The organism is Enterococcus mundtii (assembly GCF_002813755.1).
GTDB lineage: Bacteria > Bacillota > Bacilli > Lactobacillales > Enterococcaceae > Enterococcus_B > Enterococcus_B mundtii.
In genome coordinates this window covers 2,996,171-3,053,841 of record NZ_CP018061.1, presented here as the reverse complement: position 1 = coordinate 3,053,841, position 57,671 = coordinate 2,996,171, and the positions used below count along the sequence as shown (strand labels likewise).

The window sequence follows — 57,671 nt, the reverse complement described above, 5'->3', positions numbered from 1 at the left end:
AAGCATGGCCAGATCATTGTATACGTAGATGGTAAAGGTTCAAATCAAAGAATTCTTGACATTAAAAGAGTTACGGCAGAAGCTGACTGCAAGTGGCGACGGACTTTCTCGGTCAGAAAAAATTTATTTAGAGGATAGCCAAGCATTAACTGTAGTACAGACAGTAGCAAGTAAATTTGATGAGGCAATGGGAAATGTTCGTGTGATTTACCAAAACGGGATCACCGAGTTGGAAGACTTATGGAATGACTGGTTGGGGAGAATACGTAATTATACGCCCCATTTGACCTATAACGAGGTGATTGAAACATTAGCCGAAGTTGGTTGTACGAAATGGGAGATCGTCGATGAACCGACACAGGAATTTAGAGATAAGATCCGCCAAATTGATCAGATGTCAGAACAGTTTCAAACACTCGCCGATGAAATTACCCAAAAAATCAATGAAATGGTGGCACGTGACAAAGAATTAGCGAATCAATTGTTCTAACACTTGCTATAAAAGTGAACGATCGATAAAAGCCCAATTGAGAAGTGACTGTTGTCTAACTAAATAATAGAAAATAAAGGAGTGTGAGCAATGGGCAGAACACTCTTTTTGTGTTGTCCGGGGGTTGATTATTTTTTTATTTTAGAAGTAGGATTTACATACTTCCAAATTTGGCATAACCTCCTTTAAATTTATATATAGAAAGATTGCAACTCGACTCATTTTGCGTTAAAGTAGGAAGAGATTCTGTGAAACAATTAGCTGTTTCACAATGAAAGGACAAATTATGACACCAGAAGAATTTCGCCAAGTCTTGGCAGAAAAAGACATTCATTTATCGGATAAGCAAATGGCGCAGTTTGACCGTTATTTTCATTTATTAGTGGAGTGGAATGAAAAAATGAATTTGACGGCGATCACTGATCGAGAAGAAGTTTACTTAAAACACTTTTATGATTCATTGACGTTGGCATTTGATGTTGATTTTTCAAATGGCCTGACTTTATGTGACGTCGGCTCAGGAGCTGGGTTCCCAAGTATTCCTTTAAAAATTGCTTTTCCTGAGTTACAAATAACGATTGTTGATTCCTTGAATAAGCGAATCACTTTTTTAACTGAGTTAACGAATCAATTAGAAATCGATGCGTCTCTTTACCATGATCGTGCAGAAACATTTGGACAAAATCCGCAATTCCGTGCATCATTTGATTTTGTGACTGCTCGTGCAGTGGCACGTTTGAATGTATTGACGGAACTGTGTTTACCATTAGTGAAACAAGAGGGTTATTTCTATGCACTGAAAGCTGCGAAAAGTGAAGAAGAATTGGCAGAAGCGAAACCAGCGATTGCGCAATTAGGTGGTAAATTTATTGGTGAGCAAGCAATCGAACTACCTAAAATCTCGGACAAACGCCACATTCTGATCATACAGAAAAAGAAACCAACACCGAAGAAGTATCCAAGAAAACCTGGGTTGCCGAATAAGCAACCAATCAAGTAGGAGGAGAAGAGATGGCACAAATTATATCCGTTGCAAATCAAAAAGGCGGCGTTGGTAAAACAACGACAACTGTAAATCTAGGTGCTTGTTTAGCAAGTTTAGGTAAACAAGTGTTGCTAGTAGATATGGATGCACAAGGAAATGCCACTAGCGGAGTAGGCATTCGTAAACCTGATGTGACACAAGATATTTATGATGTATTAGTCAATGAGTTACCAATTGCTGAAGCGACAATTGCTACTGAACATGAAAACTTGAGTATTGTGCCTGCCACTCTTCAATTAGCGGGAGCGGAGATTGAATTAACCTCAATGATGGCAAGAGAATCACGTTTAAAAAGTTCACTGGCTGAAGTCAACGATCAGTATGACTACATTTTAATTGATTGCCCGCCATCTTTAGGTCATCTAACCATCAACTCATTTACTGCAAGTGATTCGATTTTAATCCCTGTGCAGTGTGAGTACTATGCGTTAGAAGGGTTAAGTCAACTACTGAATACTGTTCGCTTGGTACAAAAACACTTCAACCCTGAATTGGAAATCGAAGGGGTATTATTGACGATGTATGACGCTCGAACGAATCTAGGGAATGAAGTGGTAGAAGAAGTACGGAAGTATTTCCGTGAAAAAGTGTATGACACAGTGATTCCTCGAAACATTCGTTTGTCAGAAGCACCAAGTCATGGAAAACCTATCATTGATTATGATCCGCGTTCCAGAGGCGCTGAAGTGTATCAAGCATTAGCAAAGGAAGTGGTCGATCGTGAAGAAAAGTAAAGGACTAGGTCGGGGAATCGACGCGCTGTTTCAAGATTTGGAAAATTTAGAAACAGTCAACGTGAAAGATGAAACTGTTATTCAGTTGCCACTAAACGAATTGCGTCCTAATCCGTATCAACCACGTAAAACATTTGAAGAAGTATCATTGCAAGAATTAGCGAACTCGATCGAGTACTCCGGTGTCTTTCAACCGATCATTGTTCGTCGTTCGTCGGTGAAAGGGTATGAGATCATCGCAGGTGAACGTCGTTTCCGAGCGTCTAAGTTAGCTGGCAAAGAAACAATTCCTGCAATTGTCAGGGATTTCGACGAAGAAGCGATGATGCAAGTTGCAGTTTTAGAAAACTTACAACGTGAAGACTTGAATCCTTTAGAAGAAGCAGAAGCTTATGAGATGTTGATGAAGAACTTAAAGTTGACACAAGCTGAAGTCGCAAGTCGTTTAGGGAAAAGTCGTCCTTATATCGCAAACTATTTGCGTTTATTGACATTGCCTGATTTAGTGAAAGAAATGGTCCAAGATCAACGATTATCTATGGGACAAGCTCGTACGTTACTTGGATTAAAAAATAAACAATTGATATTAAAATTAGCCAATCGTGTCGTCACAGAAAATCTAACGGTTCGACAATTAGAGCAGATCGTTTCCGAGCTGAATCAAAATGATGGGCAAGAAAAGAAAAAAATTCCACGTTTAGCGAAGGAAAAACCGTATTATATCCGTGAGAGTGAAGATCGCTTGATGGATAAATTTGGAACAAGTGTCGCCATCCAAGAAAAGAATGGGAAAGGTAAAATCGAAATCGAATATCTTTCACAAAATGATTTAACTAGAATTCTTGATATTCTAAATATTCAATTTGATGAAGAATAAACAGAGGGAGGCTATGTTATGTACGACTTACATGATATCGTAGAAATGAAAAAACCTCATGCTTGTCAAACGAACCGTTGGGAAATCATCCGAATGGGCGCTGATATCAAAATCAAATGTATGAATTGCGGTCATATCGTGATGATGACCCGTCGAGAATTTGAGAAAAAAATGAAAAAAGTACTTGAAAAAAATGTAGAGAAAGAGTGAATGAATTTATGGCATTAACTGCTGGAATTGTGGGTTTACCCAACGTAGGAAAATCAACTTTGTTCAATGCAATTACAAAGGCGGGAGCAGAGGCTGCCAACTATCCTTTTGCGACTATTGATCCAAATATTGGAATGGTTGAAGTACCTGATTGGCGTTTACAACGTTTAACAGAATTAGTAAAACCAAAGAAAACTGTACCAACAACCTTTGAATTTACAGACATTGCTGGAATCGTTAAGGGTGCAAGTAAAGGTGAAGGATTAGGAAACCAATTTTTAAGTCATATTCGCCAAGTAGATGCAATCTGTCATGTCGTTCGTTGTTTTGATGATGACAACATCACACACGTAGAAGGACGCGTCGATCCTTTAGCAGATATTGATACGATCAATTTAGAGCTTGTCTTAGCAGATTTAGAGTCAGTGACGAAGCGCTATACACGTGTGGCAAAAATTGCAAAAACAAAAGATAAAGATGCAGTCGCTGAATTAGCGGTGTTGGAGAAAATCAAACCAGTATTAGAAGATGGACGTTCAGCACGTTCGATCGAATTTACAGAAGAAGAACAAAAAATCGTTAAATCTTTATTCTTGTTAACAACTAAACCGATCTTGTATGTTGCGAATGTGGCAGAAGATGAAGTAGCAAATGCAGATGCGAATGAATATGTTCAAGCAGTCCGCAATTTTGCTGCAGAAGAAAACGCAGAAGTTATTGTCGTTAGCGCCAGAGCAGAAGAAGAAATTGCTGAGCTGGACGACGAAGATAAAGCAGAGTTTCTTGAAGCATTAGGCATTGAAGAGTCAGGGTTGGATCAATTGATTCGTGCGGCGTATGACCTATTAGGATTAGCAACATACTTTACAGCAGGTGAACAAGAAGTTCGTGCGTGGACGTTCAAAAAAGGAATCAAAGCGCCACAAGCTGCAGGAATCATCCATACCGATTTTGAACGTGGCTTTATCCGTGCAGAAACAGTCTCATTTGAAGATTTAGACCAATACGGAACGATGCACGCAGCGAAAGAAGCAGGACGTGTACGATTAGAAGGGAAAGACTATGTCGTTCAAGATGGCGACGTTATGTTATTCCGTTTTAATGTATAAAAAGGCTATCATACGGTGTATGTGATATGTTAAAATGTCTTTTGTGACAACCGTCAGCGTCTAAGGAGGACTGTAAAATAATGGAAGCAGAACAGTTACGCGAAATCGTAAAAGAAAATGCGCAGTTAGAAGAACAACTAACAAAACGTAATCAACAATATATTTTTGACTTAAAGAAGTCGCTAGAAGCAGCGAATTTATCAGAAGAAGAAAAAGTAACGGCTTTGCATGAGATGTTACCCGTTTTAGTATCCGAACAAAAAGGTGGGAAAACAGCCCGCCAATTATTTGGAACGGTATCTGAAAGAACAGAAGCAATCATCAATAAACCGGTCGAAGTAAAAACTTCTTCGACGCCAACGTTGATGTGGTTGGACAATACATTGCTCTTACTGGGATTATTGAGTGTCATGATCGCAATCACTGGATTGTTTTCACGTGAAACAACGCCTGCTTATGGAATCACCACACTTGTACTAGGTTCAGCTATTGGTGGATGGGTCTTTTACTTGATGTACAAGTATATTTACCAGTACGAGTATCCAGGTGCTGATCGCAGTAAAAAACCAGGAATGGGTAAAACCTTGTTGATTCTAGGTGGAACGACATTGATCTGGGTCATTGCTTTTTCAGCAACAACCTTATTGCCACCAATTGTTAACCCATTATTAGATCCAGTGGTGATCATCATCATCGGTGCAGCGGCTCTTGCGTTGCGTTACTACTTAAAGAAAAAATATGGCATCGTTGGGAGTCTTTCTGTTCCAAGAAGATAGTTCATTGGACCTAGAAATTATGTGACTTACGAGAAGATAAATAAAAAAAGAATGTGCAGCGTCATGCTGGCACATTCTTTTTTTTATCTTCTATCCATCTCACAAAGGCAATCATGAGATTGAAAGATTATTTTTTATTATTATAAAAAATAGTGTTACTATCAAAGAAAAGAGACAATCACTGATATTAAAAAACATGTGGAGCAAGATAGTTAAACGAGGAGGGGTGAATGAATATGAAAAAAGTCAAATGGATATTTACTATCAATGCTGACGGAGTGCCTCTGTTTGGTTATGCCGGAATCAAAACTGGACAATTTATTCTTGGGCATGGAAGAAAGTTTCAAAAAGAAATGCGGTCTGTTTTAGGGCCAGAAATCGAGCTGGATTTCATTAGCTATAATACAAGAAAGCCGGAGACACTAACTGCTGATTTATTTGTGTATACAGATGTCGATGAAAAGTATCTTGACGAAGAGACGAAGAAAAAAGGCTTAAGCATTCCCTATAAACTATATTATTTGAATGAGATTGAAAAGATCAAAGAATCGATCGAAGCAAATGTTTAAAAAGTGAATCGCATCTTTTCTTTCTTGAAGTGTACTCGTTTCAGTTTAGTAAAAATATTGAGTAAGAAAAAAGAACGTGCAGTGTAAGACGAAAGCGCTAACTAACATTTGATTTTGATCAAATATTAGGAGACGCTTCATTATACTAGTACGCTCTTTTTTTAGGATTCACTGAGTAGTTCCTTAGAAAAAACAAGGGATTAGTAGAAGTTGTTGACTTACAAAAGAAAATCGATTATTTTAGTAGATAAACTAAACAAGAGGAGTGGTACTAAAAATGTCCAACTGGGAAACAAAGTTCACGAAAAAAGGATTTACTTTTGATGATGTCTTATTGATACCAGCAGAAAGTCACGTGTTACCAAACGAAGTGGATATGAGTGTACAATTAGCAAAAAATATCAAATTGAATATTCCTATCATCAGTGCAAGTATGGATACAGTTACTGACAGCAAAATGGCGATTGCTATGGCAAGACAGGGTGGCCTAGGTGTCATCCATAAAAACATGACAATCAGCGAACAAGCAGATGAAGTACGTAAAGTGAAACGTTCTGAAAGTGGCGTAATCATTGACCCATTCTTCTTGACACCACAACACTTGGTCGCAGACGCTGAAGAATTGATGAGCAGATACCGTATCAGTGGTGTGCCAATCGTTGAAACATTGGAAAACCGCAAATTAGTAGGAATCATTACAAACCGTGATATGCGTTTTGTTACAGACTTCCATATCGAAATCAGTGAAGTCATGACAAAAGAAAACTTAGTAACAGCCCCAGTAGGCACTTCTCTAAAAGATGCAGAAAAAATCTTACAACAACATAAAATCGAAAAACTACCGATCGTTGATGATGCAGGCCGATTAAGTGGTTTGATCACGATCAAAGATATCGAAAAAGTGATCGAGTTTCCAAATGCAGCAAAAGATGAACATGGTCGTTTGTTGGTAGCTGCCGCAGTTGGTGTCACTAGCGACACATTTGAACGTGCACAAGCTTTACTTGATGCTGGCGCAGATGCCATTGTCATTGATACGGCGCATGGACATAGCGCAGGTGTGATCCGTAAAATCCAAGAAATTCGTACCACATTTAAAGATGCAACATTGATTGCTGGTAATGTAGCAACAGCAGAAGCAACAAAAGCTTTATACGATGTAGGTGTTGACGTGGTGAAAGTAGGTATCGGACCAGGTTCGATTTGTACGACACGTGTGGTTGCTGGTGTGGGTGTTCCTCAATTAACAGCTATTTACGATGCAGCTTCAGTTGCACGCCAATATGGAAAAACCATTATTGCAGATGGTGGGATTAAATATTCTGGTGATATCGTCAAAGCTTTAGCAGCGGGTGGACATGCGGTCATGTTAGGTAGTATGTTGGCAGGTACTGATGAATCTCCAGGTGAATTTGAAATCTATCAAGGTCGTCGTTTCAAGACGTACCGTGGAATGGGCTCATTAGGCGCCATGGAAAAAGGCTCAAAAGACCGTTACTTCCAAGGTGGCACGAATGAAGCCAATAAGTTAGTGCCAGAAGGTATTGAAGGCCGCGTAGCGTACAAAGGAAGCGTGGCAGACATTCTCTTCCAAATGATTGGTGGTTTAAAATCAGGGATGGGTTATGTTGGATCAGCAAACCTAAAACAATTAAGAGATGATGCACAGTTCATTCAAATGAGTGGCAGTGGGCTGAAAGAATCTCATCCGCATGATGTACAAATTACGAAAGAAGCACCAAACTATTCTGTAGAATCATAATCAAACTTTTTGATCATAAAAAAGCAGCTAAGCAATTCGTGCCAACGAATCACTTAGCTGCTTTATTGTTTATTTGATTACTTTTAGGTTCCCCATGTAAGGCACGAGTACTTCTGGAACTGTGACTGAACCATCTTCATTTTGATAGTTTTCAAGGATGGCAGCAACCGTACGGCCAACTGCTAAACCAGAACCATTTAATGTATGTGCATAATGGATTTTTCCATCAGCATCTCGGTAACGGATCATCGCACGGCGCGCTTGGAAATCTTCACAGTTTGAGCAAGAACTGATTTCACGATACGTATCTTGTGCAGGGATCCATACTTCTAAATCGTACGTTTTCGCTGCTGAGAAGCCCATATCTCCAGTTGATAATGTCATAACACGGTAAGGTAAATGTAGTTTCTTCAAAATGTCCTCTGCGTCAGCGGTCATTTTTTCAAGTTCTTCATATGAATGTTCTGCATCAGCGAATTTCACCATTTCTACTTTATTGAACTGATGAAGACGAATCAATCCACGAGTATCACGACCGGCACTACCTGCTTCTGAACGGAATGCTGGGCTAAGTGCAGTGAAGTAAACAGGTAAATCTTCTTTTGCTAAGATTTCATTGCTGTAGTAGTTTGTTAAAGGAACTTCGGCTGTTGGGATCAAGGTTAAATCTGTATCAGCTAATTGGAAAACATCTTCTTTAAATTTAGGAAATTGACCAGTACCAAACATGGCTTGGCTGTTGACAGCATAAGGTGTCATCATTTCAGTATAGCCATGTTCATAGACGTGTTGATCTAACATAAAATTATAAAGGGCACGTTCTAAGCGAGCACCTAATCCTTTATAGTAAACAAAGCGGCTTCCTGATACTTTTGCCCCACGTTCAAAATCAAGAATACCTAGATTTTCAGCAATTTCCCAGTGAGGTTTTGGTTCAAAAGCAAATTGACGAGGTTCACTCCAACGACGAGCTTCCACGTTATCCTCTTCATCTTTACCCACCGGCACAGTGTCATGAGGCAAATTTGGGAGAGTTGTAGCGATTTGTTGTAATTTTTCATCAACTTGTGCAACTTCTTCATCTAGTGCTTTGATTTTCCCACCGACTTCTTTCATTTCAGCGATCTTCGCAGTTGCATCTTCTTTATTACGCTTTAATTGGGCAATTTCAGCAGATACATCATTACGATATTTTTTCAATTCTTCACTTTCAACCAACAATTTTCTACGAGATTCATCTAACTCCACAAACTCCGCTAAGATTTCTTTTTTAACGCCACGTGACGTTAATTTTTCTTGTACATAATCAACATTTTGACGGATCATTTTAATATCTAACATTTCTTTTCCTCCTTTTTTGTATAAAAAAAACCAGCTCATCCAAAGAAATATCTTGGGACGAACTGGTTTGAGTTTCGCGGTACCACCCAAGTTCAGTCTACTGAGACTGCACTTGTAAACAGATAACGGCTGTTACCGACCTTTCTTATTTCGAAAGGCACAATAGGTGAACTGGAACTTCGAAATTATTTTTTACTGATTTGCACCAACCATCAGCTCTCTTGAAAAAAATAAAATGTACTGGGTTCACTGTTTTCTTTTATTTGTATCCTAAGAATAGCGAAAAATTTAGTTTCCGTCAATATGTTCTGTCAGATTGCCGACTAACTTTTCATTTTTTTTAAGCGGGAAATGCATGATAAAAGACGTCCAATCTTGATCTGACTTCGCATAGATATAGCCACCATGTAATGCTACGATACTTTGTGCAATGGCTAGACCAAGCCCTGTTCCGCCAGTTTCTTGTGAACGGGATTCTTCCACGCGGTAAAATCGATCAAATAGATTGTCAATGGCTTGTTGGGGAATCATGGTACCATTGTTTTTGACAACAACTATGACTTCTGAACCAAGTTGTTCAATTTCAATGATGATTTTAGTAGCTCCTTTGCCATATTTTAGGGCATTCGTTAATAAATTATTGAATACGCGAACTAACTTTTCGGTATCACCATCCATGATCAGTGAATTGATTGGAGATTCAACAAAAATTTGGATATCCTTTTTAGAAGCTTCTAGTTCAAAATCAGCTGCTAATTGTTCAATCAATTGGATCAAATCAAATGCAGAAAAATTCACAGGAACCGCCGGCTGACGTACCTTGGTATACTCGAACAGATCTTCTACCAATGATTTCATTTGTTTCGCTTTGACATAAGCAGTATGGGTATATTTCAACAGATCTTCTTCTGTTTGGTACTGACCATCTTCAATAAGACCTAAATAGCCAATAATTGATGTTAAAGGTGTGCGAATATCATGACTGACGTTTGTAATCAGTTCGTCTTTTGATTTTTCAATTTTACGTTCATCTTCAATCGCCGCCACCGTACTATCCACTAAGCCATTGATACTTTTGACTACACGACTAAGATCGCCACTTAATTCGAAAGGGATACGATGGTCATAATTGCCATTAGCGATATAATGCAATTCGCTAATGATATGTCGTAATTGCATTTGTCGGTAGCGACGAATCAATCGCCAGTATAATACACCAACATCTAATAGAAAGAAAACAGGAAAAATAAAGTTTCGACCATTCCAAAACAAATCACTATCTAAACGCTGGGCAAAAATATTTTTAGAATCCCAAATAGCATTTGTCAAAGAAGGTGAACTACTGATGATCGAACTGATAATGACCAACATCGCTACATTCAATAGAAGCAGAAGGATGATCGTAATGATTCCTTCTGCTAATAATTCACTGATTTCTTTAGATGTCAGATTGATCCGGCGTCGTTTTTCGATCACTTTTTTATCTTGCATCAATTTTATAGCCCACTCCCCAAACGGTTTGAATGACTTTTTCTCCACCTGTTGCTTCTTCGATCTTGTCTCTTAAATGACTAACATGAACCATTACTGTTTTAGCAGAGACAATACTTTCTTGTTTCCAGACACGCTCAAAGATTTCATCTGCACTGAATACATGGTTAGGATGACTTGCAAGAAGATATAGAATACCAAATTCTAAGGCAGTCAGTTGGATTTCTTTTCCATCGATTGTTTTGACTTCATGTGAGTCTTTATTGATGATCAAGGCATTTACTTCTAGGACATCCGGTTGATCCGGCGTCACTTGCATTTTTGTGCGACGTAACAAAGATTTTACACGAGCCATTACCTCAAGAGGATTAAATGGTTTCGTCACATAATCATCTGCACCAGCAACTAACCCTTTGATTTTATCCATATCAGTCGTTTTCGCTGTTAACATAATGATAGGGATTTGTGATTCTTTTCTTAATTCTTTGACCACTTGCATGCCATCCATTTCAGGCATCATGATGTCTAGAATAAGTAATTCAATATCAGGGATTGTTCGTACTTTTGATAATGCTTCTTTTCCATCATAGGCTTTTACTGCTTCGTAGCCTTCATTGTGTACGTAGATACTAAGTAATTCAACAATTTCCTTGTCGTCATCTGCGATTAATATTTTCATAAATAGATCCTCCATCGATTAATGTGTTTACTCTTAATATTTTAGCAAAAAAAAAGATAAATAGATAAAAGCAGCGCTTTGTTAAGGAAAATTTTAGAAGAAGAGGGGGGAGAAGGGGGGAAATCTAAGATAAAAGAGGAGTCAAAAATAGAAAGTGATTTAAATCAAGGAGAAACATCATTTAAACGAAGTAATAAATTGAGAACACTTACACAATAATAGTAAGAAAAAAGAAATTTGATCAAACAAATGAAAAGATGAACATTATCATAGTGAAACTAGTTTAAATAGGAGAAAAAACACGTAAAAAACGAATGATTTTGTGCTTCCTGTTTTTAATGATCGACTCTCTTAAAAATGTTGATAAATCAGCCTTTTTTTAGTTGACTTTCAAAATTGATGTTGGTATATTATTATTTGTTCGAAAGAACGGAAAACAAACAAATCGATTCTTAAAATTAGTGATTGACATGTTTGTTGACACATGATAAGATAACGAAGTTGCTTTTGGGTGATTCACTGATTGAAGTTAGTTTCGCAAAGAAAAAGATAAAAAAAGTGATTGACAAATAACAAACAACAAGTTATTATAAGTGAGTTGCTAAAACGACCTCGTGAAAAAAGAGTTCGAAAAACTTTTAAAAAATAGTTGACAATCATTTGAGAGTTTGCTAAGATATAAAAGTTGCTACGGCAATCACAAACGATAAGTCGAGACAGTTGTGTTTCACTTATCACGTAGACCTTTGAAAACTGAACAAAGTAAGACAAACCAAATGTGTAGGGCGTCTTGATTCAATTCAAGACAACAAACATTTTTAACAAGCAAGCAATATGCTAGCAAACAATTGAGCTTAACAATCGAAAGATTGTTCTAACTTTTATTTATGAGAGTTTGATCCTGGCTCAGGACGAACGCTGGCGGCGTGCCTAATACATGCAAGTCGAACGCTTCTTTTCCCACCGGAGCTTGCTCCACCGGGAAAAGAGGAGTGGCGAACGGGTGAGTAACACGTGGGTAACCTGCCCATCAGAAGGGGATAACACTTGGAAACAGGTGCTAATACCGTATAACAATCGAAACCGCATGGTTTCGTTTTGAAAGGCGCTTTACGGTGCCGCTGATGGATGGACCCGCGGTGCATTAGCTAGTTGGTGAGGTAACGGCTCACCAAGGCCACGATGCATAGCCGACCTGAGAGGGTGATCGGCCACATTGGGACTGAGACACGGCCCAAACTCCTACGGGAGGCAGCAGTAGGGAATCTTCGGCAATGGACGAAAGTCTGACCGAGCAACGCCGCGTGAGTGAAGAAGGTTTTCGGATCGTAAAACTCTGTTGTTAGAGAAGAACAAGGGTGAGAGTAACTGTTCACCCCTTGACGGTATCTAACCAGAAAGCCACGGCTAACTACGTGCCAGCAGCCGCGGTAATACGTAGGTGGCAAGCGTTGTCCGGATTTATTGGGCGTAAAGCGAGCGCAGGCGGTTTCTTAAGTCTGATGTGAAAGCCCCCGGCTCAACCGGGGAGGGTCATTGGAAACTGGGAGACTTGAGTGCAGAAGAGGAGAGTGGAATTCCATGTGTAGCGGTGAAATGCGTAGATATATGGAGGAACACCAGTGGCGAAGGCGGCTCTCTGGTCTGTAACTGACGCTGAGGCTCGAAAGCGTGGGGAGCAAACAGGATTAGATACCCTGGTAGTCCACGCCGTAAACGATGAGTGCTAAGTGTTGGAGGGTTTCCGCCCTTCAGTGCTGCAGCTAACGCATTAAGCACTCCGCCTGGGGAGTACGACCGCAAGGTTGAAACTCAAAGGAATTGACGGGGGCCCGCACAAGCGGTGGAGCATGTGGTTTAATTCGAAGCAACGCGAAGAACCTTACCAGGTCTTGACATCCTTTGACCACTCTAGAGATAGAGCTTCCCCTTCGGGGGCAAAGTGACAGGTGGTGCATGGTTGTCGTCAGCTCGTGTCGTGAGATGTTGGGTTAAGTCCCGCAACGAGCGCAACCCTTATTGTTAGTTGCCATCATTTAGTTGGGCACTCTAGCAAGACTGCCGGTGACAAACCGGAGGAAGGTGGGGATGACGTCAAATCATCATGCCCCTTATGACCTGGGCTACACACGTGCTACAATGGGAAGTACAACGAGTCGCGAAGTCGCGAGGCTAAGCTAATCTCTTAAAGCTTCTCTCAGTTCGGATTGTAGGCTGCAACTCGCCTACATGAAGCCGGAATCGCTAGTAATCGCGGATCAGCACGCCGCGGTGAATACGTTCCCGGGCCTTGTACACACCGCCCGTCACACCACGAGAGTTTGTAACACCCGAAGTCGGTGAGGTAACCTTTTTGGAGCCAGCCGCCTAAGGTGGGATAGATGATTGGGGTGAAGTCGTAACAAGGTAGCCGTATCGGAAGGTGCGGCTGGATCACCTCCTTTCTAAGGAATATTACGGAGACTACACACGTTTGTCGATACTTTGTTCAGTTTTGAGAGGTCTACTCAAAATGTAACCCGGGGCCTTAGCTCAGCTGGGAGAGCGCCTGCTTTGCACGCAGGAGGTCAGCGGTTCGATCCCGCTAGGCTCCATTAACAACGTATGTTGTTATATACTTGTTCATTGAAAACTGGATATTGAAGTAAAAATGTAAGTAATACAAACCGAGAACACCGCGTTGAATGAGTTTTTTAATAAGTTCAATTGCTTATTTTTCTTGATTGGACTTCTATCGCTAGAAGAAAGATCAAAACCCAACCGCAAGGTTGATAAGGTTAAGTGAATAAGGGCGCACGGTGGATGCCTTGGCACTAGGAGCCGATGAAGGACGGGACTAACACCGATATGCTTTGGGGAGCTGTACGTAAGCTATGATCCAGAGATTTCCGAATGGGGGAACTCAGCATCTTTTATAGGATGTTACGTATACGTGAATACATAGCGTATACGAGGTAGACGCAGAGAACTGAAACATCTAAGTACCTGCAGGAAGAGAAAGAAAATTCGATTCCCTGAGTAGCGGCGAGCGAAACGGGAAAAGCCCAAACCAATGAGCTTGCTCATTGGGGTTGTAGGACTCCGATATGGTAGTTCTTTCAGATAGTCGAATGACTTGGAAAAGTCAGTCAAAGAGGGTGAAAGCCCCGTAGATGAAATTTGGAAGGCACCTAGGAGGATCCTGAGTACGGCGGAACACGAGGAATTCCGTCGGAATCCGGGAGGACCATCTCCCAAGGCTAAATACTCCCTAGTGACCGATAGTGAACCAGTACCGTGAGGGAAAGGTGAAAAGCACCCCGGAAGGGGAGTGAAATAGAACCTGAAACCGTGTGCCTACAACAAGTCAAAGCCCGTTAATGGGTGATGGCGTGCCTTTTGTAGAATGAACCGGCGAGTTACGATTGCATGCGAGGTTAAGTTGAAGAGACGGAGCCGCAGCGAAAGCGAGTCTGAATAGGGCGTTTGAGTATGTAGTCGTAGACCCGAAACCATGTGATCTACCCATGTCCAGGTTGAAGGTGCGGTAAAACGCACTGGAGGACCGAACCCACGTACGTTGAAAAGTGCGGGGATGAGGTGTGGGTAGCGGAGAAATTCCAAACGAACTTGGAGATAGCTGGTTCTCTCCGAAATAGCTTTAGGGCTAGCCTCGGAATTGAGAATGATGGAGGTAGAGCACTGTTTGGACTAGGGGCCCATCTCGGGTTACCGAATTCAGATAAACTCCGAATGCCATTCATTCATATCCGGGAGTCAGACTGTGAGTGATAAGATCCATAGTCGAAAGGGAAACAGCCCAGACCACCAGCTAAGGTCCCAAAATATATGTTAAGTGGAAAAGGATGTGGGGTTGCACAGACAACTAGGATGTTGGCTTAGAAGCAGCCACCATTTAAAGAGTGCGTAATAGCTCACTAGTCGAGTGACCCTGCGCCGAAAATGTACCGGGGCTAAACATATTACCGAAGCTGTGGAGTACACCTTTAGGTGTATTGGTAGGAGAGCGTTCTAAGGGCGTTGAAGGTAGATCGTGAGGACTGCTGGAGCGCTTAGAAGTGAGAATGCCGGTATGAGTAGCGAAAGACAGGTGAGAATCCTGTCCACCGAATGACTAAGGTTTCCTGGGGAAGGCTCGTCCGCCCAGGGTTAGTCGGGACCTAAGCCGAGGCCGACAGGCGTAGGCGATGGACAACAGGTTGATATTCCTGTACTCGTTGTTTTTGTTTGAGCAATGGAGGGACGCAGGAGGCTAAGGAATGCAGACGATCGGAAATGTCTGTCCAAGCAGTAAGTCTTGATAGGAGTCAAATGCTTCTAACTTTAAGGACAAGCTGTGATGGGGAGGGAAATAATAGTACCGAAGTTCCTGACGTCACACTGCCGAGAAAAGCTTCTAGTGAGAAAACAACGACCCGTACCGCAAACCGACACAGGTAGTCGAGGAGAGAATCCTAAGGTGAGCGAGAGAACTCTCGTTAAGGAACTCGGCAAAATGACCCCGTAACTTCGGGAGAAGGGGTGCTGATCGTCAGATCAGCCGCAGTGAATAGGCCCAAGCGACTGTTTATCAAAAACACAGGTCTCTGCAAAATCGTAAGATGAAGTATAGGGGCTGACGCCTGCCCGGTGCTGGAAGGTTAAGAGGAGTGCTTAGCGTAAGCGAAGGTACGAATTGAAGCCCCAGTAAACGGCGGCCGTAACTATAACGGTCCTAAGGTAGCGAAATTCCTTGTCGGGTAAGTTCCGACCCGCACGAAAGGCGTAACGATTTGGGCACTGTCTCAACGAGAGACTCGGTGAAATTTTAGTACCTGTGAAGATGCAGGTTACCCGCGACAGGACGGAAAGACCCCATGGAGCTTTACTGTAGTTTGATATTGAGTGTCTGTACCGCATGTACAGGATAGGTAGGAGCCGTAGAAATCGGAACGCTAGTTTCGATGGAGGCGCTGGTGGGATACTACCCCTGCGTTATGGCCACTCTAACCCGCACCACTTATCGTGGTGGGAGACAGTGTCAGATGGGCAGTTTGACTGGGGCGGTCGCCTCCTAAAGAGTAACGGAGGCGCCCAAAGGTTCCCTCAGAATGGTTGGAAATCATTCGAAGAGTGTAAAGGCAGAAGGGAGCTTGACTGCGAGACCTACAAGTCGAGCAGGGACGAAAGTCGGGCTTAGTGATCCGGTGGTTCCGCATGGAAGGGCCATCGCTCAACGGATAAAAGCTACCCTGGGGATAACAGGCTTATCTCCCCCAAGAGTCCACATCGACGGGGAGGTTTGGCACCTCGATGTCGGCTCGTCGCATCCTGGGGCTGTAGTCGGTCCCAAGGGTTGGGCTGTTCGCCCATTAAAGCGGCACGCGAGCTGGGTTCAGAACGTCGTGAGACAGTTCGGTCCCTATCCGTCGCGGGCGTTGGAAATTTGAGAGGAGCTGTCCTTAGTACGAGAGGACCGGGATGGACTTACCGCTGGTGTACCAGTTGTTCTGCCAAGGGCATTGCTGGGTAGCTATGTAGGGAAGGGATAAACGCTGAAAGCATCTAAGTGTGAAGCCCACCTCAAGATGAGATTTCCCATTTCTTTAAGAAAGTAAGATCCCTGAGAGATGATCAGGTAGATAGGTCAGGAGTGGAAGTACAGTGATGTATGGAGCGGACTGATACTAATCGATCGAGGACTTAACCAAAATAAAATGAAAAACTCGGAGAGTTTCTTACTGATACTTCAAATCCAGTTTTGAGTGAACAAGATTTACTCAATATAGATAACACCAAGTGTGGTGGCGATGGCGAGAAGGATACACCTGTAACCATGCCGAACACAGAAGTTAAGCTTCTTAGCGCCGATTGTAGTGAGGGGTTGCCCCTTGTGAGAGTAGGACGCCGCCACGCTTTGTTATCTTTGGAGGTTTAGCTCAGCTGGGAGAGCATCTGCCTTACAAGCAGAGGGTCAGCGGTTCGATCCCGTTAACCTCCATATGAGCCGTTAGCTCAGTTGGTAGAGCATCTGACTTTTAATCAGAGGGTCACAGGTTCGAGCCCTGTACGGCTCATATTTTTGCGGGTGTGGCGGAATTGGCAGACGCACTAGATTTAGGATCTAGCGCCTTACGGCGTGGGGGTTCAAGTCCCTTCACCCGCATCATATGATTTATTCTATTTTTTTACGCCGGCTTAGCTCAGTTGGTAGAGCATCTGATTTGTAATCAGAGGGTCGAGGGTTCAAGTCCTTTAGCCGGCATCGTAAATACGCGGAAATAGCTCAGTGGTAGAGCACCACCTTGCCAAGGTGGGGGTCGCGGGTTCGAACCCCGTTTTCCGCTTTGCCAATGTACTACGCGCCGGGGTGGCGGAACTGGCAGACGCACAGGACTTAAAATCCTGCGGTGAGTGATCACCGTACCGGTTCGATTCCGGTCCTCGGCATTACAAATATGCGCCCATAGCTCAATTGGATAGAGTGTTTGACTACGGATCAAAAGGTTAGGGGTTCGACTCCTCTTGGGCGCGTAGTCTTTTTATTTTTTCGGGAAGTAGCTCAGCTTGGTAGAGCACTTGGTTTGGGACCAAGGGGTCGCAGGTTCGAATCCTGTCTTCCCGATTTTTTTATTTGTTGCAAAGTCATACGTTCTATTGTATGATTATTTTTAATTAATTGAATATGCGCCCATAGCTCAATTGGATAGAGTGTTTGACTACGGATCAAAAGGTTAGGGGTTCGACTCCTCTTGGGCGCGTTGGAAAAACTGGGACTTCATTGAATTCCTAGTTTTTTTTATTTACATAAATAAATGGTCTTTTATCGTTATTCTTCGAATCAAATATCTAACAAGCGTTCTCCTTTCATTCTACCTATAAATTCGCTATAATTAAGGTCAATATTAGTCAAAGGAATGAGTGGGATGGCACAACAAAATACTTCGGATCTAATTGAATCATATATAAAAAAGATCCTGGAAAAAAACGAGATGATCGAGCTTCGAAGGATTGAATTGGCAGATCTATTTAACTGCGTTCCTTCACAAATCAATTATGTGATCAATACACGATTTACGATTCAACGCGGCTATCTGGTTGAGAGTAAACGTGGTGGTGGTGGGTATATCCGCATTGCAAAAGTGAGAATGTCGGATAAAAAACAAATGCTTGAACGAATCAACTTGCTATTTGGCGAAACGATTAATGAAAAAAATGCCTACGCCATTATTCAGAAACTATATGAAGACCAAATCATTACCAAAAAAGAAGGAAACTTGATGTTGAGTGCGATTGCTAAAAATACGTTGAACATCAATGAGACAGAAGATTATACACGTGCTCGAATTCTACGAGCCTTTTTAGAACGATTAAGCTATGAAGATGGGGAGTGAAATTTAAATGGCAGAAATATTTACAGAAAGAGCACAACGTGTGTTAGAAATTGCCCAAGAAGAAGCAAAACGCTTCAAACATCAAGCGGTAAGTTCAGAACATATATTATTGGCTTTAGTGATCGAACCCAACGGGATTGCTGGGAAAGTATTACGAGATATGAAATTGAATGAAAAAGATATTTATGAAGAAATCGAGCATTTAGTCGGTTATGGTACAGTGAAAACTTATGCAAAAGGTGTATTTCTCCCTTATTCTCCTCGAATGAAACAAATTTTTGCTTTGGCAAATAGTGAAGTGAATAAAATGGGTACACAAAAGGTAGGAACTGAGCATATTTTACTTAGTCTATTAAAAGATGAGAGTATCATGGCTACTCGTATCATGATCAACTTGGGGATTAGTTTGAGCAAAGTTCGTCAGTCATTGAAGCGTACGATGGGTACGGAAAGTAGTACCGGTGGTATTCGCCGTCGCAATCCACAAGAAAAGCGAGCAATGACACAAGGTACTCCTACGTTAGATTCTTTAGCTAGAGACTTAACTAAGTTAGCAAAAGAAAACAGGTTAGATCCAGTCGTAGGTCGTTCAAGAGAAGTCAAACGGTTGATCCAGATACTTAGTCGCCGAACAAAAAACAATCCTGTTTTAGTTGGAGAACCCGGTGTCGGTAAAACTGCGATTGCAGAAGGATTGGCTCAAAAAATCATTTTAGGTGAAGTACCTGAAGAAATGAAAGCAAAACGTTTGATGATGTTAGACATGGGGGCGTTAGTCGCTGGGACGAAGTATCGGGGAGAATTTGAAGATCGAATGAAAAAAGTCATTGATGAAATTTATCATGATGGTCAAGTTATTCTCTTTATTGATGAATTACACACATTGATTGGTGCTGGTGGTGCAGAAGGTGCCATCGATGCATCGAATATTTTGAAACCAGCGTTAGCACGTGGAGAATTACAAACGATTGGCGCGACAACATTAGACGAATACCAAAAATACATTGAAAAAGACTCGGCATTGGAACGACGCTTTGCACGTATCCAAGTAGATGAGCCGACAGCAGATGAAGCGGAAGAAATCTTACGTGGTTTACGTTCACGCTATGAGGAACATCATCATGTGGAGATCACCGATGAAGCAGTACGAGCGGCAGTCAATCTTTCTGTTCGATATATCACTTCCAGACAGTTACCAGATAAAGCGATCGACTTGATTGATGAATCAGCAGCGAAAGTTCGATTGGAACAAGCGGACGATTTGTCAGAAACGACGATACTGAAACAAGAGATCGATCAAGTGAATAAAGAAAAAGAACAGGCGATTCAAAAACAAGATTTTGAAACAGCTGCGCATTTACGTAGACAAGAAAAAAGCTTAATGAAAAAACTAGAAAAACGTTTAGCGATTGAAGCAAAACATCAAAATGGCTTTGCGGATCGGGTGACTGAAGAAGATGTAGCTACTGTTGTTTCGGAGTGGACAGGTGTACCATTGCAACAGTTAGAAAAGAAAGAAAGTCAACGATTACTGGAACTAGAAGCACTACTTCACGAACGTGTTGTAGGACAAGATGAAGCGGTCAAAGCTGTTTCTCGTGCGATCAGACGGGCGCGTAGTGGCTTAAAAGATCCAAATCGCCCGATTGGTTCCTTCATGTTTTTAGGTCCAACAGGAGTCGGAAAAACAGAACTTGCGAAAGCATTGTCAGAAGTGATGTTTGGTGAAGAGGACGCATTGATTCGTGTCGACATGTCTGAATTCATGGAGAAGTATAGTACGAGTCGTTTGATCGGTTCGCCTCCAGGCTATGTGGGTTATGATGAAGGTGGACAATTGACAGAAAAAATTCGTCAAAAACCTTACTCAGTTATCTTGCTAGATGAAGTGGAAAAAGCTCATCCAGATGTCTTCAATTTATTATTACAAGTGTTAGATGATGGTCATTTAACAGATGCTAAAGGAAGAAAAGTAGACTTTAGAAATACGATCATGATCATGACTTCTAATATTGGCGCTACTCAAATCCGTGAGGAAAAAAATGTTGGATTCAACGTCCAAGATATTACTAAAGATCATCAAGCGATGCAAAAACGGATACTTGAAGAGCTGAAGAAAGCTTTCCGCCCTGAATTCTTGAACCGTATCGATGAGACAGTCGTTTTCCATTCATTAACAAAAGATGAAGTCCATGCGATTGTTCAAATCATGAGTCAATCGATCGTCAAACGATTGAAAGAACAAGATATCTTAGTGAAAATCACACCAGCAGCAGTTGATGTGATTGGAAAAGTCGGTTTTGATCCAGAGTATGGTGCACGGCCACTAAGAAGGGCATTACAAAAAGAAGTAGAAGATCGTTTGAGCGAAGCTTTGCTTGGAGGAGAAATCCATTTAGGCGATCAAATCACTGTTGGCGCTTCGAAGGGCAAAATCACAGTAAATGTGCGTGAACCTAAGAAAATAACTACTAAAGTATAATGACAGAGTGAGATTCCAACAGAAATAGCTAAGCCAGAAACCCAAAAATCATTTGATTTTTTGGGTTTTTTGTTTTCCTAAAGAGCTACTTCTAAATCAATAGGGACATATTGTATAAAACAGAAATTATTTTACAGTATCGTTACAATCAATAATAAATGTAAGAAGTATTGGAAAGTTTTCAGAGCTGTGCTACTATTATGGAGTTGTAGGAGGAGGAAATGATGATCGAAATCATAACTACTATAGAATCAATGAAACAAGCAGAAGAATTGCTTGAAGCAGGAGTGGATACCTTATATTTTGGGGAAGAACGCTTCGGTCTACGCTTACCAGCTTCTTTTACAAGAGAAGAACAACGCGAATTAGTTGCGCTGGCACATCGGTACGGTAAAAAAGTAAATATAGCTGTCAATGGGATCATTCATCCTGAAAAAATGAAAAAAGTCCCAGAGTATCTGCAATTTTTAAAAGAAATCAATGTGGACATGATCACAGTTGGTGATACTGGGATTATCTATACCATGAGAAAAAATCCAGAGTTGAACATTCCTTATGTTTTTGATGCAGAAACATTAGTGACGAGTGCACGTCAAATCAATTTTTGGGCAAAAAAAGGGGCGATTTCTGCTGTTTTAGCACGTGAAGTGCCATTTGATGAGATGAAAGAAATGGAAAATAAGTTACAGATTCCTGTGGAAACACTTGTGTATGGAGCTACATGCATCCATCAATCGAAACGTCCACTGTTACAGAATTACTATAACTACACGCAACAGGACGAAAAAAAAGATCGTGAAAGAGGACTCTTTCTCGCTGAACCTAAAAAAGAAGATACACATTATTCGATTTATGAAGATTCACATGGTACGCATATTTTTGCGAATAATGACATCAATTTAAGTAATGAACTCCCACAGCTTTATGCCCATCATTTCCGTACCTGGAAATTAGATGGCGTTTTTACGCCTGGTGAAGCATTTGTTGAGATCACTAAATTATTTGTTGAGGCAAAAAAAGCATTATTAGCAGACACATGGACAGAAACGTTAGCACAAGAAATGACGAATAAGATCAATGGATTACATCCAACGAATCGAGGACTTGATACAGGTTTCTTTTATATTGATCCTGAATCTATCAAGTAAGGAGTATGGTGAAATAAAATGACAACAAAAAGAAAATTAAAACGTCCGGAAGTTTTAGCACCAGCCGGCACGCTTGAAAAACTAAAAACAGCTATCCATTATGGCGCAGATGCTGTGTATATTGGTGGTAATGCTTATGGGTTACGTAGTCGCGCAGGAAACTTTACCTATGAAGAAATGGCAGAAGGCGTTGCATTCGCAAAAGAACATCAAGCGAAAGTGTATGTAGCAGCAAATATGGTCACACATGAAGGAAATGACGAAGGAGCCGGTGAATTTTTCCGTAACCTGCGCGATGTGGGGATTTCAGCAGTGATCGTCTCTGATCCAGCACTTATTGAGATCTGTGCGACCGAAGCCCCTGGCTTACCTATCCATCTATCAACTCAAGCTTCTGCTACCAACTATGAAACATTAGAATTTTGGAAAGAAGAAGGCTTGGAACGTGTAGTTTTAGCTCGGGAAGTTTCGATGGAAGAAGTCGCTGAGATCCGTCGACATACTGATGTAGAGATTGAAGCATTCATCCATGGAGCAATGTGTATCTCTTATTCAGGACGTTGTACGTTGTCGAATCATATGTCGATGCGGGATGCCAATCGTGGAGGCTGTTCACAATCTTGTCGTTGGAAATATGAATTGTATGATTTGCCATTTGGACAAGAGAGAAACTCTTTGACAGATGCTGGCGAGATCGAAGAAGAGTTTTCGATGAGTGCAGTAGATATGTCGATGATCGAACATATTCCTGACTTGATTGAAAATGGCGTAGATAGTTTTAAAATCGAAGGTCGAATGAAGTCGATCCATTATGTATCAACTGTCGCAAATGTCTATAAAGCAGCTGTAGATAGTTATATGGAAGATCCTGAAAACTATGTGTGCAAACAAGAATGGATCGATGAGTTATGGAAAGTGGCTCAACGAGAATTGGCAACAGGATTTTATTACGATACACCTAGCGAAAATGAACAATTATTTGGTGAACGTCGTAAGATCCCTGTATACAAATTTGTCGGAGAAGTTTTATCTTATGACGAGGAGACGAAACAAGCGACAATCCGTCAGAGAAACCTCTTTTCTGTAGGGGATGAAATCGAATTTTATGGGCCTGGATTTACTCACTTCAGTCAAATGGTTGAGATGATGCACAATGAAGAAGGAGAATCCATTGATCGCGCACCAAATCCTATGATGATTTTGACCATGCCAGTCGCACAACCAGTTAAACCTGGAGATATGATTAGAAAAAGAAAATAATTTTTTAAGCAATCAAGCGAAATGAGCATCTCGTCAACAGAATGACTAGAAACGTGCTACACTTATTTTTTGTAAGAGCTGATAAAAAGTTTATTGAAAAATAAGCGGTAGGATGTTGCATCAGCTGCTAAAAGGAGGAACAAGATGAAAACATATGATTATATTGTCATTGGCGGAGGATCTGGAGGCATTGCTTCAGCGAATCGAGCTGGTATGCATGGAGCAAAAGTATTATTGATTGAAGGCAATGAACTAGGTGGAACGTGCGTCAATGTCGGATGTGTTCCAAAAAAAGTGATGTGGCAAGCAAGCACGATATTAGAAACAATCGAACGTGATGCTTCAAGCTATGGTATCCAAGCGGACGTTAAACATGTTGACTTTAAAGAACTAGTAGAGAAACGCGAGAAATACATTGATTTCCTTCATGGCGCTTATCAAAGAGGTTTAGATAGTAATAACGTTGAAGCAATCAAAGGCTATGCTCGCTTTGTAGATAGTCAAACCGTTGAAGTAAACGGTGAAAGCTATCAAGCAAATCATATTTTGATTGCTACCGGTGGCAAGCCAAGCAAGATGACGATTCCTGGCGGAGAATATGCCATTGATTCAAACGGCTTTTTTGCATTGACAGAATTACCAAAATCGACGATCGTATTAGGTGCGGGTTATATTGCAGCTGAACTTTCAGGTGTGTTAAATGGCTTGGGAAGTGAAGTGATGTGGGCTTATCGTAAAGAACGTCCATTACGTACGTTTGATAAAATGTTATCTGATAACTTGATTGAGATGTATCAAGAAGCAGGAATCCACACTTATGCAAACTTTACGGCTCGTGAAATAACAAAGAACGGGGATGTCTACACCGTTACCTTTGAAAATGGGGAAACACTAATGGCAGAGTGTGTGTTATTTGCTGGCGGACGTGTACCGAATACAGATGCATTAGGAATCGAAAAAACGAACGTTGGATTAGATGAAAAAGGATTTATCAAAGTGGATAAATTCCAAAATACAACCGATTCACACATCTATGCCATTGGTGATGTAATTGGTAAAATCGACTTGACGCCAGTAGCGATTGCCGCAGGTCGTCGTTTGTCAGAAAGACTGTTCAATGGAAAAGAAAATTCGTATTTAGACTATGATTTAGTTCCAACAGTCGTCTTTACTCATCCACCGATTGCAACCATCGGCTTGACAGAAGAGCAAGCGTTGACGACATACGGTGAAGGACAATTGAAAGTCTATCGTTCACGATTCACGCCAATGTATTTTGCTTTAAACGATTATCGACAAAAATGTGAAATGAAATTGATCTGTGTGGGTGAAGAAGAAAAAATTGTTGGGCTGCATGCCATTGGTGTAGGTGTCGATGAAATGTTACAAGGTTTTGCAGTAGCGATCAAAATGGGGGCAACCAAAGCAGATTTTGACAATACAGTAGCTATCCATCCAACAGGCGCAGAAGAATTTGTTACAATGCGTTAAGTCGTTAGTATGTTGAGGAAATACTCATACAGAAAAAGCAGACGGAATATGCGTCTGCTTTTTCTGATTTATGCAGATAAACCTATGTATAAAGAACTGTTTCAATGTTATTCCAAAAAGAGGTTGTTGGTATTTTAGAAATTTTAATCGTTTTAGCTTTCGTTTTAGCTTGGTTCAGTTCGATGTCTGTTAAAACTAAATCATATTGATTGACTGTATCGTAGTTTACTTGAAAAATATTATCAGTATATGTATGGATACTATGAATCGCAGGAATTTTTTTGAATAACAGTTGCTTATACAGTGCAAGTGTCCTTTCTTCCTGATAAGAAACAATCAAAATAGACACCTTTTTCTTGTAAGGAAAAACGGCCGTCAGTAAGGAAGGTGACAATGAAATCAATTCTAATAGTAACTCTTCATAGAGTAATTGATTCCGTTTGATCATCATTAATCCAGCATGGTCAATAGCTTGATTGTATGCTTTTAGTATCTGGGGCGAATGTGTAAATAGGATTTCTGATAAAATCTGTAGATACGTTGTTTTAAAGAATTGTCGGTTTTTATTGTAATTAATCAACTCACTCAATTTCTGAATACCATCTTGATTCAAAGAGAAGTCTTGAGATAATGAACGATAAAAGTATTCTGAAAATTGTCGAATCCGTTGATATTCCCCATGATTGCTAGGTGCTGACTGAATACAAGGGAAATAGATTTTTTTATCTAATAGATTTGATACAGTTGTGGTTGTCACATTAAAACCGTATTCTTTTTCAATGATTGAACAAAACACTGTATTATTTTTTATGATTTCAAAAAAAGAAGGATCGCTGATTGGCTTTTCTTTATTCGCTGATAACAAATGACCTTGTCCAATCCGAATGATTGCTGTGTAAAGATAAAAACTATTTATAATAACTTTATATGTACTAATTGTTTGATGTGTTGCTTGCTTTTTATAGTAACGTTGTAACACATCGAATATGTGATAAAAATGGGGCAATTGCTGTGGCATATATTGCTCACGAAACATACTACAGAAGAATTGCCTGATGTAACTTTCATCCCCAATGATTTTGAGTTTTGAGGAGATATGTATGGATAATGGCGCATTGATCTCGCTGAAATAAGTATTGATATTTGCAATGATCCGGCGAATACTTGTTTCACTTAAATATAGTTTATTTGCTAATTTAGATAACGTTGGCTCTACTTCAAAAATCATCTGTAGTATTTGTACATTCGTTGATTGATTGAGTATTTGTTTGATTAAATCTTCCAAATTGATCTCTGGTGGTAATAGTAAAGAAGCTACTTGATATTTATCGGTGCTGATACAAACTGGTGCATATGTATGGTTAAAAAACACAATATCGGTCAATAATGTTTTTTTTGTTACCCCAAGTTGTTCCGCTAAAGTCGAACAGTCAATGGCGGCCATACCTAAGAGTAAAGCTAGTTTGATCTGCCTTTCAGAAGTCTTTTCAAGCATATTTGTTCGTTTTATCATACTTTTCAGATCTCCTAAAAAATAGAAAATCTGTTTTTTCACATCCTTTATTCATATTATAAACATTATTTTATCATACTTTTCTAATTATTCGAGTTTTTCTTTTTATTCTAATCGGTGGTTATTTAAAAGTGAGATTGCCTTCATTATTTAATAAGTATTATTTTAAAAAAAACAGTATATGATAATCTAAATAACTAGAAGTAGTCAATTGACACACGCAAAAGTAAAATTTTCTGATACATGTTTTTTTATTTCTATGATTTAAATTTTTTTATCTAGCAAAAAAAAATTAAGAATAACATCTATCGATGGACTAAATGGTCTATTTCACTTACAAATCTTTAACTATAACATTCAAGCGATGTGATCATTGAACTTGTTTTTAATAAAACAGAAAAACTAATATTAAGAAATTATCGAAAAAGCTGTACGATACATTATAGGTTTTTTAAAAAGAAAGGAGCTTGTTGACTATGGGTGTACTTGAGAAACAATTAGAGAGACAAATTTCATTGCTTTATTTGCTAAATATTGAGTCATCGAATATTAGTAATCTGGCCAAAGAATTGAGTATTACAGATAAAACGATTGCGGCAGATATCGATAGTTTCAATACCACTTGTTTTCCTGCTCGTATTGAAACCAATCAATACAAAGAGGTATCGCTTTCGATACCGAAGAAATTGAATTTGGATGATATATTTGTCAGGATACTTAATAATTCAACAAATGTGAAAATTTTAAAGTACATATTCATTACAGAACCTTCTCTATCTGAGATTGCGACAAAATTATTTTTAAGTAAAACGAGTATTCGTAGAATTGTCGCGAAAATCAATACATATTTCTTGAAAGAAAAAATCAATGTCCAAATTAATTTAGAGAACAAATTAACGATTACTGGAAATGAAATTGAGATTCGACGTTTATTTGCTAGTATGTTCAAGGAAATTTATAAAGTAAAAGAATTTCCTTACTTCGATACGATTTATCAGATGCTCAGACGTTGTTTGAAGGCACAAAAAAGAATGGTTAGCACACCTAAAGTGATTTATTCGGTGTATTATATTTATTCATCAATTATTCGAATTGGCAATAAACATCTTATTCCCGAGAAAGAATTGATCGACAATGAGCAAATCGTAGGTACCATCTTGGAGATCATCCAAAGTGATACAGTCTTTTGTACGTTGATGAGTCAAAAATATAAATTCAATGTCACACAAAAAAATGTTTCCAATATTCTCACTTCCTATTTTGGTCTAATGTTTACAGAGGTCCAACATCGTGATCAGAGATTAGAGCAGAATATTGAAAAATTTCTTCAAAGCTTTTACAGTCTCTTAGCGATTGACATGCCGATCAACACTACGGAAATCGAATATTTTTTTGATTTCATCAATTTTTATAAAGAATTAGCCATCTTCAAAGTAAGCTATGCAGATATATTTTATAAAAAAATGATGGAGAACAACCCTAAGATCTGGCAAGCCTATCAAAAATCTTTGCAAATTGCTCAATTAAATTTTGTCGAACAAAGCGAACTATTACATAAAGAACTATTACTCGAATTAATCATTTCTTCAAATGATTTGTTACGGATGATTGAACCAAAAATACAAGAGAAATCGATTTTATTATTAAGTTCTCAAGAAATTGGCTTATCTCTTTTATATAAAAATTTGATTTTACATAAGCATCCATTTTTAAAAAATATTGATATCTATGAGAAGGACGTTTTTTCTATCGATTATCAATTAATTAATCAATATGATTTGATCTTGACTGATCTATCCTTAAATTTTGATCGGATCACGTCCGAAATTTTGAAAATCTCTAAAGTTCCTACTTCTATTTTTTGGAATAATTTTGAGCAGTGTCTTTACTCTTCTTAATAAAAATCGTTATGTGGGACGTTTTTTTCATCTTTTTATCAATTTTGAAAAAATAGATAGTAGTGGCAGTCGAAACTCAGGTACGCTTAAAGCACCCACTAGTTAGTATTGATTAGGATAGGTATATTATGGAGAAAGTGAGCTGGAAAGTTAGTTGAATAAGTTAGCGATTTTATTATTGTTTGGGGTATATAGTGCAGCATTCAAAGTGTTATCTTTAGTTTTTAAAGTACTTTGGTTAGTCACCAAAGTACTTGGTAATTTCATTGGAAAAATGATCAAAAAAGGCTGGGAAAAAAGGGCACAAAAGAGAGCACTTGCACGTTCACATAAATTAGCTTCACAGCAAAGAGAAAACAATCTAGATCGTACGTCTGTTCATTCAAGCATGTCAAAAGATAGTCGATTGAACACGCGGGTGTCACAAGCACAAAAACAAACGAATCGTCTTGGTACCTATTCTGGTCAATCTCTAATGACAGGACATTCGAGATAATGTAAATCAAGATGAGAAGGGAGTGAGACAGATATGTCTATAGAAGATAAGCCTCTAGAAGATATGTCTACAGAAAGAAAGCTTAGAGAAGATAAGCTTAAAGAAAATAATCAAAGTAACATCAATGAATCATTTCTGTCTATATTTTCATATAACAACGAAGCGACTATCAAAAGGATCATTGGATCGCCAATTGATGAAAAAATAAGAAATGAAAGCAAAGAAATAAATTATGATACGACTTCTAAGGAATTGGTCAATGAGAAGAAAGAAAATATTGCCAAAGAGTTGAAAAATAATGATTTACAACAAGAAATTATTCGTCTGACACGGGACATAGCCACGATCAAGGGGATTGGAACTATCACTTCTTCTGACCAACAGAATATCGATGCTAAGTATATTGAAGATCAAGCGAAATTAAAAAAAGTGCAAGCAACTCTGGAAAGTCATCAAAAAGAATTAAATCAATATGGAGATGGTCAAAGTGTTTTAAAAGTGAATACAAAAGACCAACAAGTTGATGCAGCAATCTTTCTCGCATTAATCAAAAAAGATGAATTTAAAAAAGAATTGACCGTCCATAGAACAGGACTAATAGCAAAAGAAGACGAGGTCAATAAGTTAAGGGCTGAAATTGGTAAAATAAAGAGAAGTAAAAAGACAGTTCTTGAACAAAAGGTCCAATCAGCCGAGGATAAGGTTAAAAAAATTGAGATCGTCCAAAAAGAATTAAAGGATAAGTTAGAGAAGGTCGCGATCAACACAGATCAACTAGAACCTTTGCCTGAGAAACCACTGCGACGTTCCAATTCTTTTTCTGAATTTACGGCAAATAAAAATGATTCGGAACAAATGTTAGTATCAAAATTTCAAGCAATTAGTGCAATAAAAGAAGGATTTCAGAATGAAATTGCTGAAACAAAAGGGCTGATTGATTATACCGATAAGGTGGAAATAGAAGTTGTTCGTTCGGTAGAAGTAAAAGCGGAGCAAGCAAAGGAAGCAGTGGTCCTAAGTAAGGCTGATCGCGAAGCGACTGTTGTTACACCTACGATTGAACGCGAACCAACTCCAGTGATTGCGGAAGAACCAAAAAAAGATCAAGTCGATCGTGCTAATGTTGAAAAAAACCCGCCTCCGATCGAGGTCAATGTGATCGTGAACGAGGCGCCAGAAAAAACGAAGCTACAGAAACCAATAGTGGAAGAACCTAAAAAAGAACCTGTTGTAAGCGAAAATCTGGAAAGTAAAAAAGCCGAGCTTATCAAAGCATATGTCGAAAATCTTCAAGCAAAAGTTGGCTTGATTGAAGCTAAAAACAAGAATACCGATGTTTTATTGAAGCGGATCAAGCAGAGCAATACGACCGAGGATGTGCAGTTTTTAAAGGAACTTAAAGCGGTTTTAGCTGATCCTGAAAAACTGCAAAAAATGACCAAAGATTTATCTGCTGAAAGTATCAAGCAGATGGATAAAGATATCAAAGGCTTACAAGAAGAAACTCGTGGAATAAAAGAACAAACGAAGAAGTTGAGTGAATTAGATCATTCAAAATTAAAACAATCATTTTTCAGAAATTCTCGAAAAATCCGTGCAGCTAGATGGTTGCTGAATCTATGGCCGATTGCCATGTTACCACTAGGTATGTCATGGGTAGGTTCCATATTACCGTCTACAGCTATGGCTGTTTTTGGGCAACAGTTTGTGAACGCTGCAGTTGGTTTTGTCGCTGCTAGTTTTTTTGGGTCAAAAGCAATTATTTATGCGAAGAAGAAAATCCCGCAAGCATTCAATAAGTTAGTACAGAAGTTCCCAAGAGTATTTGGTCCAATTGCTCGTGGATTGTCGAAAGTACGCGAAAAATTACCTTTTGGAAAACAAAAACAGCCAGCGGAACAAATGAAAGAAGCAACGCCGGTAAATGAAAAATTAGCAGAAGGAATAGCGAAATCTGAAGTAACAAAAGAAGGGTTAACTTCTAAGGATCTCAAAGGCAAAGACAAAGTTGTAGCGATGGAAGCACCAACCAAAGAAGGTGCAAACACAGCTGAAATAGAAGAAAAACAATCAAGAGCCAAACGTGCGTGGGAAACAGTCCGTCATGCGCCGAAGCGGATGTTTGATTATGTCATGAAGAATAAATTATCCTTGTTTATCATGTTGGCTGTGCCACTGGCTCTAGGGATAGGTGGAATGTTTGCCCTATCTGCGCTAGTGCCAATGCTTGCAACCTCTATGGCTGCCCCATTCTTGATGCAGTTAGGTGCCGTGGCTTTGATTGGTGTCAGTATTGGAATCGGTATCCAATTATTAGACAAGTTTGTGTTCAAACGAATTGAAAGCCGTGTAGCCAAAAGAGAGGATTTGGCATTTGAAAAAAAAGTTAACGAAAAAATTCTAGAATGCCAAGAGCTAGGGAAGTGTCAATCGTTAGATTCAAAAGAATTTAGGGAGAAAGTATCTGTAATCGCAGGTCTTGATGAAAAAGCGAAAGCGCCTGAGCATGTTCAGTCCAATGAGCAACAAAAAATGACAGAAAGATCTGAACGAACCTCTGAGACGGCGAAAGAATCGAAAGTCATTGAGATGAAACCGAGAGATAGTACACAGTCTCAACCAAGCACCTCACAAACGAAAGTAGAACCAACACCATCGGGCTCGAAAGAACCAGTCGCATTGACAAACAGAGCAAATCCGGCGATCGAACGTCGCGCAAGTTTTTCCGGTACGAGTCCGGATATCGGGCGACAAGTAAGTTTTGAGTCATTAAGAAGAAACTCATTGCAATTATCAAATGAGCGAAATAACCGAGCACGTAGTCAGCAAGCACAGGCACAAATTCAAAATAATAACAAGAAAGCTAAAACGACACAATTATAAAAAATAACTTTGACTGAAAGGAAATAAAAAAATTTGAAAAATTCCCGGCAGCTTATGGTAGTGCATGTGTTAGTAATTGGTATTCTGCTTTATGTGGGTAATCGTATTGGTTATTTATTTTTAGCAGAGAATACTGGGAATTTATCATTTGCAGATAATTTACTAACAGCATTCAACCGAACATTTGAAGAACTTTCTAGATTTGCCCCTCAATTTTCTTATGAACCGACGTCGTTAGGGATAGCAGCGGTTGCTGCTATCTCCTATGTACTTTTTGTCTTATATAAGACGTTTGATGAGAAGAATACACGCCCCAATGAAGAATATGGAAGTGCACGATGGGGAAAGTACAGCGACATCCGTGCATTTCTTGATAAGAAAAAAGACTTCAATATCTTGTTGACGAAGAGCGAAAGCTTATCATTATCAGGACGTATGAAGATTACACGAAACGATAATTTCAACCGAAATAAAAATGTCGTTGTGGTTGGAGGAGCCGGTAGTGGTAAGACACGATTTTATGTAAAACCTAACTTGATGCAAATGCATTCCTCCTATGTCGTCAGTGATTCTAAAGGCTTATTATTAGCCGAAACAGGCAAAATGTTTGAAGAAGCGGGTTATCAAATCAAGATTTTTGACTTGATCAACCGAAGAGACACGCATCAATACAACCCGTTTCAGTATATCCAAACAGAGGATGATATCTTAAAAATCGTGAACAATCTAATCAAAAATACGACTAACCCCGATAAAAAAGGTGGAGATGATTTTTGGGAAAAAGCTGAGACAGCCTTATTGATGGCCATTTTTAGCTATTTGATCCAAGAAGTAACTGCAGAAGATCGGACGTTAGGAAACGTAATTGAATTAGTCCGTTTAGCAGATATTGAAGAAGATGTGCCTGGCTATGTCAGCCCACTAGATATTTTATTCAATGAGTTAGAACAAAAAGATCCGACAAATTTTGCGGTATCACAGTACAAGATTTTTAAACTTTCTGGTGATAAAACGACGAAAAGTATCTTAGTCAGTCTAGGCGTGCGATTGTCACCATTTGATATTCCAAGTATCAAGGAACTTGTTTCACAAGATACACTTGAGCTAGATACAGTTGGTGATGTCAAAACGATCCTATATATCTTATTGCCTGATACAGATACCAGTTTCAACTTTTTAGCGAGTATGATGTATCAGCAATTGTTTGACATGTTAGTTTATAAAGCAGATAACGTGTATAAGGGAAGATTACCTTGTCATGTCCGTTGTATCTTGGATGAGTTTGCTAATATTGGACAAATTCCTGATTTTGAAAAAGTGATTTCGGTTATTCGAAGTCGTGAAATCTCTACGAATGTCATTTTACAAAATATTAGCCAGTTAAAAACCTTGTATAAAGATACGTGGGAAACGATCATTGGGACCAGTGATGTCTTTTTATATTTAGGCGGAATGGAACAAAGTACGCACGAATATATCTCAAAATTGCTAGGGAAACAAACGATTGAACAAAGAAATACAAGTGTCACCAAAGGGAGCAATGGTTCCTTTAGTGAGAACTTCCAGAAGTTAGGAAGGAACTTGATGGACCCCGATGAAGTGGCAAGTCTCAAAGGACAGGAATGTATTTTAAAAATTCGCGGAGTCCATCCGTTTTTATCAAAGAAATATGATATTGTGAAACACAAAAACTATAAGAAGTTAGGCGATGTGACAGATTCCTATATGTATGAACGAAATCTATCTGCTTAGCTAGCTCGATCAATGAGTCACTCATAATAAATAGAAAGCACCTTCATTCGAATGTTAGACTGAGAATGTGGTGCTTTTTATTAGCTAAAAAGGATGGAGCACTGAAAAGAACAATAAAATTTGTCCATCTCATTCATCGTATGTTGAGGCAATATAGAAATAGCAGTAAGAATAATAACATGTAGGCGGTTTATTATCGAAGGTTAATTGTAAATGATAGTTCTGGTCCTAAAACAAAATTCATTTGCTAATAGGCGATTATCCAGTTTATCTACTAAAGGAACGGACCGTATTTATTCTAAAATTTCTAATGGAAGAAATAACTGATACATGGAAACAGAGAATTTCGCATATACTAAATTTAAGAAATAAAATAAAAAATTATTTTTACAAAAAAAGGAGATTAGCAAAATTATGAATGCACAATTATTAGAACAAGTATTTGGATTAGTTTCACAGTTTACATTAATTGGTGGTGGACTATGGTTGATTTGGGGAACAATTATCCTAGCTGGTGCGTTAAAAGATAAAAATGGCCCTCAATTACAACAAGGGATTTGGCAGATTGTTGGTGGTGGATTGATTCTAGTCGCTGCAGGTTGGTTTGCTACTTCATTCAACATTGGATCGTTTTTACCATAATCGTTAAGCAAAGGAAAGAGTAGGAGTATAGCATATGGAATCTGCAATTATGACTATCTTTGAGCAAATCATGACCTTTCTTAATGGGGACGATCTAAAAAATGTTTTAGGAATGGATTTACGAAGTTACATATATGATGCCTACAGTTTAGTGGAACGACTACAGCAACACGTAGTTGGGCCACTTGCTTTATCCATTCTAGCAATTTTTATTCTTTTAGAGTTTCAGAAAATCTCAACGAAAGTTGAAGGTGCAGGCGGAGCTCCCATGTTAGGATTTGAGATGATTATCAAAGCATTGATCAAATTTGTCATTTGTTACATAGTTATTTTAAGAATTCAAAATATTTTAGATGGTATGGTTATCATTGCCGGCAATTTAACCACTAGGATTTTAACAATTGGAAATGCTTCAGCTGTAAGAGATACAGCAGATGCAGTGAGACAAGCGGTCTCTCAATTAAGTTGGTGGTCACAATTAGTCGTATTACTCGTGATGTGTATCCTATTTTTAGCATCACTTGTTGTTCGTGTATTGGTCCAAGTCACCATTTATCTTCGCTTTTTGGAGATGTATATATTTTGTGCAATGGCGCCAATTCCGATGAGTGCCTTACCAAGCCAAGAGTTTTCAGTGATGAGCAAGGGTTTCTTCAAAAATTTCGCTGCACTCGGTCTACAGGGAACATTCATCGCGTTAGTATTGGTGATTTATCCGACGATCTTCCATCGTATCATGGAAGAAGTTGGTTCAGGAATTTTTGGGATTATTTTAGGTTTGACAGTTTACATGATTGCTTTATTGCTTTCTGTAAATAAAACTAAAGGATGGGCAAAAACATTGATGTCAGCATCGTAAGGAGGAACTATGGCAGTTGAGGTAAAGGTACCAAAGGATATTAAAGAATATAAAGAAAAGGTCATTGCAGGAATGAATTTAAAGCAGCTGCTTTGTTTAGCTATTGCAGCTGGAGTAAACGTCATGATTAGTTTGATTTTCATTGCCGGATTAAAGATTCCTATGGAAATCACAAGTTGGTTTATGATTCTTGCATCCATTCCAATCGTTTCATTTGGCTGGTTTAAGAGAAATGGCTTGACATTTGATATCTATCTTAAACAATTTTTCAAATACCACGTGGCACCAGGTACACGAAAAAAGAAGCCTAAGGAAGAAATAAATAAAGAAATCGAAGATGTAGGCGGGCAAGAAACATGATGAAGTTAAAAGCGCTCAAAGCGTTAAAACCAACTAAAAAACCAAAAGATGAGGAGAAAGAATTTATTAGTAAACCTAAATCAAAGAAGAAAGAGGATATTGATCCTTTTAGGGATACATTTAGGTTTGAAGAGATTTATGAAAGTGGTATTTGTAAAATCGATGAATTCACCTATTCATTGACGCTTGAATTACAAGATATCAATTATCAATTATCTTCTGACGATCATCAAATTGAAATTTTCTCTCAATACTGCGACTTTTTAAATTCATTGAGTAGTAAAACAAAATTACAACTAACTGTTTATAAAAAGAAACGACCGCTTGCTGATTTGCAATCGGTTCTTTATTACAAAGCAAAAAATGATTTCCTCGATTCATATCGTGAAGAAATGAATCAAGTCATTTCAAGAAAATTAGATGAAGAAAAAAATGGTTTCAAAAAAACGATCTTATTTACCTTTGTACAGAAGCATCCTACATTGGAGATTGCGCAAAAAGAATTAGATATGGTAGCAGATCGTTTTGAAATGTTTGCTAGTCGCTTAGGCAGTCAAGCAAAAAAGGTAGAAAAAACAAAATTATTACATATGATTTCCGAAATATTATTAACGAATGACAAGACGGTTAAAACAGAAGTCGATGAGGTACTACCTGAAGTCATGGAATTTAAAGAAAACAAAAACCACGTAAAAATTGATGATCACTATGCAAAAACATTATATTTACAAGAATTTCCTTCTGAATTATCAGATACTTTTCTTTTTGAAATGTTAGAAATTCCTCGTGAAATTGTTGTATCTTTACATATTGAACCAATGGATCAAGATGAAGCATTTGATTTAGTGAAGACGAAATTGGCTTTTATGGAACAACAAAAAGTGGATGAGCAGAAGAAGGCGTTACAAAGTGGGTATGACTTTGAGATGCTCTCTTATGAACTTTCTTACTCACTAACAGAAGCCAAAGGTCTGGTAGATGATCTGCAAAATAGGGGACAAAAATTATATGCGCTAACAGGATCTGTCTATTTCCATTCACCAACGAAAGAAAAGTTAGCTGAAGTCCATGATGAAATAAACTCAGTGTCTCGTCGCTTCGGTTTTAAACTCATTGAATTAGAGTTCATGCAAGAAAATGGCTTGAATGCGACATTACCGTTGGGAATCAATGCGATTCCATTAGATCGAACACTTTCAACAGCGAGTACCGCCATTTTTATCCCATTCACGATTTCGGATTTGATTCAAGAAAATGGGAAGTATTATGGTGTCAATGCGATTTCAAAAAATATCCTTTCACTCGATCGAAAATTATTAAAAGCACCGAATGGATTTGTTCTAGGAACACCTGGTTCTGGTAAAAGTTTCTCAGTCAAGCGTGAAATCGTCAATGTACTACTACGCGATGCAGATGATGAAGTTATCATTATTGACCCTGAGCGAGAATATTCTGTCATTGGTCAAAATTTCAACGGTGAGATCATCAAAATCTCTAGTGATTCACCGACAACGATCAATCCCATGGATATCAATGAGAACTATGGAGATGATACTGATCCAGTCGTGCTAAAATCCGAGTTTTTGATTTCGTTATTTGACCTGATCATCGGTGGCGCCTTGGGGCTAAGTTCGGCACAAAAAACATTGATTGACCGTGTGTGTCGTCGAACGTATGAAGTGTTGAATGATCGTACACCAACATTCATTGACTTTTATAATATCTTGAAAGAACAAGAAGAAGAAGAAGCCAAGCAATTAGTCATGGATCTAGAAATCTATATTGAAGGAAGTTTGTCGGTCTTTTCTGCAGAAACGAATGTCGACATTACCAAGCGTTTAGTGATCTATGATATCAAGGACCTAGGAAAACAATTGAAAACGATGGGGATGCTGATTGTATTAGACCAAGTATGGAATCGAATCACGACCAACCGTGAACGAGGTGTTCGCACGTGGTTATATATTGATGAGATGCAGCTTTTGTTTACGAATGAATATTCTGAGAATTACTTCTTTGAGCTATGGAGTCGTGCACGAAAATGGGGAGCGATCCCGACTGGCATTACTCAGAACGTCGAAACCTTACTATTGTCCGATTTAGCTCGACGGATGTTGTCAAATAGCGATTTTATCATGATGTTGAATCAAGCGAAATCAGACCGTACACAGCTAGTTAGACTGTTTGATATTTCAGAAGAACAAGAAAAATACGTAGTGAACTCTCCAGAAGGGTATGGTCTTATGGTGTTTGGGGATACAACGTTACCCTTTTATGATCATTTCCCTAAAGATACACAGCTCTATAAGATGATGTCAACGAAACCTGGAGAAACTTGATAGGCATACGGGAAAGGAAACAGGAAAGTGGCTGATTCAAAAATTTTAGACAAGAACAGGGCAGGTAAGAACGCTACAACTACTAGCAAAAATAACAAAAAAATGGTAGTGAAAGGTAGTAAACTATCTTTAAAAAAAGGTAATTCCATTAGTACTTCTCGAAGAAAAAAGCTGTTGAAGTTATTAAAGGGGAACAATCCTCATATCAAAAGAAAATCGCAACAAGCAATTTTTCAGAGAAAACAAAGTAAAAACGATAAAAATAATGTGAATAAGGAATCTTTCGATAGCATCGATAAAGGTAAAACGGTCAACACCCAGAGCATCAGTCGCCGACAAAGAATTCGAGAGAGTCGAAGAGATGAGCTAAAGCAACAGCAACATGACTTAATGATGCGCCCTAATAAAGTCGATACAACCATCGCTCCTGCTTCTGTTACTAATAACAACACAGAACAAAAAAAAGAAAAAGCGAATACTCAAGCAATTTTTAATCAAAAGAAGCGTCATCAAAAGATTCGTGACCGACAAAAGAAAAATGCTATCTATAAAGGATACATCAGTAAAGTAAAGCTAGAAAACCAAGCAGGCCAACAAGAAAAAATTAGCTCTACTACATCGAAGATACGTCATAAAAATCAAAAAAGAGCGTTACATCTGTCTAAAAATGAACAGCTTGAAAAAAAGAAAAGAAACAATAAGCGAAAAGAAGGAAAAAAGAACGTTGCAGCTAAAAGGAATATGCGGGCCAAATTAGATAATATGTTGAAAGATCAAATTTCGCCTAAAAATCCTTTTAAAAATAAAATCAAAGACTTGATTATTGATAAAGTTGGGCGAGATGAAGAGGGTAATTTAAATTTGGTTGGTATGCTTATCACCATACTTATTATTCTAAAGTTACCTATCTTATTGAAATTGATCGTAGTCATCTTGATTGTTGCAGTGGTTATTGCGATCATTTCGATCTTCGTTTCTTTTTGGACAACGATTTTAAGTTTATTTGTCGTAAAAACAGAGTCGATGATGATTACCGAAGCATACAACTATGTCACGTGGTTAGATACTTATAAAAACAAAGAGGTATATGATACGTACAATCGACTAGTTGATGACCCGGAGCATGATGAGGTTTATTTTGAAGTGAACGGGATAGAATCGGACCCAGAGCAATTTATGTATATATCCAACGGAGATAACTATATCTACTATTTGAATGCAAAATTTGAAGATTATGATATCGATAATATTGCCATTGCTACCTATCGAAAAAGAGTAGCAGAAAAAACGGGTGTCTGGATTCCGTGGTCATTGAGGGATAGCACATATGCCGTTTTTCATGAGGCACCACATCCATTATCACCTGAACCAATCAAAGTATTCACTGTAAAAGATGAAATCCACGCGTTACATGACATGGTCTACAACTACACGACCGTTATTGAAAAGGACAAAGAAGTTGAAACCGTTGTGATAACGGTCGATAAAGAAACAGGTGAAGAGCATACAGAAGTAAAACGTGAGAGAAAAGATGTTGCTACCGTCAAAATTAATGTACAAACGATTGGTGAAATGTTCGATTCGGATCCTGAAGTAGATATCTATGTGGATATACGTTATTCAGGTGAGGATGATTACTATGGACGAGTCATTGCTTTTGATGAAGATGAAGTAGATAAATATTACCCAATCATGGAGAAAGATCGCTTTGAAGATAAAATTTTCATGGCTAATCCATTTGGTAAGATGAGCTATGCAAATGTGGTGGATAATTTTGGCTATCGTGGACGTGATCCCAATACGCAACATTACCAAATCGCTTTGGAAGCAGAACCTGGAACCCCTGTTTATGCCACCACCTTTGAGACAGTGGAAAGTATCAACTATAGTTATCAGGCTGGTCATACAGATGGTTCAGCGCCTGTAACGACAGCGATAGAAACGGATACAGGTCTATATTATGCGTATTATGTCAATATTGATCCGGTAGTGAGGCCAGGAAGAACCTTAGAAGCAGGTGATTTGATTGGCTATACAAGAAATCAGTTTGATGGGAATTTATTAGTTGCAATGAAAGAATATCGCTTCTGGCATAAAGATCCTGACGTTTATCCAGCGATTTATATCAATAATTTAGTTTTTAGTACGGATACCAACTTAGCATATATGCGTAATGGTGGCGGACTACGAGGGAATCTAATCAATCCCCCATTAGCCGTTACTAAATGGCAAAATAGAGTTGCGGAACAAACGAGTAAACATGGCATTGAAGCATATACGAATGCGATTTTATCCATGATATGGGTGGAATCTGGTGGAAATGAAGCCATTCAGCCAGATATCATGAATGCGCAACTGGCACTATCATCTCCAGAACGAATCACTACACCAGAGGAATCAATTGAAAAAGGCGTCGAATATTTTGCTTATCTGCTCAAAAAAGCACAAAGCAATAATCTCAATGGTCTGGCAGCGGTCCAAGCCTATAATTATGGCGAAGCGTATCTTGATGATCTGATCAATCGAAATGCACCGTATTCCTTTGAAGATGCGCGCTTATATGCACAAATGAAAAGTAATAATCAGACCATTCCTTTCAACCATATCGTCGCACAAGGATTGGGCTATAACTGGCGCTACGTTTTTGGCAATATGTTCTATACCGCAATGGTTACAAGAAATATCATGGCAGATACAGGCAGATTAGCTGAGCTCGCTAGAAGAGAATTGGGAAATCCGAATGGTGAGAAGTATTGGCGATGGGCTGGATTCAACAATCGAATAGAGTGGTCAGCCGTATTCGTTTCTTGGATAGCGAATGAAGCGGGATACTTGGAACAAGGCCGAGTATTGAATACAGCAAATGTTCTTGATATGAAAGAATGGTTTGAAACGAATGATAAGTTCAAAACACATGATGAAAACTATGTTCCTCAATCTGGCGACCTTGTATTTTTTGACTGGTCTGGTGGAAGAACAGGAAAAGATCATGTAGGGATCGTTGAATATTCTGGCGGAAATATTATTCAGGTCATCGAAGGTAACTCTGACAATCTAGTAAGAAGAAGAACTTACGCTATTGGGAGTAATGTTATTTCAGGATATGGCCTGCCTTAAGAAGATAACACTGAAAATAATTGATAGATGGTTGAGAGGATATCTTGAAAGGAGGAAGTATGTTAAAAAATTTTTTAGAAACAGAGTCAGGTAAAAAAATAATTATCGGACTTGGATTATTTGTTGTTGTCGTTGCTGGGCTCGTGGGGTATTCATTAATGAATACTACACAAGCAAATACAGATCAATCAGCAGACTCAACGACAGAAGAACAAGCAACGACAGAGTCAAGAGATCGTTTTAACGCGACGATCTACAGTGGTACCTGGTATTCTAATCTACCAGATGATACAGAAATCGAATTAGCAACTGATGGAACATATAAAGTCTCCAGTGATTGGTTTGAATCAGGGATCTATTATTTAAATACAAGTGGACAGGTAGTTTTAGAAAACGATAATAAGCAAACCAAAGAATTTGCCCTACAAACCAAGATGGGCAACACGATCTTATATCGAGAAGAGGATGGGGAGGATTTGTATCTTTATCCTACAGAAGAAGTAAAAGCGCAGTTAGAAGCAGAAATTTCTGAACAGATTGAAGCCGCGCAACGAGCAGTTTCACAAATGTGGATGGATATCTTGATGCAAGGAACATGGGAAAATACGAACAACAATCGTTCCTTTACGTTAGTGTTTGGAGAAGACACATTTACTCAGAAAAAAATTGAAGAAGGGAGATCAGATGAAGAAGTAACGTTTGAGTATCGAATTGTTTCATTTGATACTGATCATGAGGGTGCCAACTTTATCGTCAATCGAACAGACAGTGGGAATCTACAAAAAACAATCACTTTTAGAATCACTGAAGAAGCGAATCAATACAGGTTACTCGGAAATGAAGGAAGCTTCCAATGGAACACTCTATTTGAAAAGCCCTATGAGTCTGTACAAATGACACAAGATGGGACGAGTCGTTCAGACACCTCAAGAACACAAGAAACCACAGATGAAGAGGGCAATACAGTCACTATAACAGAAAGAGATGTGACCTAAATGCATAATAACACAGATAAAGATCCAGAAATCGATAAGCTCGAGAATATTTTTAAAAGAATGTTTCAAAAAGGCCCAATTTGGCTCTATAGATTCGTAAAAAAAGTTTTACAATTAGGAATAAAAGTATATCGAAAAGTCCAAGTATTTCGAAAAAACCGTAAAGAAGCACGAGAAAATCCGAAAAATAAAGATCTAAAAGAAAAAGGTCAAAAAGAAAAAGGAATTTTAGCCAGAGCTTGGAATTTTTTAAGGCAAAAATTCAGAACATTTCAGCAAAATCGCGCAGATGGGCGAGAAAAATTAATAGACAAAGGTTCAAAAGAAAAAGGAAACTTATCCAAAGCCTGGAACTTTGTCAAACGTAAACTTGTCATTAGTAGAGACCACCTGACAAGGGAGCAAGGGACTGCCTCAATGTCCCATGGCCGAAATTCAGCTGAAAAGCCCTTACTGTCTAGAAGTAATTCAGCTGAAAAAGGAGGCACTCCAGATGGAAAGCCGAGACTTTCCGCAATGACGAGTAGAGCGAGTAGCCAAGCAAAACTACACAATGATTCATTAAGAAGTCATGGCTTGGCAAGAAACCCACTAGCAAAAGGGGCACCATTACCAACGAGATAGACCGTAGATCCATAGACCAAAAAACAGGTGGAGAATTTCCACCTGTTTTTTATGTCTACAGTTGATTGAGAAGAATCGTTGCGAATAAACCAAGTGCATAACTACTGTTGAACAAAATCATATTTTTGATCGAATAGCTAAAACTGATAGGCTGCGGTAGACTCTCTTTGAATAGTTGGAGATTAAGATGGATTTTTGGTAAAGTCAAGAAAGCCAGAAGAATCGGCCATTGAAATATACCACTGATCAGTCCTATTAAAAGAATCAGGTAGCACGCATACATCAAAAGTTGAAACAGCATGATCCCGATTGGACGACCAATGTAGAAAACTAACGTATACCGATGATTTTCAATATCTCGCTCCAAATCGCGTAAATTATTCGCTAACATAATATTTGCTATCGTAAAAACAAGTGGGAGTGCTGCAAGAAAGATGGCGGCTACTGCCCAGATATTGCCAGATAAATTGAAGGTGCCAGTTGTTAAAGATAGGGTTAAATCAAATAGATCGCTACGATGAGTGTTGATATAGATGACCATCGTAAATATCCCTAAACCCATGGTAAAACCGCTGAAAATCTCTCCTAATGGCATACGTGATAAAGGGATAGGACCAAAAGTATAAAAGATTCCGATAAAACAACAAATCATACCCATCAGCAACAATAACCAACCGGTCCTCAATGTCAGTAATATACCGATGACTAAGACAAAAGCAATCATGGCCAAAATCATGTTTCGTACAAGCTTTGGTGAAATACCAGTCCGTCCAATGACGTTCTCTTCATATTTATAAATTTCCGAATGTGCTTTTTCATAATCCATATAGTTATTGATTGCGGTAGTTGCTAAGTCAAAGACAAGCATACCAATAAAAAACAGTAAAGTGTTCAACCACTGTATTTCGTGAAAAAAAGCGATAGAGAATAAAACCCCTATCGCAAAAGGAAATACACTAGCGACTTTCGTACGTAGTTCAACTACTTCTAAAAAGATTTTTAGTGTCATATCAGTTACTCCTTAGTTTAATTCAGAACGATTGCCCATGGTATATTTTGAATCTTCAGCGAGTTTGAAAGTGTCTTTGATTGGGTCTGTCACATAGACCTTATCATCTTTTGTAACAAAAATCGCCTCCGTTCCGTCATTCAGTTTATCCTCGATGTAAGCCAATCCATCTTTTACACCCATGGCGAAGACGGCAGTAGATAGTCCGTCACCATCGATCGATTGGTCTGTGATGATCGTGACACCAGCAATGTCATTGTCAAATGGATAACCAGTTTTTGGATCAAACAAGTGATGATATTTCACGCCATCGACTTCTAAATAGCGCTCATAAATTCCAGATGTGACTAATGTTTTATTTCTTTCTTTGATCGAGCCGAGGATCGATCCACGGGCAAGATTCGGATCTTGGATACCGACTGTCCAATCTTGATCTTCTCCTCTAGGACTGTGTCCAAGAACATAGACATTCCCACCTAGATCGACGATCGCAGTCGTTACATCATTGTCTTTCAAGACTTTGACGACTTCATCGGTAATGAACCCTTTCGCAATTGCCCCTAGATCAAGGATCATGCCTTTTTCTTGCAAGTAAACAGTCTTTTCCTCATCATTGAATTGGACTTTATGGTAGTCGACTAACTTCAATGCTTCATCAATTTCTGCTTGTGATGGCTTACGGGCATCATCGAAACCGATACGCCAGAGTTGTGTGATTGGACCGATTGCCATATCAAAGCCTCCATGTGAGTCTTCGCTATACTCATATGCTCGTTTTAATAAACGGTACACATCATCGGACACTTTGACTGGTTGGATTCCTGCTTGTTGATTGATTTCATCAACTTCGGAGCCGCTTTGATTGATCGTGATTTTATCGCCCAACTCTTTGACACGGTCAAAAGCAGGTTTTAATACGTCTTCTTTCCCTTCATCGTAGATACGGATACGCACGTAAGTACCAAGTAAAAATTGTTCATCTGTGTAAGGGTCAGAAAGCAGTGAAGTGTTGTTCTCTTGTTTTCCTTCCGTTGTTTGATCTGTGCTACAGCCCGCAATAGTCAGTAGGCACAAGAGCAAGACGAAAGGGAGTAATCGTTTCTTCAACATCTATTCCTCATTTCTTTTTATCTATTGCTTATTTCACATAAAAGAACTCTCTTAGTGAAATCAAAAAGTAAGCTCATGCTTTGTATTCTAATATAATCTGGCAGGAATGAACATCTTTTTTTCGGGGGATGTACGTTTATATAGAATAGAATAGAAAAAGAGATGTGACAGTTGCCACATCTCCAAAAGTATTATCGTAAAGGCAGATGAGCCTTTTGTAGGACAAAGTTTATTTTGTCACAATGTTGTCGACTTCAATTGTTTGTGTGTCACCTTTTTCAGCGGCATTCACTAATTGTTGTGCGTACATGATGAATGAATGTGCACTGTGTGTTGCACCAGTAATCACTTCAACATCTGCTGGAGAACCATCTTCTTCGCCCATTGCTGAAACAAGTTCATCGTTTAATTCTGGGATGTAAGTTTGAGGGTCAGTACCAGATTTTTCTTTCATCTTTTCGTTGTACTCTGTATCATCTTGTTTTGATTTGCCATCTGCATCGATGTAATCAAAGTTTGAGTCAGTAACTTTGCCATCTGCAACTGTCAATTCAAATTGTACACGGTAGCCATTTGAATAGTTTTTCTCTTCTAATTTGTATGTGCCGTCTTTAAGTTCAGCACCATTGTCGATTTCAATCGTTTCTGTGTTGCCTGCTTGAGCCGCTTGGATCAATTGTTGTGCATAGTTTTGGAAACTTTCTGATGAATGTGTCGCACCAGTAACAACTTCTACACCACTTGCGCTTTGTGCACTTAGCAATTGCTCATTTAATTCAGGAATGAACATTTCTGGATTTGTACCAGATTTCTCTTCCATTTTTTCGTTGTATTCTGTGTCATCTTGTTTTGATTTGCCATCTGCATCGATGTAATCAAAATTTGATTCAGTGATCTTACCGTCTTTCACGACCATTTCAAAGACTGAACGGTAACCATTAGAGTAGTTTTTCTCTTCTAACTTATATGTACCGTCTTGTAATTCTCCACCAGCAACGATTTCCTTAGATGATTCTGTTGTACTAGTTTCTGTTGTAGAAGATTGTGCAGTAGAAGTAGAAGAAGATGTACTACTTGAACTATCATTGTTATCTGATCCACAAGCTCCTAGCAATAATGTTGAGAATGCTAATACCGCAAACCCCGTAACAAACCGATTTTTCTTCATTTTTTAACCCCGCCATTTCATTTTTTGTCCACAAATTCCTTGTGATTCATTATACATTCTAATGGATATCATCAATAAGTCAACCGTTTTACAAAAATAACGGAAGTGATTTAATTGAGCGTTTTCTTTCTGGAATTTTCGTGAAAAACAGGCGTTTTTATTGTAACAAAAAAAACATAAAAAGGTGTTAGACAAATATATAAAACATCTATATAATGTATAAAGATTGTGTAATCATTATCAAATTGAAAAAACGATCAACTATTAATAATTTATATAGATGAAAAATAAGGAGCGGATATTCAATGACAAAGCAAAATATTGTCGTTGTGGGTGCTGGTTATGCAGGTGTTTCAGCTACAAAACACTTAGCAAAGAAACTGAAAAAAGAAGACGTAACAATCACATTGATTGATCGTCATTCGTACCACACGATGATGACAGAACTTCACGAAGTTGCAGGCGGACGTGTGGAACCAGAGGCGATCCAGTACGATTTACAACGATTATTTGCAAGACAAAAAAATGTAGATCTAGTTACTGATACAGTAATCGGCATCGACAAAGAGAAAAAAATCGTCAAAACCAAATTAGGCGCTTATCCATTCGACCAATTGATTTTAGGTATGGGTGGTGAACCAAATGATTTTGGTACGCCAGGTGTGAAAGAAAACGGCTTTACTCTTTGGTCATTTGAAGATTCCGTTAAGATTCGTAAGCACATTGAGAAAACAGTCGAAAAAGCAGCATTAGAACCAGACGAAAAATTGCGTAAAGCAATGTTGACGTTTGTTGTGTGTGGTTCTGGGTTTACGGGAATCGAAATGATCGGTGAGCTAGTAGATTGGAAAGATCGTTTAGCCAAAGACTACAAACTAGATCCAAATGAGATTACACTAATGGTTGTTGAAGCAATGCCAACGATTTTGAATATGTTGGACCGTAACGATGCAGCCAAAGCAGAACGTTATTTAAATAAAAAGAATGTTGAGCTATTATTGAATGCGCCAATCGTTGAAGTCGCTCCTGACCATATCAAATTAAAAGACGGTCGTGAAGTGCCTACGCATACATTGATTTGGACAGCAGGTGTCAAAGGAACAACAGATGCGGCTGATTTCGGATTAGAGACTGCACGCGGTCAACGTTTAGTAGCAAACGAATATATGCAAGCAAAAGGCTATGAAGAACAAAATATCTATATCATTGGTGACTTAGTGTATTACGAAGAATTCCCTAATACACCAACACCACAGATCGTTCAAGCCGCAGAACAAACTGGTCATACAGCTGCAGCGAATATCGTGGCTTCGATCAAAGGTGGCGAGAAACATAAATTCAAAGGCAATTATCAAGGATTCATGGTTTCAGTTGGCGCAAAATGGGGTGTAGCGAACCTTTTTGACAAAATCCATTTAAGTGGCTTTTTAGCAATCATCATGAAGCATATCGTCAACTTGAAATATTTCTTTGATATCCGTTCAGGTTATTATATGTTCCAATATATGATGCACGAATTCTTCCATATCAAAGATGATCGCAATGTGACTCGTGGTCATTCTTCTCGTTACGGCAATGTTTTATGGAGCGTCCCATTACGAATCTTCTACGGTCTCGTTTGGTTAGTCGAAGCTTCTAAGAAAATGATCGGTAATGGTGAAGTATTAAAACCAAGCACTTGGTTTGGTGAAGGTTCATGGTTTACTGGTAACAGTGTGTTCCCTTGGACTTGGGAGTACAATGTAGCAGATGTAGCAAGTGGGGCTTCAGCAGCAGGTGATGCAACAACAGCTGCGAGTGGCGCAGGTGCGACAACTGGAGAAGCAGCAACGCAAGCGGCACATTTTGGGTTGAGCTATGCGTATGGTGAAGAACCAATGGCAGTGCTTGATAAATCACCAGACTGGTTCAATAGCATCATGCAAGTCATCATGCCAAATAACGATGTAGCGATGTTCTTCCAAAAATTCATGGTCTTCTTTGAAATCGCGTTAGCGTTAGCATTGATTGCCGGTTTATTCACTTGGTTATGTAGTGCAACAACGATTGTCTTAGTCATCACTTTCTGTATTTCTGGTATGTTCTATTGGGTAAACATCTGGTTCATCTTTGTGGCTTTTGCATTGATGAATGGTTCAGGTCGTGCGATCGGTTTGGATCGTTGGGTGATTCCTTGGTTACAAAAAACACTCGGTAATTGGTGGTACGGGAAACCAAAGGCACGTTACGGCGAATAGAGAAAGTTAACAATTCAAACAATCAAAATGATTTTAGCAACTAAAATCATGACATGAGAAGAAATAAGGAGGAGCTTGGGGTGTGCAAACATTCCAAGCTCGTCTTTTTCTTAAATAGGTTCGTATAGAAATGATGAATGGATCAAATCCTTCGATTAGCTGAGTTGTGCCTCTCATTCACAACCTTCGTTATTCATGGTAAAATTGGAGCAATCAAATGAGGAGAAAAAGGGAGTGAGTACTTGAAAGAATTTATTCAAAAAAGTTTATTAAAACCTTGGGATATCATCATTATTCTTTTGTTAGTCATGCTCTCATTCTTACCGGTTGTCATCTTTAGTTATCAACAAGTGGATGCAACACCAAATAAAGAAGCGGTGCTACGAGTCGATGGAACAGAAATCAAGACTTTTCCGTTGGTAACTGAAACCAAAGCTTATACCTATTTATACGAAGATGATCATGGTGATAAAAACGTGATTGAGATTGATGGGGAACGAATTCGGATCAAAGAAGCAGACTGCGACGACCAGATTTGCGTTCGCCGAGGCTGGGCAACGAATAATGGTGAAACAATCGTTTGTTTGCCTCACAAATTAGTGATCGAAGTGCGATCAACAGACGGGAGTGGGGAAGACAGTCTGATTTATTAGACGGTTCACGTCATGAGTAAATTACAAAAAATGATCTATATATCTTTATTAGTTGCCCAAGGTGTGATCATCGGTTTATTGGAAAATATGATTCCTTATCCTTTCGCTTTTGCGCCAGGTGCAAAACTAGGATTGGCTAATTTGATTACGATTGTGGCAATTTTTACAATGAAAAAACGAGATAGCTTCTTATTACTTTGGTTGCGTTTATTTTTAACCACGTTATTAGGCGGCACGATTTCGACGTTTCTTTACAGTATGAGTGGTGCGTTATTGAGTTATGTAGGTATGTTGATAGTCAAACAACTGGGTCCTAAAAGGGTTAGCATTATTGGCATCAGCGCGACAGGTGGATTTATGCATAATGTCGGTCAGTTATTGACCGCGTCATTTATCGCTCAATCATGGACAGTCATGCTCTACTTACCGATTTTGTCATTCCTAGGTATTCTATCAGGATTGGCCATAGGGATAGCTGCTAATTATCTGCTGAAACATGTGAGAACACTTCAGCGTTTCCAAGCAGACTATGATCGACAGACCAATAGTCAATGGCAATCGGTATTTCTGAAAAAATAAGCGTTATACAAGGAGTTTTTTTATGAAGTTACATCAAATGTGGGTGGACTATCCAACGATCCAAGTGGAATTGAACCAAACACTAAAAAAAATGGAAAGTGTTGTTCGGCTGAAAAACAAACCAGTAGAAGAAGCGATAAAAGAAACGATTCATGCAGGTGGAAAGTTACTGCGTCCGGCGTATCAACTATTATTTGCTCAATTTGGCCCGGAGCAAGATCGCGATAAAGCCATTTCGTTGGCAGCATCTATTGAGATGCTACACATTGCGACGTTGATCCATGATGATATCGTTGATGAAGCTGACTTACGCAGAGGACAGCCAAACTTACGTAGCCGTTTTGGCAATAGTGTCGCTGTTTATGCCGGAGATTATTTATTTGTTTGCTGTTTCAAACTCTTGTCCGAATATACCTCCTCCTTAAAGAGTATGCAATTAAATGCACGAAGTATGGAAAAAGTATTGAATGGCGAGCTCGGGCAAATGGATGATAGATACAATACCCAGTTGACGGTTGAAGAATACTTACAGAATATTTCTGGTAAAACCGCTGAACTGTTTCAACTGAGTTGTTTTGTAGGTGCATACGAAAGTGGCACGAGCGAACGTTTTGCAAAAAAAGCCGGGGATATCGGGTTAGCGATCGGCATGGCGTTTCAAATCATTGATGACATTTTAGATTATACAAAACAAAGCGAAGACATCGGCAAGCCTGTATTGGAAGACATTCGTCAAGGGGTGTATTCTTTACCTTTGATCTATGCGTTACAAACAGACAAAAAAGCAGAATTACTTGAATATTTGTCCAAAGAAAAACAAATGACACAAGCAGAAGCTGAGAAGGTTCAACAATTAGTTATTGAAGCACAAGGAGTCGAAAGCGCCCAGAAGTTGGCAGAATCCTATACGAAACAAGCACTAAAAGAAATCAAAAAATTGCCAAATACCTCGGTACAAACAAAAGAAACATTAGAAACTTTGACGTCATTGATTCTAAGACGAGTAGACTAAGTTATATAAAATGAGGTTGTGACAGAAGTGTTCACCTCCGAGAAATATGCGTGAAACCCCGAAAATTGTTTTTCAAATTTTTTGGGGTTTCACGCTTATTTCTGAAGGAGTTACTTCTGGAACACCGTTTATTCGGTTCTAGGGGATGCAAGGTGACTAATGTCCCAAGCTCATTTTTTTCTTTGCACAGAAAAAGTGGTTTTGCACCCTCTGAAAGAAAGAGGTATGCTAAATAATAGGTATCGCATGGTTACTGATTTCCATTTAGTAGTTCCATACGTATCAGTAATTTGTTGCTCTTAAAAACATGAACCATTAATAGAATGGACATGGATCGTTTATCGAACAGGAGCTTACATCGTTTTATTTATGGACGTAAGTACATAAAATGACGGAGGAAGAATAAAGGAGGGAAATCAAAGCACATAAGAAATAATACATAATATTGAGTGAACCATGGACAAAACAAGTAGTTAAAACATTCATTTTTTTGTTTATTCTGACAATCAGTAGTGTTAACATTTTGGGGGAAATGTCGCTGAATGACAAGAATAAATGAGTCGATAAAAACCAGAGAAAGCCTTATGCAGTCTTGACTGATAAGGATTTCTCTGGTTTTTTATTTTTTATCTTCCAAGGCTCGGGCTAGTTTGTGGTCGATTGCTTAGTGTTTGGTTTAGACGATTGTTTTCCTTTTGGTGGTGTGCATGATTGATCCTATCTTTCAATGTAAGTTTCTGAGTCTCAGGTAAACTCTTTTTTTGTAATGATGTGGCCTGTAACTTATGACTAGACTTCCCAATTGCTTTATCTGTGTGGTCACGTTTTCTGGGAGGTTCAGTCCCTTTCGCATTACTTTTAGCATTTTCAGGAATCGTTTCGTAGATCGGTTCATCTCTCCTGTGAGAATTTTTATTGGAATCCACTTTTCTATCTATTCCATTTGCTAGTTTTTTTGTATCAAACATTACTTTTTGCTGTCGATTCGCATAAGGTTCTTTAGAAATACTTTTATGTATTTCATTGAACTTACGATTCGCTTCCACAACAGCATCAGGCACTTCTTTTTTTATGCGGTCACGTATTTCAGGGAGTGGCACATCTTTTTCTCTGCTTTTCGTATCATCAGACATCGTTTTGTAGACCGGTTCAGCAGAGTCTGTATATCGTTCTACCAGTTTATCCACTTGTTTTGGTGACACCTTGTCGATTTTATCAAGTAAATCCTGCGCTCTTTGTTCATTATTTTTGATGCCAGTGGTTAGTTCTCTATATTTTTTTGAAGATGTGGAACGATCGGTAAGCTGTTCTCTTTCTCCCTTTAGCTCGTGAATCCGAGCTACTGTATTCATCAGGCTTTTTGTCAGTTGTTTGATTTCTGTACCTGGACTTTTTGGTAGGTGCTTACTTAATTCCCTTGAGCGCTGTCTCATCTTTTCTACTGACATATTGTTTTCTTTACGATTATCCATAATTAGTTCCTCATCTCTTGTCTTGGTTACATAAACAAAAATAGCATTTTAATCTTCTTGATTTATACCGATAATTTCTAAGTAAGGAAAATTAGTGTGACCATTTCTTGCTCTTGAAACATGAGCGAGAAAACAAAGAAGGGAAAAGCTTGTTTGGTAGCATAAAAAAGGATATTGACCATTATTTTTTGGTCAATATCCTAGATTATTTAGTTTAAAGTTGTTTTACTTTGAAAGAGCAGGATTAGTTTTTGGTCGATTATTTAGTGTTGGATTTGCTTTTTCTTGGGCGTTAGCTTTGACCTTTTCCTGTGCGTTAGCTAACTTCTCAGTCAACGGCGGTTTCAGAATTCCTTTTACAGGTTCTCCTTTTAAAATTTTAATTTGATCAATCAATAATTTTTTTTGGTTCATTAATTCTTCTTTATTTTTCCCACCAAATAAATTCATGATTTTGCCAGTTAACGTCTTATTTCTTTTTTTGAAAGTAGCTAGGTTTTTTTCCGTTTGGTGTAACTTTTTGTTGGCTTTATCTAGCGTAAGTTTTTGACTCCTATCATCCTTAATAGGTTGTTTTTTGATTTCGATTGTTCTCTCTCTTTTATCATATGATTTTGAAGATATATCTTTATGGGCTTCATTGAATTTATCATTAGCAGATTTAACAGCCGACTGAATTTCTTCTTTTGATCGAGCCCTTTTTGATGTGATTGGGACATCGACCTCTTTCATCCTATTTTTCCTATCTCCAGGAATGGTTTCATAGATAGGTTCATTAACGATTTTCTCATTGCTCTTCGTGACGTTTTTGTCTTGGCTGAAATGGTTATCTATGTATTTCTCCAATCTGTCGGCATGTGGGGGTGAAATTTTTTCGATTTTTTCATACAAAACATGAACTCTTTTTCTATGGGTTCTGATAGCTTCTGTTAGTTCTTGATATTTTTCTGAAGATTTCGAAATGTCCCCAAGTGCCTCTCGTTTTCCTTTTAACTCTTCGATCTTATTTTCAGAGTTGATAATTTGATTCGACAGTTGAGTGATTGCTGTTTTCTCCCCCTGTGTGATAGGTTGTTTATCTTGCTCATTCTTAGCCATATCTATCTCCTTTTCTTATTGGTTATATATAAACAAACATAACATTTTCTCATTGATATACAGTGCCGATAATTTCTATTAAGAAAAATTTTTGATATAAAACGTGTAATTGTAAAACGTTGTAAAATGAATGATAAAACATGTATATTGATCGAATGATAGAACTTCCTCTTTGGGATTTCGTGTATCTTTTTGTAATGAAACAAAGTAAATAAAATAACTAACTATAAATATATGGATTACTTGAACCACTTTAGCTAGAAAATCTTTATCTGTGTGGGCGATGATCATGATCTGCTAAAACCAGGGGATTGTGTTCGATCTCCACGCTGTTTTTGATTTTTCATTTGTTGTTCTTGTTTATTATGAGCGTCAGTTACTTGTTCTTTAAATGTTGGTTTTAGGATACCTTTTTGCGGTTTTTTTTGCGGTTGTTCGAGAGTGTTTATCAAATCAGTTTTCTTATCTTTTAAACTTTGGATTTTTTTTCTTTGAAAGGCATTCGCAATCAGACCGAAAATATTTTTTTTACGATTTTGGTACTTTTGTAATTTTTTCTCGATTTTCTGCAAATTATGTTTAGTTGCTTGCATCAACTTCTTCTTCTCAGCTATTTTTTCGCTTTCGGACAGGGTTTTTCCCGTGTCTATTCTTAGCTTTTTGTTCATTTTAGGTTCAGGAGATGAGTTGCGGTAAGATTGATTGAACTTTTCATTGGCCTTCGCTACTTTGATTGCAGAAATTTCTTTAGGTGTTAGTGGACAAGCGACTTTGCCATAAGGGGAATCAGCAAATTTTTTTTCTAACTTCGTTGCAATTTTTGAATCAATAGTCCCCAGTTGATGGTAAAGATTATCTGCTTGTTTTCGATGAAGTTGGATACCTTCAGTGTATATAGCGAATTCTTCTTTTACGTTAGGATTGCTAACGAGACCATCTCTTTCTTTTGCAAGCGCCTGTATTATTTTTTCTGTATTCATGATCTTTTCTGTCAGGCTGTCTATTTTTTCTGTTCGTTTTTCCTGTTGCTGTGCGAGTGATTGCCGGGGCGTAGAAAGCTTTTGTACAACGGACTGACGAGGTTCAGATTTTACTTGAGAAACGGATTGTCGTTTCGGCGACTGATCAACGGATTCTCGACGATTGCTTTTTACTTGTTGGCGTTCTTGTTCTTTTAGGACAAGTTTCATTGCGCGATGACTGTAGATGTTATTTCGATTATTGTTTAGTTCTTTATTTACGTTATTGAGTTTTGTTGTTGCCTTGTTATATTGATCCGGATTGGCTGTTCTGCTCGAATATTTTTTTACTTCACTTTTAATTTCCTTGATTTGTTCATTCAACTCGCTGTCTTTTTCGTTTAAACGTTCAATTTTCTGGTCGATTTGTTTAGCAGACAACTGGATATTTTCAGCTGTGATCGATGTTGTCTGTTGTGAGAATCTTTTCACAATATCTAATTGTTTACTGATCCTATGAAAGGCGTTGTCAGAAAGATTCGGCGCTTTTAAATTTATAGTTAACGATTGCTCTTTTATCAATATGTGTAATCTCAAGCGAGATAAACTTTCTTGACCGATTGCTTGTGGGTTTAAAACACCATCTCTAATGGCTGTATTTAAAAATCTTGTCACCTCTATATTTTTTTTAAGTTTCTCCATTGTTTCTCCTCAGTTATCTTTATTAATATATAAAAAAAATATCATTTTTCAACTGTTGGTATGTACCGATTATTTCTATAATATGTAAATTTTTAGTATTGATCTTTTGCTAAAAGATGTTATTTTGGATGGATTGCAGAGCAGAGGTGACTTTCGTTCATGTTATGGATTAAATTACTCAAATGGATCGATTCGTTTATTTAAAACAATCTTTTTTTGTTTTTGGAAAAAAATTGTCCCCAACAAGAAAAATTCCATGCTATATTCTGGATTAAAGAACGCTATGAATAAAGGAGAGCAGCTGTGAGAAAAGAATATACATCAGAATTAACGCAATTAACGGTGATTGAAATCGTAACAAAATTAAGTGAGAAGAAAAGAAATTTTTCATTTCGTGATATTGAAGAAGAGTATCAGCAACCTTTGTCTGCGGCAGATAAATTTTTGATCCGCTGTTTGATTGTAAAAAAATTCAACTTGAAGATCGAATATTTTTCTTCTTCTAAAGCAAATCAATTACAATTTTGCAAAATTTGAGAATAGTTAATTGAGGTTGGGATTAGCCAGTAAGAGATCGTTGAATTTAATGTGGAAATAAAAAATGTTGTAATTCAATACAAAACAATTCATTCATTTTCTTGTGCGTTATGATACAAACAGAACGACAGCAAAACAAAAAAGGGGGCGTTAAATGGAAGAGGGTTCTGTATAGGAAGAAGCTGAGAAAGCGATCGTTGGTCTTCAATAGATACGCTTATGAATGAATTAGAAGTAGTAAATAGAGGAAACAACACACACATAGAACACCACTTGATTGCCGAAAACTATTTCGGGGAAAAATAGTTACTCGGTCTTAATTGCTTGACGACGTGCATCACAGATTGCGACAGAGCATCTAGATAAAAGCGTAGGCAAATGTTATCAGGTGTCCATTAGTATTGACAGGCAGTAGTTTGATTGTTCTACTGCTACTGACAATAGCACATAGTACTATCCTATTTAAAATAGGGAATCGAACATAGAACAAACATATAGAACTAAAACATAGAACTAAAACATAGAACTAAAACATAGAACAAACATATAGAACTAAAACATATAGTTAAAACATAGAACAAACATAGAACAAACATAGAAATTAGATGTAGACTCAGAAGTAAAATGAAACACATCATGTAGGACCTCAAACATAGAACCAAGCACATAGTAGAAAAAATATAGTACATCGTAAAGAAGCTTGCATGTTTTCTCGCGACATCAAGCTTATGAAAATAAAGCGAGCATGACAAATCCACCATTGATAAAAAAGAGGCTAGGAAACGAACTAGCCTCTTTTTGCTGATGGTAGCCCATCGATTTCTGTTAAGCTGACTTCACCAGAGAGTAGTTGGAAGCGCTGGTTTGGCGTATCTACGATCAGTTCTCCTTTTGGACCGATTGCTTGGGCAATTCCTTGATAAGATTTTCCTTGTCGGGTAAAGCTGACAGACTTACCTAGGACAAATGACCGTTCTGTGTAAAGATCAAAATAGGTGTGCGAAGGGTCGGCTAAATACCTAAAGAAATGTTTCCAAATCGCGCAGATCAATTGATTTCTAGTCATCGATGCTTCACCATCAGGAAACAAGGAGGTCGCTTTTTGCTGGATCTCATCAGGAAATTGCGTTTGAGGGATCGAAAAATTCAAGCCCACACCAATAATCACCGAACGAATTTCACCACTTTCCATATCGCTTACCGCTTCAGATAAAATTCCACAAACCTTTTTCCCTTCAAGGTAGATATCGTTGACCCATTTGATCATGGCATGTTTTCCTGTCGTTTCTTGAATCGCTTTGACACATGCACTGGCAGCAATCAACGTATATTGTGGCAATTCCTCAAAATGCTTTTGTGGATGCAATAATAGGCTCATGTAGACTCCTTGACCTGGTTGAGCGAAAAAGGAACGTCCAAAACGTCCATGGGCTTGTTCTTGTGTATCCGCGATAAATAAACTAGGTTTCGTAGTATCCATATTAGATGCCGATTTAGCATCTTTCATGGTGGATTCAGATTGTGATAATACCTTCACTTGAACATCAAAAGAGGATAATGCTTGGGAAATCTCTACAGGATCTAATACATCGGAGGGGAGATAACGATACCCTTTCGCTTGGTGGTCAAAGCGAAAACCTTCTTTTTCTAATTCTTTGATGGCTTTCCAAATACTCGTTCGGGAGACATTCAGTTGTTGGGCGATTTTTTCACCAGATAGAAATGTTGGAGTATTTTTTAAAAGGTGTAGTACCTTGGCTTTTGTCGTCATCGATCAAGCTCCTTTCTACTATTTATATATTAGCAGATTTACGATCGAATGAGGACAGCGCGTCATACTTTTTGTTTGAGTCGCTATAAAGACGGAAAGACTTTGTGAGGGAGAGTCACTCAATTAGGAATGGACAAAATTGGAACAAAAAAGAAAGATTAAGAAACAATTACGAAAATTTACAGGAAACGCCAGGAAGTGTTGACTTTTACGTTTAAACAGTGTATTATATGAAGTTGCAAAAACTATCTGATGAAGCGAAGGCAGAAACGAAATATTGTCCGTTTCGGCTTTAATATAAGGAAACAAAAGTAGAAGCTCACGTAGGCAAGTACTCAAGAGAACGTTCTATTTTTGGTTTTTTTTTGCCTAAAAGCCGCAAAAAATGTCTGTTGTTACCTAAATATAATATTTTTAATATTATTGTAACAATTGATCGGGTAGTCTTTTTGAATGACATTTTAGAGGGGTGAAGAGCTTGGCTGGACACGTAGTAAAATACGGAAAACATCGCGAACGTAGAAGTTTCGCACGAATCAGTGAAGTGTTGGAATTACCAAATTTGATCGAAATTCAAACAGACTCGTACCAATGGTTCTTGGATGAAGGACTAAGAGAAATGTTTGAAGATATTTTGCCAATCGATGACTTCAATGGCAATCTTTCTTTGGAATTTGTAGATTATGAATTGAAAGAACCAAAGTACACAGTAGCAGAAGCACGCGCACATGACGCAAATTACTCTGCACCATTACATGTGACTTTACGTTTAACAAACCGTGAGACAGGTGAAATCAAAGCGCAAGAAGTATTCTTCGGTGATTTCCCATTGATGACAGAGCAAGGTACATTCATCATCAACGGTGCGGAACGTGTTATCGTTTCCCAATTAGTCCGTTCACCAGGTGTTTACTTCCATGGGAAAGTAGACAAAAACGGTAAAGAAGGATTCGGTTCAACTGTGATCCCTAACCGTGGCGCATGGTTAGAAATGGAAACTGATGCAAAAGACATCTCTTATGTACGTATCGACCGCACACGTAAGATTC

Annotated in this window: 41 protein-coding genes, 10 tRNA genes, 3 rRNA genes, 1 pseudogene and 1 other annotated feature (2 of these 56 running past the window's edge); of the genes and pseudogenes, 44 read left to right on the top strand and 11 right to left on the bottom strand. The window is 38.5% G+C overall.

Annotation, left to right across the window (positions count from 1 at the left end; translation table 11 throughout):
• The 9 genes and pseudogenes from EM4838_RS14180 to guaB all read left to right on the top strand — a co-directional run.
• Positions 1–490 (top strand): annotated as a pseudogene (locus EM4838_RS14180) (Tle-like phospholipase domain-containing protein); it begins 723 nt to the left of the window's first position.
• Between the two features lie 286 nt (positions 491–776).
• The gene (rsmG, locus tag EM4838_RS14175) at positions 777–1,490 is read left to right on the top strand and encodes a 16S rRNA (guanine(527)-N(7))-methyltransferase RsmG (protein ID WP_071868065.1); all 714 of its coding nucleotides are present in this window, start codon (positions 777–779) and stop codon (positions 1,488–1,490) included.
• 11 nt (positions 1,491–1,501) lie between these two features.
• On the top strand, positions 1,502–2,269 hold the full coding sequence (locus tag EM4838_RS14170) for a ParA family protein (protein WP_010734578.1): 768 nt from the start codon (positions 1,502–1,504) through the stop codon (positions 2,267–2,269).
• The gene (locus tag EM4838_RS14165) at positions 2,256–3,146 is read left to right on the top strand and encodes a ParB/RepB/Spo0J family partition protein (protein ID WP_010734579.1); all 891 of its coding nucleotides are present in this window, start codon (positions 2,256–2,258) and stop codon (positions 3,144–3,146) included. Before EM4838_RS14170 ends, EM4838_RS14165 begins: the two co-directional genes overlap by 14 nt.
• 18 nt (positions 3,147–3,164) lie before the next feature.
• A complete protein-coding gene (locus EM4838_RS14160; protein ID WP_010734580.1) occupies positions 3,165–3,356 on the top strand; it encodes a DUF951 domain-containing protein in 192 nt (63 codons plus the stop codon).
• 8 nt (positions 3,357–3,364) lie between these two features.
• Positions 3,365–4,465, top strand: coding sequence for a redox-regulated ATPase YchF (gene ychF / locus EM4838_RS14155; protein ID WP_010734581.1), 1,101 nt, complete (start codon positions 3,365–3,367; stop codon positions 4,463–4,465).
• Positions 4,466–4,545: 80 nt separating this feature from the next.
• A complete protein-coding gene (locus tag EM4838_RS14150; protein ID WP_019722878.1) occupies positions 4,546–5,241 on the top strand; it encodes a DUF1129 domain-containing protein in 696 nt (231 codons plus the stop codon).
• Positions 5,242–5,471: 230 nt separating this feature from the next.
• Complete coding sequence (locus tag EM4838_RS14145) at positions 5,472–5,810, top strand: hypothetical protein (RefSeq protein WP_071868063.1); 339 nt, start codon at positions 5,472–5,474, stop codon at positions 5,808–5,810.
• 277 nt (positions 5,811–6,087) lie between these two features.
• On the top strand, positions 6,088–7,572 hold the full coding sequence (guaB, locus tag EM4838_RS14140) for an IMP dehydrogenase (protein ID WP_010734584.1): 1,485 nt from the start codon (positions 6,088–6,090) through the stop codon (positions 7,570–7,572).
• A gap of 69 nt (positions 7,573–7,641) precedes the next feature.
• Here guaB and serS read toward each other — a convergent pair whose 3' ends face one another.
• The 3 genes from serS to croR form a co-directional block, all read right to left on the bottom strand.
• The gene (gene serS, locus EM4838_RS14135; RefSeq protein WP_074801145.1) at positions 7,642–8,913 is read right to left on the bottom strand and encodes a serine--tRNA ligase; all 1,272 of its coding nucleotides are present in this window, start codon (positions 8,911–8,913) and stop codon (positions 7,642–7,644) included.
• 50 nt (positions 8,914–8,963) lie between these two features.
• Positions 8,964–9,176 (bottom strand) — a binding site (T-box leader).
• A 25-nt stretch (positions 9,177–9,201) separates the two neighbouring features.
• The gene (locus tag EM4838_RS14130; protein WP_176285327.1) at positions 9,202–10,407 is read right to left on the bottom strand and encodes a sensor histidine kinase; all 1,206 of its coding nucleotides are present in this window, start codon (positions 10,405–10,407) and stop codon (positions 9,202–9,204) included.
• A complete protein-coding gene (croR, locus tag EM4838_RS14125) occupies positions 10,394–11,083 on the bottom strand; it encodes a response regulator transcription factor CroR (protein ID WP_010734587.1) in 690 nt (229 codons plus the stop codon). The genes EM4838_RS14130 and croR overlap by 14 nt, the downstream gene beginning before the upstream one ends.
• Positions 11,084–11,966: 883 nt before the next feature.
• Between croR and EM4838_RS14120 the strand changes: the two genes are divergently transcribed.
• The 18 genes from EM4838_RS14120 to gor all read left to right on the top strand — a co-directional run bounded on the left by EM4838_RS14120 (position 11,967) and on the right by gor (position 24,837).
• Positions 11,967–13,527, top strand: a 16S ribosomal RNA gene (locus tag EM4838_RS14120).
• 77 nt (positions 13,528–13,604) lie between these two features.
• A tRNA-Ala gene (locus EM4838_RS14115) sits at positions 13,605–13,677 on the top strand.
• A gap of 181 nt (positions 13,678–13,858) precedes the next feature.
• Positions 13,859–16,773 (top strand): 23S ribosomal RNA (locus EM4838_RS14110).
• An 89-nt stretch (positions 16,774–16,862) separates the two neighbouring features.
• Positions 16,863–16,978 (top strand): 5S ribosomal RNA (gene rrf / locus EM4838_RS14105).
• The 16S, 23S and 5S rRNA genes sit together here with 10 tRNA genes alongside, the layout of an rRNA operon.
• A 12-nt stretch (positions 16,979–16,990) precedes the next feature.
• Positions 16,991–17,063 (top strand) — tRNA-Val (locus EM4838_RS14100).
• A 3-nt stretch (positions 17,064–17,066) separates the two neighbouring features.
• A tRNA-Lys gene (locus tag EM4838_RS14095) sits at positions 17,067–17,139 on the top strand.
• A 7-nt stretch (positions 17,140–17,146) separates the two neighbouring features.
• A tRNA-Leu gene (locus EM4838_RS14090) sits at positions 17,147–17,228 on the top strand.
• Positions 17,229–17,254: 26 nt separating this feature from the next.
• Positions 17,255–17,327 (top strand) — tRNA-Thr (locus EM4838_RS14085).
• Positions 17,328–17,337: 10 nt separating this feature from the next.
• Positions 17,338–17,409, top strand: a tRNA-Gly gene (locus tag EM4838_RS14080).
• Positions 17,410–17,426: 17 nt separating this feature from the next.
• Positions 17,427–17,512 (top strand) — tRNA-Leu (locus tag EM4838_RS14075).
• 10 nt (positions 17,513–17,522) lie between these two features.
• Positions 17,523–17,596: transfer RNA gene (locus EM4838_RS14070), tRNA-Arg, on the top strand.
• 17 nt (positions 17,597–17,613) lie between these two features.
• Positions 17,614–17,687 (top strand) — tRNA-Pro (locus EM4838_RS14065).
• Between the two features lie 62 nt (positions 17,688–17,749).
• Positions 17,750–17,823, top strand: a tRNA-Arg gene (locus EM4838_RS14060).
• Positions 17,824–17,988: 165 nt separating this feature from the next.
• The gene (locus tag EM4838_RS14055) at positions 17,989–18,456 is read left to right on the top strand and encodes a CtsR family transcriptional regulator (protein WP_010733901.1); all 468 of its coding nucleotides are present in this window, start codon (positions 17,989–17,991) and stop codon (positions 18,454–18,456) included.
• Positions 18,457–18,463: 7 nt separating this feature from the next.
• Positions 18,464–20,938 carry an ATP-dependent Clp protease ATP-binding subunit gene (locus EM4838_RS14050; protein WP_071867594.1) on the top strand — a complete coding sequence of 825 codons (2,475 nt, stop codon included), beginning with the start codon at positions 18,464–18,466 and terminating at the stop codon, positions 20,936–20,938.
• 224 nt (positions 20,939–21,162) lie between these two features.
• A complete protein-coding gene (locus EM4838_RS14045; protein WP_071867597.1) occupies positions 21,163–22,086 on the top strand; it encodes a peptidase U32 family protein in 924 nt (307 codons plus the stop codon).
• Positions 22,087–22,104: 18 nt separating this feature from the next.
• Positions 22,105–23,346 carry a peptidase U32 family protein gene (locus EM4838_RS14040; RefSeq protein WP_071867593.1) on the top strand — a complete coding sequence of 414 codons (1,242 nt, stop codon included), beginning with the start codon at positions 22,105–22,107 and terminating at the stop codon, positions 23,344–23,346.
• A gap of 144 nt (positions 23,347–23,490) precedes the next feature.
• Positions 23,491–24,837, top strand: coding sequence for a glutathione-disulfide reductase (gene gor, locus EM4838_RS14035; RefSeq protein ID WP_071867592.1), 1,347 nt, complete (start codon positions 23,491–23,493; stop codon positions 24,835–24,837).
• A gap of 82 nt (positions 24,838–24,919) precedes the next feature.
• Here the strand turns inward: gor and EM4838_RS14030 are convergent, their stop codons facing one another.
• The gene (locus EM4838_RS14030; RefSeq protein WP_071867591.1) at positions 24,920–26,350 is read right to left on the bottom strand and encodes a helix-turn-helix domain-containing protein; all 1,431 of its coding nucleotides are present in this window, start codon (positions 26,348–26,350) and stop codon (positions 24,920–24,922) included.
• Between the two features lie 476 nt (positions 26,351–26,826).
• On the opposite strand from EM4838_RS14030, the gene EM4838_RS14025 reads away from it, so the two are divergent.
• From EM4838_RS14025 to EM4838_RS13975, 11 genes are all read left to right on the top strand, one after another.
• A complete protein-coding gene (locus EM4838_RS14025) occupies positions 26,827–28,248 on the top strand; it encodes a helix-turn-helix domain-containing protein (RefSeq protein WP_071867590.1) in 1,422 nt (473 codons plus the stop codon).
• Between the two features lie 154 nt (positions 28,249–28,402).
• Positions 28,403–28,744 carry a hypothetical protein gene (locus tag EM4838_RS14020; RefSeq protein WP_071867589.1) on the top strand — a complete coding sequence of 114 codons (342 nt, stop codon included), beginning with the start codon at positions 28,403–28,405 and terminating at the stop codon, positions 28,742–28,744.
• Positions 28,745–28,777: 33 nt separating this feature from the next.
• The gene (locus tag EM4838_RS14015; RefSeq protein ID WP_071867588.1) at positions 28,778–31,627 is read left to right on the top strand and encodes a GumC domain-containing protein; all 2,850 of its coding nucleotides are present in this window, start codon (positions 28,778–28,780) and stop codon (positions 31,625–31,627) included.
• Between the two features lie 60 nt (positions 31,628–31,687).
• Positions 31,688–33,379: a VirD4-like conjugal transfer protein, CD1115 family gene (locus tag EM4838_RS14010; RefSeq protein ID WP_418255083.1), complete on the top strand. Its 1,692-nt coding sequence runs from the start codon at positions 31,688–31,690 to the stop codon at positions 33,377–33,379.
• Positions 33,380–33,793: 414 nt separating this feature from the next.
• Positions 33,794–34,021 (top strand): hypothetical protein, encoded by a 228-nt coding sequence (locus EM4838_RS14005; RefSeq protein WP_019722809.1) that lies wholly within the window; start codon positions 33,794–33,796, stop codon positions 34,019–34,021.
• Between the two features lie 34 nt (positions 34,022–34,055).
• On the top strand, positions 34,056–34,880 hold the full coding sequence (locus tag EM4838_RS14000; RefSeq protein WP_071867586.1) for a VirB6/TrbL-like conjugal transfer protein, CD1112 family: 825 nt from the start codon (positions 34,056–34,058) through the stop codon (positions 34,878–34,880).
• A gap of 9 nt (positions 34,881–34,889) precedes the next feature.
• Positions 34,890–35,240 (top strand): PrgI family protein, encoded by a 351-nt coding sequence (locus EM4838_RS13995; RefSeq protein WP_071867585.1) that lies wholly within the window; start codon positions 34,890–34,892, stop codon positions 35,238–35,240.
• Positions 35,237–37,579, top strand: a complete 2,343-nt coding sequence (locus EM4838_RS13990; RefSeq protein ID WP_071867584.1) for a VirB4-like conjugal transfer ATPase, CD1110 family — start codon at positions 35,237–35,239, stop codon at positions 37,577–37,579. The genes EM4838_RS13995 and EM4838_RS13990 overlap by 4 nt, the downstream gene beginning before the upstream one ends.
• A gap of 762 nt (positions 37,580–38,341) precedes the next feature.
• Positions 38,342–40,696 carry a lysozyme family protein gene (locus EM4838_RS13985; protein ID WP_373865803.1) on the top strand — a complete coding sequence of 785 codons (2,355 nt, stop codon included), beginning with the start codon at positions 38,342–38,344 and terminating at the stop codon, positions 40,694–40,696.
• Positions 40,697–40,755: 59 nt separating this feature from the next.
• A complete protein-coding gene (locus EM4838_RS13980) occupies positions 40,756–41,691 on the top strand; it encodes a hypothetical protein (RefSeq protein WP_071867583.1) in 936 nt (311 codons plus the stop codon).
• Positions 41,692–42,315 carry a hypothetical protein gene (locus tag EM4838_RS13975; protein WP_071867582.1) on the top strand — a complete coding sequence of 208 codons (624 nt, stop codon included), beginning with the start codon at positions 41,692–41,694 and terminating at the stop codon, positions 42,313–42,315. It abuts the gene before it with no gap.
• 55 nt (positions 42,316–42,370) lie between these two features.
• Here the strand turns inward: EM4838_RS13975 and menA are convergent, their stop codons facing one another.
• The 3 genes from menA to pplA all read right to left on the bottom strand — a co-directional run bounded on the left by menA (position 42,371) and on the right by pplA (position 45,602).
• Positions 42,371–43,324 (bottom strand): 1,4-dihydroxy-2-naphthoate polyprenyltransferase, encoded by a 954-nt coding sequence (gene menA, locus EM4838_RS13970; RefSeq protein ID WP_071867581.1) that lies wholly within the window; start codon positions 43,322–43,324, stop codon positions 42,371–42,373.
• A 12-nt stretch (positions 43,325–43,336) separates the two neighbouring features.
• A complete protein-coding gene (locus EM4838_RS13965) occupies positions 43,337–44,434 on the bottom strand; it encodes an FAD:protein FMN transferase (protein WP_071867580.1) in 1,098 nt (365 codons plus the stop codon).
• 229 nt (positions 44,435–44,663) lie between these two features.
• On the bottom strand, positions 44,664–45,602 hold the full coding sequence (gene pplA, locus EM4838_RS13960; RefSeq protein ID WP_071867579.1) for an extracellular electron transfer flavoprotein PplA: 939 nt from the start codon (positions 45,600–45,602) through the stop codon (positions 44,664–44,666).
• A 305-nt stretch (positions 45,603–45,907) separates the two neighbouring features.
• Here pplA and EM4838_RS13955 point away from each other — a divergent pair, with 305 nt between their 5' ends.
• The 4 genes from EM4838_RS13955 (at position 45,908) to EM4838_RS13940 (ending at position 50,083) form a co-directional block, all read left to right on the top strand.
• Positions 45,908–47,839, top strand: coding sequence for an NAD(P)/FAD-dependent oxidoreductase (locus EM4838_RS13955; protein ID WP_071867578.1), 1,932 nt, complete (start codon positions 45,908–45,910; stop codon positions 47,837–47,839).
• Positions 47,840–48,081: 242 nt separating this feature from the next.
• Positions 48,082–48,492 carry a NusG domain II-containing protein gene (locus tag EM4838_RS13950; RefSeq protein ID WP_010733917.1) on the top strand — a complete coding sequence of 137 codons (411 nt, stop codon included), beginning with the start codon at positions 48,082–48,084 and terminating at the stop codon, positions 48,490–48,492.
• 12 nt (positions 48,493–48,504) lie between these two features.
• Complete coding sequence (locus EM4838_RS13945; protein ID WP_010733918.1) at positions 48,505–49,071, top strand: Gx transporter family protein; 567 nt, start codon at positions 48,505–48,507, stop codon at positions 49,069–49,071.
• Between the two features lie 22 nt (positions 49,072–49,093).
• Entirely contained in the window at positions 49,094–50,083 is a 990-nt protein-coding gene (locus tag EM4838_RS13940) for a polyprenyl synthetase family protein (protein WP_071867577.1), read from the top strand.
• A gap of 626 nt (positions 50,084–50,709) precedes the next feature.
• Here the strand turns inward: EM4838_RS13940 and EM4838_RS13935 are convergent.
• From EM4838_RS13935 to EM4838_RS13920, 3 genes are all read right to left on the bottom strand, one after another.
• Complete coding sequence (locus tag EM4838_RS13935; protein ID WP_071867576.1) at positions 50,710–51,555, bottom strand: hypothetical protein; 846 nt, start codon at positions 51,553–51,555, stop codon at positions 50,710–50,712.
• Positions 51,556–51,780: 225 nt separating this feature from the next.
• A complete protein-coding gene (locus EM4838_RS13930; protein WP_071867575.1) occupies positions 51,781–52,653 on the bottom strand; it encodes a hypothetical protein in 873 nt (290 codons plus the stop codon).
• 287 nt (positions 52,654–52,940) lie between these two features.
• Positions 52,941–54,314, bottom strand: coding sequence for a hypothetical protein (locus EM4838_RS13920; protein WP_071867573.1), 1,374 nt, complete (start codon positions 54,312–54,314; stop codon positions 52,941–52,943).
• 303 nt (positions 54,315–54,617) lie between these two features.
• On the opposite strand from EM4838_RS13920, the gene EM4838_RS13915 reads away from it, so the two are divergent.
• The gene (locus tag EM4838_RS13915) at positions 54,618–54,851 is read left to right on the top strand and encodes a hypothetical protein (protein ID WP_071867572.1); all 234 of its coding nucleotides are present in this window, start codon (positions 54,618–54,620) and stop codon (positions 54,849–54,851) included.
• A gap of 787 nt (positions 54,852–55,638) precedes the next feature.
• Here EM4838_RS13915 and EM4838_RS13910 read toward each other — a convergent pair.
• Positions 55,639–56,622: a biotin--[acetyl-CoA-carboxylase] ligase gene (locus EM4838_RS13910; RefSeq protein ID WP_071867571.1), complete on the bottom strand. Its 984-nt coding sequence runs from the start codon at positions 56,620–56,622 to the stop codon at positions 55,639–55,641.
• A 478-nt stretch (positions 56,623–57,100) separates the two neighbouring features.
• Here EM4838_RS13910 and rpoB point away from each other — a divergent pair, with 478 nt between their 5' ends.
• Positions 57,101–57,671, top strand: the 5' portion of a protein-coding gene (gene rpoB / locus EM4838_RS13900) for a DNA-directed RNA polymerase subunit beta (RefSeq protein ID WP_010733925.1). 3,047 nt of this gene lie beyond the right edge of the window; 571 of the gene's 3,618 nt are visible here — the first part of the coding sequence; its start codon is at positions 57,101–57,103; the stop codon falls past the right edge of the window.

Coding starts and splice junctions, on each gene's coding strand:
- EM4838_RS13975 (WP_071867582.1), top strand. CDS start 41,692: ATGCATAATAACACAGATAAAGATCCAGAAATCGATAAGCTCGAGAAT.
- EM4838_RS14150 (WP_019722878.1), top strand. CDS start 4,546: ATGGAAGCAGAACAGTTACGCGAAATCGTAAAAGAAAATGCGCAGTTA.
- menA (WP_071867581.1), bottom strand. CDS start 43,324: ATGACACTAAAAATCTTTTTAGAAGTAGTTGAACTACGTACGAAAGTC.
- EM4838_RS13910 (WP_071867571.1), bottom strand. CDS start 56,622: ATGACGACAAAAGCCAAGGTACTACACCTTTTAAAAAATACTCCAACA.
- EM4838_RS14000 (WP_071867586.1), top strand. CDS start 34,056: ATGGAATCTGCAATTATGACTATCTTTGAGCAAATCATGACCTTTCTT.
- EM4838_RS14015 (WP_071867588.1), top strand. CDS start 28,778: ATGTCTATAGAAGATAAGCCTCTAGAAGATATGTCTACAGAAAGAAAG.
- EM4838_RS13920 (WP_071867573.1), bottom strand. CDS start 54,314: ATGGAGAAACTTAAAAAAAATATAGAGGTGACAAGATTTTTAAATACA.
- EM4838_RS13940 (WP_071867577.1), top strand. CDS start 49,094: ATGAAGTTACATCAAATGTGGGTGGACTATCCAACGATCCAAGTGGAA.
- EM4838_RS13985 (WP_373865803.1), top strand. CDS start 38,342: ATGTTGAAAGATCAAATTTCGCCTAAAAATCCTTTTAAAAATAAAATC.
- EM4838_RS14160 (WP_010734580.1), top strand. CDS start 3,165: ATGTACGACTTACATGATATCGTAGAAATGAAAAAACCTCATGCTTGT.
- gor (WP_071867592.1), top strand. CDS start 23,491: ATGAAAACATATGATTATATTGTCATTGGCGGAGGATCTGGAGGCATT.
- EM4838_RS13980 (WP_071867583.1), top strand. CDS start 40,756: ATGTTAAAAAATTTTTTAGAAACAGAGTCAGGTAAAAAAATAATTATC.
- rsmG (WP_071868065.1), top strand. CDS start 777: ATGACACCAGAAGAATTTCGCCAAGTCTTGGCAGAAAAAGACATTCAT.
- EM4838_RS14040 (WP_071867593.1), top strand. CDS start 22,105: ATGACAACAAAAAGAAAATTAAAACGTCCGGAAGTTTTAGCACCAGCC.
- EM4838_RS14005 (WP_019722809.1), top strand. CDS start 33,794: ATGAATGCACAATTATTAGAACAAGTATTTGGATTAGTTTCACAGTTT.
- EM4838_RS13990 (WP_071867584.1), top strand. CDS start 35,237: ATGATGAAGTTAAAAGCGCTCAAAGCGTTAAAACCAACTAAAAAACCA.
- EM4838_RS13955 (WP_071867578.1), top strand. CDS start 45,908: ATGACAAAGCAAAATATTGTCGTTGTGGGTGCTGGTTATGCAGGTGTT.
- pplA (WP_071867579.1), bottom strand. CDS start 45,602: ATGAAGAAAAATCGGTTTGTTACGGGGTTTGCGGTATTAGCATTCTCA.
- EM4838_RS14050 (WP_071867594.1), top strand. CDS start 18,464: ATGGCAGAAATATTTACAGAAAGAGCACAACGTGTGTTAGAAATTGCC.
- EM4838_RS13965 (WP_071867580.1), bottom strand. CDS start 44,434: ATGTTGAAGAAACGATTACTCCCTTTCGTCTTGCTCTTGTGCCTACTG.
- EM4838_RS14170 (WP_010734578.1), top strand. CDS start 1,502: ATGGCACAAATTATATCCGTTGCAAATCAAAAAGGCGGCGTTGGTAAA.
- EM4838_RS14145 (WP_071868063.1), top strand. CDS start 5,472: ATGAATATGAAAAAAGTCAAATGGATATTTACTATCAATGCTGACGGA.
- croR (WP_010734587.1), bottom strand. CDS start 11,083: ATGAAAATATTAATCGCAGATGACGACAAGGAAATTGTTGAATTACTT.
- EM4838_RS14045 (WP_071867597.1), top strand. CDS start 21,163: ATGATCGAAATCATAACTACTATAGAATCAATGAAACAAGCAGAAGAA.
- serS (WP_074801145.1), bottom strand. CDS start 8,913: ATGTTAGATATTAAAATGATCCGTCAAAATGTTGATTATGTACAAGAA.
- EM4838_RS14030 (WP_071867591.1), bottom strand. CDS start 26,350: ATGATAAAACGAACAAATATGCTTGAAAAGACTTCTGAAAGGCAGATC.
- EM4838_RS13945 (WP_010733918.1), top strand. CDS start 48,505: ATGAGTAAATTACAAAAAATGATCTATATATCTTTATTAGTTGCCCAA.
- ychF (WP_010734581.1), top strand. CDS start 3,365: ATGGCATTAACTGCTGGAATTGTGGGTTTACCCAACGTAGGAAAATCA.
- EM4838_RS13930 (WP_071867575.1), bottom strand. CDS start 52,653: ATGGCTAAGAATGAGCAAGATAAACAACCTATCACACAGGGGGAGAAA.
- EM4838_RS14025 (WP_071867590.1), top strand. CDS start 26,827: ATGGGTGTACTTGAGAAACAATTAGAGAGACAAATTTCATTGCTTTAT.
- EM4838_RS13935 (WP_071867576.1), bottom strand. CDS start 51,555: ATGGATAATCGTAAAGAAAACAATATGTCAGTAGAAAAGATGAGACAG.
- EM4838_RS13995 (WP_071867585.1), top strand. CDS start 34,890: ATGGCAGTTGAGGTAAAGGTACCAAAGGATATTAAAGAATATAAAGAA.
- EM4838_RS14055 (WP_010733901.1), top strand. CDS start 17,989: ATGGCACAACAAAATACTTCGGATCTAATTGAATCATATATAAAAAAG.
- guaB (WP_010734584.1), top strand. CDS start 6,088: ATGTCCAACTGGGAAACAAAGTTCACGAAAAAAGGATTTACTTTTGAT.